The 57,671-nt window shown below is 41.3% G+C and carries 48 protein-coding genes (1 of these 48 running past the window's edge); 35 read left to right on the top strand and 13 right to left on the bottom strand.

Going from position 1 to position 57,671, the window contains the following annotated elements; all coding sequences use genetic code 11:
* A protein-coding gene (gene dapB, locus RIC88_RS02045; RefSeq protein WP_350215762.1) for a 4-hydroxy-tetrahydrodipicolinate reductase crosses the window boundary here: on the top strand, positions 1-167 show its 3' portion. 544 nt of this gene lie to the left of the window's left edge; the window shows 167 of its 711 coding nt (coding positions 545-711); the start codon falls outside the window, past its left edge; the stop codon is at positions 165-167.
* Positions 168-171: 4 nt separating this feature from the next.
* Entirely contained in the window at positions 172-1,626 is a 1,455-nt protein-coding gene (lepB, locus tag RIC88_RS02040) for a signal peptidase I (protein WP_350215761.1), read from the top strand.
* A gap of 60 nt (positions 1,627-1,686) precedes the next feature.
* Here the strand turns inward: lepB and RIC88_RS02035 are convergent, their stop codons facing one another.
* Entirely contained in the window at positions 1,687-3,165 is a 1,479-nt protein-coding gene (locus RIC88_RS02035) for a GFO_1087 family putative carboxy terminal peptidase (protein ID WP_350215760.1), read from the bottom strand.
* 53 nt (positions 3,166-3,218) lie between these two features.
* Positions 3,219-3,881 (bottom strand): uracil-DNA glycosylase, encoded by a 663-nt coding sequence (locus RIC88_RS02030; protein ID WP_350215759.1) that lies wholly within the window; start codon positions 3,879-3,881, stop codon positions 3,219-3,221.
* A gap of 61 nt (positions 3,882-3,942) precedes the next feature.
* Here RIC88_RS02030 and apaG point away from each other — a divergent pair, with 61 nt between their 5' ends.
* The 12 genes from apaG to RIC88_RS01970 all read left to right on the top strand — a co-directional run bounded on the left by apaG (position 3,943) and on the right by RIC88_RS01970 (position 15,275).
* Entirely contained in the window at positions 3,943-4,329 is a 387-nt protein-coding gene (gene apaG, locus RIC88_RS02025; RefSeq protein WP_350215758.1) for a Co2+/Mg2+ efflux facilitator ApaG/CorD, read from the top strand.
* A 99-nt stretch (positions 4,330-4,428) separates the two neighbouring features.
* Positions 4,429-5,106 carry an O-methyltransferase gene (locus RIC88_RS02020; RefSeq protein WP_350215757.1) on the top strand — a complete coding sequence of 226 codons (678 nt, stop codon included), beginning with the start codon at positions 4,429-4,431 and terminating at the stop codon, positions 5,104-5,106.
* Positions 5,107-5,151: 45 nt separating this feature from the next.
* Positions 5,152-6,081 (top strand): coiled-coil domain-containing protein, encoded by a 930-nt coding sequence (locus RIC88_RS02015; protein ID WP_350215756.1) that lies wholly within the window; start codon positions 5,152-5,154, stop codon positions 6,079-6,081.
* 212 nt (positions 6,082-6,293) lie between these two features.
* On the top strand, positions 6,294-6,662 hold the full coding sequence (gene rpsF, locus RIC88_RS02010; protein ID WP_350215755.1) for a 30S ribosomal protein S6: 369 nt from the start codon (positions 6,294-6,296) through the stop codon (positions 6,660-6,662).
* Positions 6,659-6,910: a 30S ribosomal protein S18 gene (rpsR, locus tag RIC88_RS02005; protein ID WP_348277622.1), complete on the top strand. Its 252-nt coding sequence runs from the start codon at positions 6,659-6,661 to the stop codon at positions 6,908-6,910. Before rpsF ends, rpsR begins: the two co-directional genes overlap by 4 nt.
* Before the next feature lie 8 nt (positions 6,911-6,918).
* Entirely contained in the window at positions 6,919-7,362 is a 444-nt protein-coding gene (rplI, locus tag RIC88_RS02000; RefSeq protein ID WP_350215754.1) for a 50S ribosomal protein L9, read from the top strand.
* 71 nt (positions 7,363-7,433) lie between these two features.
* Positions 7,434-8,366, top strand: coding sequence for an endonuclease/exonuclease/phosphatase family protein (locus tag RIC88_RS01995; RefSeq protein WP_350215753.1), 933 nt, complete (start codon positions 7,434-7,436; stop codon positions 8,364-8,366).
* 33 nt (positions 8,367-8,399) lie between these two features.
* Positions 8,400-9,353 (top strand): GSCFA domain-containing protein, encoded by a 954-nt coding sequence (locus tag RIC88_RS01990; RefSeq protein ID WP_350215752.1) that lies wholly within the window; start codon positions 8,400-8,402, stop codon positions 9,351-9,353.
* Positions 9,350-11,425: a thioredoxin domain-containing protein gene (locus tag RIC88_RS01985; protein ID WP_350215751.1), complete on the top strand. Its 2,076-nt coding sequence runs from the start codon at positions 9,350-9,352 to the stop codon at positions 11,423-11,425. Before RIC88_RS01990 ends, RIC88_RS01985 begins: the two co-directional genes overlap by 4 nt.
* 37 nt (positions 11,426-11,462) lie before the next feature.
* The gene (priA, locus tag RIC88_RS01980; RefSeq protein WP_350215750.1) at positions 11,463-13,937 is read left to right on the top strand and encodes a replication restart helicase PriA; all 2,475 of its coding nucleotides are present in this window, start codon (positions 11,463-11,465) and stop codon (positions 13,935-13,937) included.
* An 11-nt stretch (positions 13,938-13,948) separates the two neighbouring features.
* Positions 13,949-14,653: a hypothetical protein gene (locus RIC88_RS01975; protein WP_350215749.1), complete on the top strand. Its 705-nt coding sequence runs from the start codon at positions 13,949-13,951 to the stop codon at positions 14,651-14,653.
* Complete coding sequence (locus RIC88_RS01970) at positions 14,622-15,275, top strand: DUF6048 family protein (protein ID WP_350215748.1); 654 nt, start codon at positions 14,622-14,624, stop codon at positions 15,273-15,275. The genes RIC88_RS01975 and RIC88_RS01970 overlap by 32 nt, the downstream gene beginning before the upstream one ends.
* A 211-nt stretch (positions 15,276-15,486) precedes the next feature.
* Here the strand turns inward: RIC88_RS01970 and metG are convergent, their stop codons facing one another.
* Positions 15,487-17,541 (bottom strand): methionine--tRNA ligase, encoded by a 2,055-nt coding sequence (metG, locus tag RIC88_RS01965; RefSeq protein WP_350215747.1) that lies wholly within the window; start codon positions 17,539-17,541, stop codon positions 15,487-15,489.
* Between the two features lie 98 nt (positions 17,542-17,639).
* On the opposite strand from metG, the gene typA reads away from it, so the two are divergent.
* From typA to RIC88_RS01940, 5 genes are all read left to right on the top strand, one after another.
* On the top strand, positions 17,640-19,445 hold the full coding sequence (gene typA / locus RIC88_RS01960) for a translational GTPase TypA (RefSeq protein WP_350215746.1): 1,806 nt from the start codon (positions 17,640-17,642) through the stop codon (positions 19,443-19,445).
* Between the two features lie 106 nt (positions 19,446-19,551).
* Positions 19,552-21,399 carry a M61 family metallopeptidase gene (locus RIC88_RS01955; RefSeq protein WP_350215745.1) on the top strand — a complete coding sequence of 616 codons (1,848 nt, stop codon included), beginning with the start codon at positions 19,552-19,554 and terminating at the stop codon, positions 21,397-21,399.
* Positions 21,400-21,437: 38 nt separating this feature from the next.
* Positions 21,438-22,787, top strand: a complete 1,350-nt coding sequence (locus tag RIC88_RS01950) for an efflux RND transporter periplasmic adaptor subunit (protein WP_350215744.1) — start codon at positions 21,438-21,440, stop codon at positions 22,785-22,787.
* A complete protein-coding gene (locus RIC88_RS01945) occupies positions 22,787-24,163 on the top strand; it encodes an ABC transporter permease (protein WP_350215743.1) in 1,377 nt (458 codons plus the stop codon). The genes RIC88_RS01950 and RIC88_RS01945 overlap by 1 nt, the downstream gene beginning before the upstream one ends.
* Positions 24,156-25,604: a TolC family protein gene (locus tag RIC88_RS01940; RefSeq protein WP_350215742.1), complete on the top strand. Its 1,449-nt coding sequence runs from the start codon at positions 24,156-24,158 to the stop codon at positions 25,602-25,604. The genes RIC88_RS01945 and RIC88_RS01940 overlap by 8 nt, the downstream gene beginning before the upstream one ends.
* A 55-nt stretch (positions 25,605-25,659) precedes the next feature.
* Here RIC88_RS01940 and RIC88_RS01935 read toward each other — a convergent pair whose 3' ends face one another.
* A complete protein-coding gene (locus RIC88_RS01935) occupies positions 25,660-26,586 on the bottom strand; it encodes an SDR family oxidoreductase (RefSeq protein ID WP_350215741.1) in 927 nt (308 codons plus the stop codon).
* Positions 26,587-26,764: 178 nt separating this feature from the next.
* Complete coding sequence (locus RIC88_RS01930) at positions 26,765-28,510, bottom strand: sodium:solute symporter family protein (protein WP_350215740.1); 1,746 nt, start codon at positions 28,508-28,510, stop codon at positions 26,765-26,767.
* A 137-nt stretch (positions 28,511-28,647) separates the two neighbouring features.
* Between RIC88_RS01930 and RIC88_RS01925 the strand changes: the two genes are divergently transcribed.
* Positions 28,648-31,017: an ABC transporter permease gene (locus RIC88_RS01925; protein ID WP_350215739.1), complete on the top strand. Its 2,370-nt coding sequence runs from the start codon at positions 28,648-28,650 to the stop codon at positions 31,015-31,017.
* A gap of 88 nt (positions 31,018-31,105) precedes the next feature.
* On the opposite strand, the gene RIC88_RS01920 is transcribed toward RIC88_RS01925, so the two are convergent.
* Positions 31,106-32,467, bottom strand: a complete 1,362-nt coding sequence (locus tag RIC88_RS01920) for an NAD-dependent succinate-semialdehyde dehydrogenase (RefSeq protein ID WP_350215738.1) — start codon at positions 32,465-32,467, stop codon at positions 31,106-31,108.
* An 83-nt stretch (positions 32,468-32,550) separates the two neighbouring features.
* Here RIC88_RS01920 and RIC88_RS01915 point away from each other — a divergent pair, with 83 nt between their 5' ends.
* The 3 genes from RIC88_RS01915 (at position 32,551) to RIC88_RS01905 (ending at position 35,370) form a co-directional block, all read left to right on the top strand.
* Positions 32,551-33,687, top strand: a complete 1,137-nt coding sequence (locus tag RIC88_RS01915) for an FAD-dependent oxidoreductase (protein ID WP_350215737.1) — start codon at positions 32,551-32,553, stop codon at positions 33,685-33,687.
* Positions 33,688-33,770: 83 nt separating this feature from the next.
* The gene (hppD, locus tag RIC88_RS01910) at positions 33,771-34,898 is read left to right on the top strand and encodes a 4-hydroxyphenylpyruvate dioxygenase (protein WP_350215736.1); all 1,128 of its coding nucleotides are present in this window, start codon (positions 33,771-33,773) and stop codon (positions 34,896-34,898) included.
* Between the two features lie 154 nt (positions 34,899-35,052).
* The gene (locus RIC88_RS01905; RefSeq protein WP_350215735.1) at positions 35,053-35,370 is read left to right on the top strand and encodes a hypothetical protein; all 318 of its coding nucleotides are present in this window, start codon (positions 35,053-35,055) and stop codon (positions 35,368-35,370) included.
* A gap of 65 nt (positions 35,371-35,435) precedes the next feature.
* Here the strand turns inward: RIC88_RS01905 and RIC88_RS01900 are convergent, their stop codons facing one another.
* A complete protein-coding gene (locus tag RIC88_RS01900; protein ID WP_350215734.1) occupies positions 35,436-36,344 on the bottom strand; it encodes an alpha/beta hydrolase in 909 nt (302 codons plus the stop codon).
* 471 nt (positions 36,345-36,815) lie between these two features.
* Here RIC88_RS01900 and RIC88_RS01895 point away from each other — a divergent pair, with 471 nt between their 5' ends.
* The 8 genes from RIC88_RS01895 to RIC88_RS01860 all read left to right on the top strand — a co-directional run bounded on the left by RIC88_RS01895 (position 36,816) and on the right by RIC88_RS01860 (position 43,350).
* A complete protein-coding gene (locus RIC88_RS01895; RefSeq protein WP_350215733.1) occupies positions 36,816-36,965 on the top strand; it encodes a hypothetical protein in 150 nt (49 codons plus the stop codon).
* A 111-nt stretch (positions 36,966-37,076) separates the two neighbouring features.
* Positions 37,077-37,406 carry an antibiotic biosynthesis monooxygenase family protein gene (locus RIC88_RS01890; protein WP_350215732.1) on the top strand — a complete coding sequence of 110 codons (330 nt, stop codon included), beginning with the start codon at positions 37,077-37,079 and terminating at the stop codon, positions 37,404-37,406.
* 104 nt (positions 37,407-37,510) lie between these two features.
* Entirely contained in the window at positions 37,511-38,104 is a 594-nt protein-coding gene (locus tag RIC88_RS01885) for an FISUMP domain-containing protein (RefSeq protein WP_350215731.1), read from the top strand.
* A gap of 236 nt (positions 38,105-38,340) precedes the next feature.
* A complete protein-coding gene (locus RIC88_RS01880) occupies positions 38,341-38,976 on the top strand; it encodes a hypothetical protein (protein ID WP_350215730.1) in 636 nt (211 codons plus the stop codon).
* A gap of 24 nt (positions 38,977-39,000) precedes the next feature.
* Positions 39,001-39,462 (top strand): hypothetical protein, encoded by a 462-nt coding sequence (locus RIC88_RS01875; RefSeq protein ID WP_350215729.1) that lies wholly within the window; start codon positions 39,001-39,003, stop codon positions 39,460-39,462.
* Between the two features lie 264 nt (positions 39,463-39,726).
* A complete protein-coding gene (locus tag RIC88_RS01870) occupies positions 39,727-41,193 on the top strand; it encodes a rhomboid family intramembrane serine protease (protein ID WP_350215728.1) in 1,467 nt (488 codons plus the stop codon).
* A gap of 205 nt (positions 41,194-41,398) precedes the next feature.
* Positions 41,399-41,653, top strand: coding sequence for a DUF4212 domain-containing protein (locus RIC88_RS01865; protein ID WP_502879992.1), 255 nt, complete (start codon positions 41,399-41,401; stop codon positions 41,651-41,653).
* An 8-nt stretch (positions 41,654-41,661) separates the two neighbouring features.
* Positions 41,662-43,350, top strand: coding sequence for a sodium:solute symporter family protein (locus tag RIC88_RS01860; protein ID WP_350215726.1), 1,689 nt, complete (start codon positions 41,662-41,664; stop codon positions 43,348-43,350).
* Between the two features lie 19 nt (positions 43,351-43,369).
* On the opposite strand, the gene RIC88_RS01855 is transcribed toward RIC88_RS01860, so the two are convergent.
* Positions 43,370-44,458 (bottom strand): aromatic ring-hydroxylating oxygenase subunit alpha, encoded by a 1,089-nt coding sequence (locus RIC88_RS01855; RefSeq protein WP_350215725.1) that lies wholly within the window; start codon positions 44,456-44,458, stop codon positions 43,370-43,372.
* A gap of 56 nt (positions 44,459-44,514) precedes the next feature.
* Between RIC88_RS01855 and RIC88_RS01850 the strand changes: the two genes are divergently transcribed.
* On the top strand, positions 44,515-45,819 hold the full coding sequence (locus RIC88_RS01850) for an amino acid permease (RefSeq protein ID WP_350215724.1): 1,305 nt from the start codon (positions 44,515-44,517) through the stop codon (positions 45,817-45,819).
* Positions 45,820-45,822: 3 nt separating this feature from the next.
* On the opposite strand, the gene RIC88_RS01845 is transcribed toward RIC88_RS01850, so the two are convergent.
* Positions 45,823-46,263, bottom strand: a complete 441-nt coding sequence (locus RIC88_RS01845) for a MarR family winged helix-turn-helix transcriptional regulator (protein WP_350215723.1) — start codon at positions 46,261-46,263, stop codon at positions 45,823-45,825.
* A 130-nt stretch (positions 46,264-46,393) separates the two neighbouring features.
* On the opposite strand from RIC88_RS01845, the gene RIC88_RS01840 reads away from it, so the two are divergent.
* Positions 46,394-49,084 carry a hypothetical protein gene (locus RIC88_RS01840; protein WP_350215722.1) on the top strand — a complete coding sequence of 897 codons (2,691 nt, stop codon included), beginning with the start codon at positions 46,394-46,396 and terminating at the stop codon, positions 49,082-49,084.
* Here RIC88_RS01840 and RIC88_RS01835 read toward each other — a convergent pair.
* Both RIC88_RS01835 and RIC88_RS01830 read right to left on the bottom strand, forming a co-directional pair.
* Positions 49,074-49,610 carry a dihydrofolate reductase family protein gene (locus RIC88_RS01835; RefSeq protein WP_350215721.1) on the bottom strand — a complete coding sequence of 179 codons (537 nt, stop codon included), beginning with the start codon at positions 49,608-49,610 and terminating at the stop codon, positions 49,074-49,076. The genes RIC88_RS01840 and RIC88_RS01835 overlap by 11 nt on opposite strands.
* 4 nt (positions 49,611-49,614) lie before the next feature.
* Positions 49,615-51,021 (bottom strand): MATE family efflux transporter, encoded by a 1,407-nt coding sequence (locus RIC88_RS01830; RefSeq protein ID WP_350215720.1) that lies wholly within the window; start codon positions 51,019-51,021, stop codon positions 49,615-49,617.
* 438 nt (positions 51,022-51,459) lie between these two features.
* Between RIC88_RS01830 and RIC88_RS01825 the strand changes: the two genes are divergently transcribed.
* Positions 51,460-52,464, top strand: a complete 1,005-nt coding sequence (locus RIC88_RS01825; protein WP_350215719.1) for a nucleotidyltransferase-like protein — start codon at positions 51,460-51,462, stop codon at positions 52,462-52,464.
* Here the strand turns inward: RIC88_RS01825 and RIC88_RS01820 are convergent.
* Positions 52,461-54,503: a M3 family metallopeptidase gene (locus tag RIC88_RS01820; RefSeq protein ID WP_350215718.1), complete on the bottom strand. Its 2,043-nt coding sequence runs from the start codon at positions 54,501-54,503 to the stop codon at positions 52,461-52,463. The two genes, RIC88_RS01825 and RIC88_RS01820, sit on opposite strands and share 4 nt — an antisense overlap.
* A gap of 78 nt (positions 54,504-54,581) precedes the next feature.
* On the opposite strand from RIC88_RS01820, the gene RIC88_RS01815 reads away from it, so the two are divergent.
* The gene (locus tag RIC88_RS01815; RefSeq protein WP_350215717.1) at positions 54,582-56,177 is read left to right on the top strand and encodes a mechanosensitive ion channel family protein; all 1,596 of its coding nucleotides are present in this window, start codon (positions 54,582-54,584) and stop codon (positions 56,175-56,177) included.
* 45 nt (positions 56,178-56,222) lie between these two features.
* Here RIC88_RS01815 and RIC88_RS01810 read toward each other — a convergent pair.
* The coding region (locus RIC88_RS01810) for a T9SS type A sorting domain-containing protein (RefSeq protein WP_350215716.1) at positions 56,223-57,671 on the bottom strand (1,449 nt) is incomplete at its 5' end.

Below are 57,671 nucleotides of genomic sequence, written 5' to 3'. Positions count from 1 at the left end.
TACCGGGTACACATACCGTAAGCTATTCGTCACCTTTAGAATCTATTGAAATCACCCACACCGCACATGATCGAAGCGTTTTTGCTGAAGGCGTTGTAAAAGTTGGAGAATGGATTCATAAGAAGAAAGGTGTTTTCACCATGTCAGATTTTATAAACGATAACTAACCATATGTATTTTCACGATTTTAATCCGGTTTTTGTAATTACGTTCCTCATTTTATGGTACGTACTTCAAGGCACTGCCTATTACAAATTCTTCGAAAAAGCAGGTAAAGAAGGCTGGAAAGGTTTTGTTCCAATTCTCAACTATTACATCCATCTGGAAATCGTTGGGAGGCCAAAATGGTGGGTAGTACTGCTTTTCGTCCCGGTGATCAACTTCTTTGTCGGATTAACTATGCATTTGGACTTGATGAAGTCTTTTGGTAAATACACCTATTTAGATCAGGTGCTAGGAGTCGTCTTTGCTCCTATTTATATGAACTATATCGCCTGGTCAGATACGAAGTACATAGACAAAGCAACAGATATCCCAAAGCCTAAAAAGTCATTTGGAAAAGAATGGTTTGAAGCAATAGTATTCGCCGTGTTTTGCGCCACATTCGTTCGCTGGATTTTTATGGAGGCCTATGTAATTCCAACCGGTTCCATGGAGCGTTCACTTTTGGTTGGTGACTTCCTTTTCGTTAGTAAAGCAGAGTATGGCCCTCGAACACCTCAGACCCCTTTGCAAGTACCATTGACACACCAGACGATTTGGGGTACTGAAATTCCATCTTATATCCCGGGTGTTTCACTTCCAAGTCTACGTCTTCCGTCGCTAGGAAAAGTGGAAAGAAATGATGTAGTGGTATTTAATTATCCGGTGGATGACCACTACAATCAAAGAAGCAGCGGAGCATATCACCCGATGGACTTGAAAACACACTACATTAAAAGATGTGTTGCGATCGCTGGAGAAACCATAGAAATAAAAGCGACTCAGGTGTACGTAAATGGAGAAGAGCAGGAAAATCCTCCATTGATGCAACACGAATACTTCGTAAGAACAAATGAATCTATTCGCGAAAGGATATTTGAAAATTTAGATATTAATCCGTACAACAGTGTGACCCGATATCCGGAAGGGTATTCTGTTTTGATGCCAGAATCCGTGGCAGCAGAATTTGAAAAACTTCCTTTTGTAGAAAGTGTTACACGTCAATTAGTTCCGGAAGATAGATCTGAGCAGAACATCTTTCCGGATGCAAGATATTTTCAATGGAACAGGGACTTTTTTGGACCTTTAACCGTGCCTGCACGAGGAATGACCATAGCGGTCAATGAAGAAAATCTAGCAATGTACGGTTCGACAATCTTTAACTATGAAGGTAATGAGTCTGTTGAAATTGACATAGATAAGTTGACAGTGAATGGTGAAGAGCTTTCGGAGTATACATTCAAAAAAGACTACTACTTCATGATGGGTGATAACCGACATGCTTCTGATGATTCCCGCTATTGGGGTTTTGTGCCCGAAGATAACATTGTGGGTGAAGCTTCATTCATCTGGATGTCTTATGACACCAACGCCAGCTTCCTTAATAAAATCAGGTGGGCCAGATTGTTCGATGGAATTGAATAAAATTGCCAAATACGTTTGAATGTAAGAAGAAAGGCACCTCAGTCTGGTGCCTTTCTTGATTTATTGATTGGGTCGGATTAAATGCTCTCGCATAACTGCAGGCATATCAGCCTCATCAAGTAAAATCGTGTTTTGAGGTTTCATTACTTCAGTACCTGCAAATTCTTCTCTTCCACTATCATTAACCCTCTCAACCCTTGCTACACCTGTAATTATGGCTAGAGCTTCCGCAAGCAAAGGTTCGTCTGAAGCACCTATCGGGGGTAAATCTTCCAGGTAATCAACTTCATTTACTTCAACATTTGGTTCAAGTCCGTCAATGTAATCGCTAAATCCATCAGAATTAGCTAGTTGGCTTATTATGGGCTGAATGGCGTACTTATGATTCGGATTTAAAGAGGTGGATTTTTGATTATCTTCTGAATCATAAAGAGTAGCTGAGGCGACATTTTTACCAACAGTAGTTGTTCCTATTAACGTGACATCCATGTAGGGCATTAACCCTGCAATTACAAACTCAGATGCAGAAGCACTACTCCCACTGGTTAGAATAAAAATTCGATTGATACTCAATCGATTCATTGGCAATGTTGAGGTTATTACACCATCGTTATTATAGACAGGAATCTTATCAAAAAACTCAAGATCTGTGTTAAACTGAGCAAGATTATCATTGTATACAATTGTACCTAAAACATGGTTAACGGTTGCTGCACCATAGATCATTGATGCAAGTATTCGAGATGTTGTTAGGGATCCACCACCATTATATCTTAAATCCAATACCAAATCTGAAATGGATTGATTCCTGAACTGTCCAAAAACATTGTTCAACTCTTCATGATAAGTGTTGTTGTTGATGAACTGGTTATACATCAGATATCCAACTTTCAGGCCCTCTATTTCAAATACCTGAGATTTAAAAATTGGGTTTTCTGTTAGCTCAACTGCATTTAAGGTCACTTCTTCACCAGTTGAAGAAATAGTGTCATTTCTAATTTCGGATAGCGTAATAGTATAGCTATCTCTTTCAAAAAGCAACGAAATGTAATTGTTAACAGTCAGTTTGGTTCCATTCACTTCAGTGAAAATATCACCTCGCTCTAAACCACTGTTCTTTGCCGGACCATTTGGAACAACGTACTTCACATACCCCATAATGTCATCACTCCCAGTCGCGATCCTAACTAGTCCCAACTCATAGCCAAATGACTTAGATACACCCTGAAAAGAGTTTTCCAACTCCTCATAGTCATCTACAATCCACGAGAATCTATCTTTTTCGACGAGTAGATGTTCAAACAAGCTTTCAGGTTGATCAAATCTATTTAAAAATGAATATAGTGCATTATAAGTAGGGTATCTTTCCCTTGACAAGTCTGGTACCTCAGCCTCCCAGTAATAATAGGCTTCCATAGCAAACCAGATGAATTCGTTCACTTCGTTCCTTAAAGGAACGCTTATTCCATCATCTTTTTTGCATCCGGCAATGCTAACCAGCATTATCAACAATACAATCACTCCTTTAATTACTCTCATATTTCGCTTTTCTAGACCAGCAAATATCACCGCTCAGTATTAATAACGTAAAATTACCAATTTATGGGTGTAAGACCCTTTGATGACAGGTATTGGTTGGCTCTGGAGAATGGTTTGCTTCCAAAAAAACCAGAATGAGCAGAAAATGGTGATGGATGTGGTGATTTTAGAATCAGGTGTTTCTGCTGATCCAAAAAAGCTCCTTTCTTTTGAGCATAAGCCCCCCATAGTATAAATACAATGTTTTCTTTTTTGTCAGAAACAAGTTGAAGTACAGTATCAGTAAACTGCTCCCATCCTCTGTTTTGGTGTGATCCGGCTTTTCTGGCTTCTACGGTAAGTGTGGCATTGAGTAGCAACACTCCCTGATCGGCCCACCTTTCCAGATTGCCAGATTGTGGAACAGGTTGTCCCAGATCTTTTTGTACCTCTTTGAATATATTCTGAAGAGAAGGTGGTTGTCTCACTCCATCTGCAACTGAAAAACACAGACCATTGGCCTGTCCGGGACCATGATAAGGATCCTGACCTACAATAACCACTTTTAACTTTTGAAAAGGACAATGATCAAATGCATTGAATATTTTAGAACCCGGTGGATAGATAGTTTTGGTTGCATATTCATCTCTTAAAAAAGACACCAAGCTTTTAAAGTAATCCTTTTCAAATTCGGGCTCCAGATGGCTTTTCCAACTTGATTCAATCTTAACAGTCATTCGGATATCTCAATCGGGTAATTGGTAAAATAAAAATTTCTATTAAATTGTCCGCCAAGATATGACAACTGGAGTAACCAAAGGCATCAAAGTTTCAGTGGAAACGAACTATCAGCCGGAGCATTCGCAACCAGCACATGATCACTTTGTGTTTACATATCGCATTACCATTGAAAATAATTCCAACAATACTGTACAACTTAAAGCCAGGCATTGGGATATAATTGATGCCACACATCCCACGCATGAAGTGGATGGGGATGGGGTTGTTGGTAAGCAGCCGGTACTTGAGCCTGGTGAGATTCACCAGTATGTATCAGGTTGCAATCTTAAATCAGGAATTGGAAAAATGAAGGGCTACTACATCATGGAACGAATCATTGATGGTCGACTCTTCAATGTTGAAATTCCTGAATTTTTAATGGTGGTTCCTTTCAAACTTAATTAACCATTGCTTTCCCTTTTCTGGTTTAGACTAATAAGTTTCATCCGTTATCTTTTTCGGGCCGTTGGTCCTCATTCACTTCATTCACCCTTCCTATTTGAATTGTTCAATAAAGTCATAAAGCCAGCAGGGAGGTTCCGTCTTGATAATATTGAAAAGCTAAGAAAAGAGCTTTATCGCAACCATGATGTCGTTGATCTATTCGACTTAAAAAACAATGAAAATTATAGGAGAACTATAAGTTCAATAGCTAAAACCTCTTTAAGCACACCAAAATTCTCCGCCTTTTTACATCGCCTAATTGAATACCTTAACGTTGAAACTGTATTGGAAACAGGCACATCGCTTGGAATAAATGCCCTCTATCTGGCCGGACCTGAAAGGGTAAATAAAGTAGTTACCATTGAGGCATCCCCAATCATCGCATCCTTTGCCACGGAACAATTCTCTAAACTTTTGCAACAAAAAATTGAGATCAAGCAAGGCACCATTCAAGAAGTATTTGAGCAGATTTTGGTTAAGCTACAACCAGAATTGTGTTTCATGGATGCCGACCATCGGTCTGATGCAGTTGATTTTTGCATAGAATCAATCATGTCACATTGCGCATCTATTAAATGCATTGTTGTGCATGATATTTATTGGTCAAAAGATATGCATCAAAGTTGGAACCGGATTGTGAAAGATGAGAGATTCAGCCTTACCGTTGATATATTTCAAGCGGGTCTCATTTTTCCTTTCATTCAAATGCCTAAACAGCATTTTACATTGCATTTTTAAAGAAGAGGCATTTCCCTACTTTTGCCGTCTATAATTCAAATAAGCATGGAAGAAAATAAATCAGCAGATCAGCCAGATTACATGAAGCCTAAGAAAAACAGAACACCTGTTTTTATTGTCATAACATTTTTGCTCTTAGCTGCTGTCGTCTTTTTCTATTATCAAAACCGACAACTTGAGGGGGAGAAAGAAAGGCAATTCCAAGAAATCTTATTAACCCAAGCTAAACTCGATTCTGTTGGAAATGAGCTAGATATACGAATTCAAGCAATCAGGGAATTAGGCGGTGAAGTAGATACTTTGGAAGCTATTAAAGCTCAATTAGAGGCTGATAAAAAACAATTGCTGGTGGATGCTCAATATCAAAGAGGCCAGATAGCCAAGCTGAATAATAGAGTAGATGGATACAAGGAACTATTGCTAATCAAGGATGAAGAAATTAAGCAATTGAAAGTTTTGAATGATCAACTTGCCGAGGAAAACACCACGCTTAAGGTTGAGAAAAATCAATTGAATCAAACTGTACAGCAATTGGAGCAAAACAAACAGGAACTAGCCAGTAAGGTAGCTGTAGCCTCCAGACTAGAGATCGAAGATATGCGCATCAATGCCATAAACGACAATGGAAAAGAAAGGGATGGAGGCGAATATCGAAATCGACATATTGAGCAACTTAAAATTCAATTTACAGTAGTGGAAAATGAAATTGCTCCAATAGAGGGGAAGGAATTGCTTCTACGTGTGATCGCCCCGGATGGTAATGTCCTTTTTGATGTGACCAGAGGATCAGGCTCTTTCACTTTTGAAAAAAGAGAGATGTTCTATACCGCTAAGCAAGAAATTCTCTATGATCGAAATAACCAGTTGGTTACCTTTTTATATACCAAAGGGAGTGATTACGCGATTGGTCAGCATAAGGTGGAAGTCTATACCGATGACTACCTGATGGGTAAGGGCAGCTTTATGGTAAAGTAAAGTTCGAGCCACCCACAAGAACGGGTTTTAAATCAGACCTGCGTCAGGGATAGAGGCGGCATCCTCCGTAGCAAAGCAGAGGAGATATAGCCGATAGCCCGCCCGGACGCCCATTAAGTTTAAATATACTCATGCTTAGGGTTGTCAATTCTTGATAATTACTTACTTTTGCACCTCATTTTTTAAAATATTAGTTCTTAATTTATTTACACATGACAAAGAATTATGAGACGGTATTCATTTTGACTCCCGTTTTGTCTGAAGCTCAGATGAAGGATACTGTCGGAAAATTCAAGAAAGTTCTAACTGATAACGGCGCAGAGCTCGTTAACGAAGAGAACTGGGGATTACGCAAACTTGCCTACCCTATTCAGCATAAAACCACCGGGTTTTACCAGCTGTTTGAATTCCGATCAGAGCCTGAGTTAATCGCTAAGCTAGAGACAGAGTACAGGAGAGATGAAGCAGTGATGAGATTTCTCACCACCACATTGGACAAGCACGCAGTTATTTATAACGAGCGTAGAAAGAAAGGCGAATTCAACAAGAAGAAAGAAACTAAGAAGGAGGCAGCCAAATGACATTACAGAACGAACCAATAAACAGAGAGCAGAAGAAGGATAAGTACTGCCGATTCAAGAAGAACGGCATCAAGTACATCGACTATAAAGATCCTGATTTCTTGCTAAAGTTTGTAAACGAGCAAGGTAAGATCCTTCCTCGAAGACTTACAGGTACAAGTTTGAAGTATCAAAGAAAAGTGTCTCAGGCGATCAAAAGATCGAGACATCTTGCGTTGATGCCATATGTTGGAGATTCCCTTAAATAAGTACTGACATGGAAGTAATACTAAGAGAAGATATACAAGGACTGGGCTACAGAAACGATACTGTTGATGTAAAGCCGGGATATGGCAGAAATTATCTAATCCCTCGTGGGATGGCGATCATCGCAAGTGATTCTAACAAAAAAATGATCAGCGAAAATATTCGTCAGGCCGCTCACAAGGCAGAAAAGGCTAAGAAAGATGCTGAAGAAATTGCCAAGAAAATTGGTGAGTTGACTGTTGAGATCAAAACCAAAGCTGGAGAAAGCGGTAAAATCTTTGGGGCTATCACTCCAATTCAGGTTGCAGAAGCATTGGCAGCAGAGGGGCATGAAGTAGACAGAAAACGAATTTCTTTTGAACAAAAAATCAAAGAGCTTGGTGAATACACTGCGGTTCTTGATTTACACAAAGAAGTACACCACCCTATCCAGGTGAAGGTGGTTGCAGACTAAGTATTTAATTCTTAGATATAATATAAGCCCTGTTCCGTAAGGTTCAGGGTTTTTTTATGACTTTTGCGCTGATGAGAGCCTTACAATCAATTCTTTTTTTCCTTTTTCTTACCGTAGCATGTAGCAGTGGCAATAATGAGCCACTTCCCATCCAGGAGAAAGAGGTAGAAGAGGAGATCGACTACACTATCACTTGTATTGATGACCCTCTTACAATTACGCCAGTTCAATGCTCCCCTACTCTTTCCTCAGACAACCTTGATGTGGTGACATGGAATATTGAAAATTTTCCTATGCAGTCAAATACAGTTGAGGTGGTTGCAGACATCATACGGAATTTAGATGCTGACATATACGCTATCCAGGAAGTTGATGATATGAATGCTTTTAATACACTTATCGCTTCACTTGAAGGTTATGAGGGAGTGGTTTACGATGTAAGGGGAGGAATAGAGCTCGGATATATCTATAAAAAAAATGAGATCACCAGTTTTGGGACACCCATTGAGCTTTTTGATGGTGATACCAGCCCATTTCCAAGAGAACCTGTCGAAGTTGATATTACTCATAATAATGGATTAACGGTTAAGCTAATTAATATCCATTTGAAGTGTTGTGATGGTTCGGAGGATAGGCGAACAGATGCCAGTAACAAATTAAAATCCTATATTGATGATAATTTTTCAGAAGAAGAAGTGATTATCCTGGGTGACTGGAATGAAGATTTTGGGACTGGCTCTTCATTCACCAATTTCTTGACAGATATGGACAATTACATATTTGCCGATTATCCTATATACGCAGGTTCCGGAGATGACTATAGCTATCCATGCACTGGAGCTTCATATTGTCCAAGCCACATCGATCATATCTTGATTACTAATGAACTTTGCGATAACCTTTTATCCACCCACACAATTAGGTTAGACGACTGTGTGTCAAATTATCTATCAAAGGTTTCAGATCACCGGCCAATTATGATAAGCTTAAAAGCAGATAATTAATCTGGCTACCTTTGAAGAAAAGGTTAACATCACGTGTTTAAGATTGACTTCAATATTCCAAAATCGCCTACTAAAATCAACCTCAAAGATTCAATCTTTTTAATGGGATCATGCTTTTCTGATAAGATTGGGGATTATCTATCAGAAAACAAACTGCAGTGTCTTTCCAATCCTTTTGGAACGATCTACAATCCACATTCGATCTTCAGGCTTTTATCTAATTCATCAGAAGCTAATAATGTGATTGAAAGCCAGGGCGTTCACTACCACTGGGATGCACATGGAGAGGTCTCCGGGTTGAGCGAAACGGAAACAATCACTTTATTCGAGAAGCGAAACAAGCAAACGCAAACGTTTCTCAAGAATTGTAAGTGGTTGATAATCACTTCAGGTACGGCAATCGTTTATGAAAATCAAGTGGGCAACATCGTTGCTAATTGTCATAAAGTTCCGGCTAAGGACTTTAAGAAACGATTCCTGAATCAGGATGAGATTACGCAACAGTTTGCAAGCCTTCACTCCTATCTAAACGACATAAACACTGACTTGAACATCGTCTTTACAGTAAGCCCGGTTAGACATATTCGCGATGGGCTTATCGAAAACAACCGGAGTAAAGCCATTCTGATTGATGCCGTTCATAATATCACATCACAGTACAAAAACACTAGCTATTTTCCCTCTTATGAAATAGTAATGGATGAGTTAAGAGACTATCGTTTTTTCAAAACTGATCGAATTCATCCAACAGAAGAGGCCACTGAATATGTATGGAATCGATTCATGGAAACCTACTTCGATGAAGAAACTAAAAGCTTCATACAAGAATGGAGCAAGTTAAAAACAGCCATTAATCACCGTCCATTTCAGCCTGAATCTGCATCACACCAGGTCTTTCTTAAATCAACCTTGGAGAAACTTCAAAAACTGAATGAAAAAGTTGATCTGAGTGTTGAGATTGCTAAAGTAAGGCAACAATTGAAATGAGACTTCTATTCATTCTACTGATCATTACAGCAGCCTGTCAATCCAAAAGTCAAACTGAAATGCACGAATACACCAATGACCTAATCCATTCAACAAGCCCATACCTGCAACAGCATGCGCACAACCCAGTTAATTGGCAGGAATGGGGCCAGGAAGCGCTAAAACAGGCCAAAGATGAGGATAAACCCATTCTGGTAAGCATTGGATATTCCAGCTGTCACTGGTGTCATGTGATGGAAAAGGAGTCCTTTGAAGATCCAGCAGTAGCCAAAATCATGAATGAGCATTTCATTAATATCAAAGTGGATCGGGAAGAGCGTCCCGACGTGGATCAGGTGTACATGGATGCGGTTCAGGCAATGGGTTTACACGGAGGCTGGCCATTGAATGTCTTTCTTACACCAGATCAGAAACCATTTTATGGAGGTACTTATTTCCCCAAACAAGGCTGGATCAATCTTCTTACTAGCATCAATGAGGCCTTTGAAAATAACAGAGTGAAGATCAACGAATCTGCAGAAGCTTTCACACAAAACCTGCAAGCCAAAGAATCGGAAAAGTACAAACTGGAAGGTACAGATCACAGCCTGTCCACAGAAGAGATCAATTCAATTTATCAGACTCTGGAAAAGAAGTTTGACCGTGTAGATGGAGGCATCAAAAAATCACCCAAGTTTCCCATGCCTTCTGTATGGCAGTTTTTAGCTACCTATTATCACCAAACGAAGAATGAGGATGCCCTAAATCACTTGGGGTTTACCCTTGAGAAGATTGCTGATGGTGGCATTTACGATCATGTGGGTGGTGGTTTTGCACGTTATAGTACCGACGAAGAATGGCACATTCCCCACTTTGAAAAGATGCTATATGACAATGGTCAACTGCTGAGTTTATATGCGAATGGATTTAAGCTAACCAAAAATCCAAAGTTTAAACGAACCATTCATGAGACTATCGAATGGCTGGAAAGAGAAATGCTGGATGAATCCGGAGGATTCTATTCAGCCTTAGATGCTGACAGTGAAGGGGAAGAAGGTAAATTCTATGTGTGGATCCATGATGAAATTGTCACGCTGGCAGGCAATGACTCAAAAATGATTACCGAGTATTACGATGTTCAAACTGGTGGTAATTGGGAAGGGAAGAATGCACTAAGGGTAGTCAACGATGAAGAGAAACTGGCTAAGAAGTATGACCTTACAAAAGATGAATTCCTGAAACGAATAAAGACCTTTAAGCAGAAAGCTTTGAGGGAACGTGAAAAGAGGGTTCGGCCTGGTTTGGATGATAAGATCATTGCCGGATGGAACGGATTGACATTGGCTGGTTTGTCAGATTCATACCAATCCTTGCAGGATTCTTCCATTCTCTCACTAGCTTCAAAAAATGCCTCGTTTATTAAAAGTCTAATTAAAAATGGCGAGCTCAAACGATTTCCCAATAAGGAAATGGAAGGCTTCATGGAGGATTATGCTGCTGTAATTCAGGGATTCATCAAGTATTATGAAACAACGCTGGATCGAGAATACTTGGAGCTAGCAAAAAAATTAACACAAAGAGCAGAGGAAGCCTTTTTTGACAAAAGCGAGAATCTCTACTTCTTCGCCAGCGATGATGATGCTAACCTGATCGCCAGAAAGAAAGAACTCTTTGATAATGTGATTCCATCCTCCAACTCCATTATGGCGTGGAACCTGGTTCATCTTGGCACACATTTCTATGATGATCAAATGATTGAAAAAGGGGAATCTATTCTGGCACAGACTAAAAAACTGATCATTCAGGAACCGGAATATTTAAGCAACTGGGGACTCCTGGCATTGGAGCTTTCAGGCAATTTCGCAGAGGTGATCATCGTTGGTCCGAAAGCAAAAGAATACACCAATCAAATCAACCAGTATTTTTTACCAGACAAGATTATTTCCGGAACGCTAACAGAATCAGAAAAGACACCATTTGAACTAAAAACGGCTCTTAATGGTCAAACAACCATCTATGTATGCTACAATAAATCGTGTAAGCGACCCGTAACAAGTGTTAAGAAGGCTTTGGAGCAAATCAGTGCAAACTAGTGGGATTTTTAGTGGAATATGGTAGCTTCGAAACACGTTGAGTGAGCTGAATCCATATTGCGAAATCATCCTGCCTCTGCCCCTACCGGGAACCTTTACGTATCTGATTCCTCCTTTAGATTGGGGAAGAGTAGCACCTGGATCCCGAGTGGTTGTTTCATTCGGGAAGAAGAAAATCTATACCGGAATTGTACTAAAGCTACATGACCATTCCCCTGAAGAGTATCGGCCAAAAGAACTGTTGGAAGTGCTCGATGATCAGCCCATTGTGAATGAACGGCAGCTGAAGTTTTTCCAATGGATGAGTCGATACTACATGTGTTCGTTAGGAGAAGTTATTAATGCTGCATTACCAGCTGCACTTAAACTATCAAGTGAGTCTTTTGTGGGCATCAATCCTGAGATCAACCCGGATGACGAAGATCTGGACAACCGGGAATGGGAACTGCTACGAGCTTTGAAAACCAATGACCTCACCATGAAAGGTGTAAGTGAGGTATTGGGACTCAAGCAACCCCAGCGTATCCTCAAACAACTTTCAGAAAAAGGTCTCATTGACCTGTTTGAAAAAGTAAAAGATAAGTACCAACCCAAGAAAGTCAAACGCATTCGGATAGCGGATGCCTTCTTAGAGGAAGGCATACTGGAGGAACTGATAAATGAGTTGGAATCCAAACCAAAACAACAGGATGTGATTCTGGCATACCTGCGAGATATTCCTGTTTTAGATAATCCAAATAGTAATACTCTGGGAATTGAGAAATCAAACCTGCTTTCAACAGACGTTAGTCCTTCCTCTCTCAAAACACTTATTAAAAATGAAGTTCTGGTTGAATGGGAAGAAGTGGTCTCCCGACTTCCTACTGATCATTCCAAAATTCAGGGAACTGTTCAGCTAAGTCAGGTACAAGAAGCTTGCAGACGATCAATCGTGCAATCCTTCGAAAAGCATAATACTACGCTGCTTCATGGAATAACGGGGAGTGGTAAGACAGAAATTTTCATTGAATTGATAAAAGAGCAGGTTGCCACTGGTAAACAGGTGCTTTATTTACTCCCCGAGATTGCACTTACAACTCAGATCATCGCCAGACTTCACAAGATTTTTGGTGACTCATTTGGCGTGTATCACTCGCGCTATTCTGACAATGAGCGTGTGGAAGTCTGGCAGAAAGTCCTCAAGAAAGAATATCAATTTGTGGTTGGTGTCCGTAGCGCCGTATTTCTGCCCTTTTCCGATTTGGGATTGATCATTGTAGATGAGGAGCACGAGCCATCTTATAAACAATTCGAGCCGGCTCCAAGATATCATGCCCGCGATTCAGCCATATACTTATCCACTATTCATGACGCACATGTCTTGCTTGGAACAGCAACACCATCACTAGAGACCTATCAAAATGCACTGGATAATAAATATGGGATCGTAGAACTAACCTCTCGATATGGAGAGGCCTACAATCCAGCCATGGAGTTCGCTAATGTGAATCGTGAGCGGAAACAACGGAAGCTCAAAGGAAATTTCACTTCTGTTTTGGTGGAGGCCATTCAGGAATCATTGGACAGAAAAGAACAGATCATCCTATTTCAAAACCGTCGGGGGTATGCCTCCTATATCACCTGTGATAATTGCAGTACCATTCCTAAATGCCCGAACTGTGCTGTGAGCCTTACCTATCACCAGTACAATAATAAACTGGTTTGCCACTATTGTGGATACAACCAGAGCATGTATATCGACTGCCTGCAATGTGGTAGTACTGAGTTACGAAATGTTGGGTTTGGTACAGAAGAGCTTGAAGAAGAACTGAAACTTTTATTTCCTCAGGCGATTGTTCAACGGATGGATTTGGACACCACGCGAAGTAAATACGGCTATCAGCGAATCATAGAGGAATTTGAAGAAGGAAATATTGACATTCTGGTTGGAACTCAAATGGTGAGCAAAGGGCTGGATTTTGATCGGGTAAACCTGGTGGGTATTTTCGATACCGATCGGATGATTCACTTCCCGGATTTTCGTTCACATGAGCGAGCCTATCATTTAATAACACAGGTCAGTGGAAGAGCCGGCAGAAAGTCTAAGAATGGAAAGGTCATCGTGCAAACCAATGATCCGGATCAGGAACTGCTACAGCGAGCTAAAAAAGATAACTATCGAGCTTTCTTCCAATGGGAGATCATGGAGCGGGAACGCTTTCATTATCCGCCATTTACACGAATCATCAATATCACTTTCAAACACCGGGAGAAGCATGTTTCTTTTCAAGCTGCTAATTTTTTTGCTTCTGATATCCGGAAGAATTTGGGAAGTCAACGAATGATCGGACCAGTTGAACCTCTGATTGGAAAAATCAGAAACCTATACCTCCATGAAATCACATTGAAAATTGTGAAGCAAGGCATTAACTTGCCGGCTGTTAAAGAATACCTGAAGTCTGTGGAGGTGATGATGAAGCAGATGCCGGCCTTTAAAAGTGTTGGCGTGGTATTTGACGTTGACCCGATATAGTGGTGAATCCTGTGAAACAATTACTTAACATTTTCATTCTTTTCCTTTTCATTGCCTCATGTGATCCATGTGATGATTGCGATACGGTGAGCTTTGAACCTACTATTTCATTAATTTTCATAAATCAGGATAGTGTTAATAGTTTGGATGATAGCTTAATGGTTTTCGCTTTCAATGATTCTGCACTCGCTGTTCATGTGAATGCCCTAGATACCTTGCGATCAAGACTTGTAGAAGTGCAAAATGGATTAGATACCGGAAATACATCTCTTCAAGCTGAGAAAGACGAAATATTGTCGCTAATTCCTGAAAGACAGAATGATAGCACTTTGTACGCTACCCTTAATCAAGATTCTGACTCGCTAACGGCAGTATTCAACCAAACCAAATCCACAATCAATTCAGGCATGCTTCAGGTCGATCAGATTGAAATATTAGGAACTCAAAACATCCTTACGTATGAAGATATTGACAGTGCTACCTCTTGGAGTATCCCACTGGCTTATGATGGAGAGTTTACCCAGTATGAGGTGACCATTGCTGGCATTGCACGGACAATTGAGTTTAGCTATGACAACATTCAGGAAGTGGATGAGGAGCGAAATGTTCTTATCCGTGCCGAAAACATTCAGGTGGTCTCAAGTACCTTTGACTCTTTTGATAATTGTGAAGAAAACTGCGTAGATGGCGAAGCATCGTTTACTTTTTATTTTTAGTCTGATCATTTCAGGTTTTTGCTTTTCGCAAGAAGGTGAGGCTGACTCGGTGGTTTCCCGCAGAACAATTACCCCTTCCTTTTATCTGGATTATGGCAAGTTATTTACCATCCCGATGGACTTTGAAACAAAGTATGAAGGCGGGCTGGAGTTACTATTCAGGGATAAATTTCCCTTGATCCTTGTAATTGGACAGGCAAATCTGAAACCTGAAGGTGCTTATTCAAATGGAACCTACGAAAGTGAAGGATTCTATTATCGTGTTGGAGCCGGATTTGTTAGCCAATGGAAACCAAAAAATAAAATAGGTATCTCACTAAGGTATGCATCCTCTGTTTTCACCGAAAGAGGTCGTATTTTTATTGAAAGCCCTAGTGGCTCACAAAACGATTTTGTACAAAACATTAATCGGGAAGACCTGAAAGCAAACTGGTATGAAGTGGTTGTATACTCGGATCGTAAACTTTCAGACTTATTTAGCATTGGTCTAAACTTACACCTTCGTATTCTGGGTAATTACGACGAGCAAAAAGGTGTAGATGTTTACGCTATTCCCGGGTATGGGCGATCATTTGATAAGACCATTCCCGCAGCAAATTTGTTTTTGAAGGTGAGCTTTTAAGCCTAATCAGATTCATTCCCCACTCCCCCGCTCTTCAGGATTTGTAGCCTCGAAGGTCATGCTTCATGATCGTGAACCCCAGAAACCCAAGGTAGTTACTTTTTACCCATTCAGTCGTTTGACGAGTCCAGAAGACCTCAGAAGTTTCTAAAACTTCGGAAGTCTCTTCCATCAGTCCGTCTGACGACTACATAGTCACTACTCATGAGGCTCAAGCTATCCCAGCCCCATTCTCAGCATCCTCTCCCGGACTTACTGCAACCAGTTTTCCATCAGAATTTTCAGCGAATAGTAACATTCCCTGAGATTCTACACCCATAATCTTTCGAGGGGCAAGGTTTGCCATCACAGTCACCTTCTTACCAATCATTTCCTCAGGAGAGAAGTGCTTCGCTACGCCACTTAAAATAGTTCGTGTTTCCAAACCCATATCCACGGTGAACTTTAGCAGCTTATTAGATTTCTCTACTTTCTCAGCAGTTTTAATCTCCCCTACTCTTAAATCCATTTTCATGAAATCATCAAATACAATTTCATCTTTCAATGCCGGTAAATCGGGGGTGCTATTTTCTTTTTCGTTCATTTTCTTCGTTTCCAATAGTTTATTCACTTGCGCTTCCACTTCCTTATCTTCAATCTTTTCGAATAATAAAGCAGCCTCATTCAATTGGTGGTTATCGGGCAAAAAGTCAATTTGTCCGGCTTCTCCCCAAGTGCGTTTTCCAATATTCAAAATTGAAAGCAATCGCTCCGCAGTAAACGGCAAGAATGGTTCACAGACAATTGAAAGATTCGCACTTATCTGCAATGCAATATTCAATATGGTCTCAACTCTGTTTTGATCTTCCTTGATCAACTTCCAAGGCTCAGTTTCTGCCAAATATCTATTCCCAATTCTGGCTAACTCCATCATTTGAGACAATGCTTCTCTGAATTTGAATTGATCCAATGCTGCTTCGATCTTCGCCGGAATTTCACTTAAAGCATTAATCGCTTCTTCATCAATCTCTTCCAACTCATGTCTTTCTGGTACTTTTCCATCAAAATACTTGTGAGTCAGTACTACCGCACGATTAACGAAGTTGCCAAAAATAGCTACCAGCTCACTATTGTTTCGCGTCTGGAAGTCTTTCCAAGTAAAGTCATTGTCTTTGGTCTCAGGCGCATTGGCTGTAAGCGTATAGCGCAGCACATCTTGTTTTTCGGGGAATTCCTCCAAATATTCATGCAACCACACCGCCCAGTTTCGGGAGGTTGAAATCTTATTGCTCTCAAGGTTTAGAAATTCATTTGCAGGCACATTATCGGGCAACACATAACTTCCCTCCGCTTTCAGAAGCGTTGGGAAAATAATGCAATGAAAAACGATATTATCCTTTCCTATGAAATGCAAAAGTCTGGTTTCATCAGACTTCCAGTAGTCTTCCCAGTTTTTATTATTGTCTTTTGCCCATTGCTTGGTTGCCGAGATGTACCCTATCGGTGCATCAAACCACACGTACAGTACCTTCCCTTCACCTCCGTCTACCGGCACAGGAATCCCCCACTTTAAATCCCTTGTCATTGGACGAGGACGCAAACCATTATCAATCCAACTCTTACATTGGCCGTAAACGTTAGATTTCCACTCTTTATGCCCTTCCAGCAACCATTCCTTCAACCAGGGCTCGTATTGATCCAATGGTAGGTACCAGTGCTTGGTTTCCTTCATCACGGGCACTTCTCCACTCAGCATGGATTTTGGGTTTTTCAACTCAGTCGGGCTCAGTGTAGAACCACACTTTTCACATTGGTCACCATAAGCTTCTTCAAACCCACAGTTGGGGCAGGTTCCTTTGATGTATCTATCTGCTAGAAATTGCTGTTCCTTTTCATCATAAAATTGCTCAGAAGTTTCCGCAGAGAACTTTCCTGCTGCATGCATCTTCTTGAAAAACTCAGAAGCAGTTTCATGATGCAATTCCGAAGAAGTACGGTGGTAAATGTCAAAACTGATTCCGAACTTGTGGAATGAATTTTTGATCTGATTGTGATAGAAATCAACTACCTCCTGTGGTGACTTTCCTTCTTTCCGAGCACGTAGTTCAATTGCCACCCCATGCTCATCCGAGCCACACACAAAGGCTACATCTTCTCCTTTGCTTCTCAGGTACCTCACGTAAATATCCGCAGGAACATAAACCCCCGCCAGGTGACCAATATGGACAGGTCCATTCGCATAAGGAAGTGCTGCTGTAATTGTATGTCTTTTGTATTGCTTCGTCATAAATTCGATAAGAGACCGCAAATATAAGTTTTGTGTTTACCTGATATAGTGCATTCCACAATACTTCTGTCTAATTTTGCGGTCGAATTCAAATTTGCATGCAAGAAATTAGAAATATTGCCATCATCGCACACGTTGACCATGGCAAAACTACGCTCGTTGACAAGATCATTTACGCTACACAGGAGTTTCGTGAAAATCAGGAAAAAGGTGAATTGATTCTTGACAACAATGATTTGGAAAGAGAAAGAGGTATAACCATTCTTTCCAAAAACGTTTCAGCTGAATACAATGGCGTAAAAATCAATATCATAGACACCCCCGGTCACTCCGATTTTGGTGGTGAAGTAGAGCGTGTATTAAAAATGGCTGATGGTGTTCTCCTTTTGGTGGACGCCTTTGAGGGGCCAATGCCTCAAACTAGATTTGTATTAGGTAAAGCGTTAGGACTTGGCCTGAAACCAATCGTGGTTGTAAATAAAGTAGATAAGGAAAACTGTCGCCCAGATGAAGTACATGAGCAGGTTTTTGACCTGATGTTCTCATTGGATGCGACTGAAGAACAGCTTGATTTTCATACACTTTACGGTTCCAGTAAGCATGGATGGTTTAGCGAAGATTGGCAAAAGCCAACTGATAACATTCTTCCCCTTTTGGATAAAATCATTGAGGTAATCCCACCTGCACCATACCAGGAAGGTGTTCCCGCGATGCAAATTACTTCATTGGATTTCTCTTCATTCACCGGACGAATTGCCATTGGTAGAATTGTTCAAGGCGATATCAAGGAAGGAGCATCTTTAGGCATCAGTAAAAGAGACGGCTCGCTTAAGCGCGCGAAAGTGAAAGAAGTTCACGTTTTCGAAGGACTTGGAAAGCGAAAAGTTGAGTCCGCAAGAGCCGGAGATATTTGTGCAATTACAGGCATTGAAAACTTTGAAATCGGGGACACCATTACAGATTTCGAAAAACCGATGGTGCTTCCTAGAATTGCAATCGACGAGCCTACCATGAGTATGATGTTCGCCATCAACGATTCGCCTTTCTTTGGAAAAGAAGGAAAGTTTGTGACTTCCCGTCACATCCGTGATCGCTTGATGAAAGAGTTGGAAAAAAACCTGGCGCTGAGAGTCGAAGAGACAGGTTCTGAGGATAAGTTCCTGGTTTATGGTCGAGGCGTGCTTCACTTGTCTGTATTGATCGAAACTATGCGGAGAGAAGGGTATGAACTGCAGGTAGGTCAGCCTCAGGTATTGTTTAAAGAAGACGAAAATGGTCAAAAGCTAGAGCCTATTGAGCAATTAGTGATTGATGTACCAGAAGAATACTCAGGAAAGGCTATTGAAATGGTAACTCAGCGAAAAGGAGAGCTAAAAGTTATGGAGCCAAAAGGCAACATCCAACACCTTGAGTTTGAGATTCCTTCTCGTGGATTAATTGGGTTAAGAAATAATATGCTTACCGCAACTGCAGGAGAAGCAGTGATGACGCACAGGCTGAAAGAATACCAGCCACATAAAGGCAAAATTCCCGGAAGAATCAATGGATCATTGATCTCAATGGAACATGGTGCTGGAACCCCCTATTCTATAGACAAGCTTCAGGACAGAGGATTCTTCTTTGTAGATCCAGGTGTAGATGTATACACCGGACAAGTAATTGGTGAGCATAGCCGAGGATCAGATTTGGTAGTAAATATTCAAAAAGGCAAGAAACTGACCAACATGCGAGCATCAGGATCTGACAACAACGTGAAAATTGCACCTGCGAAAAAATTCAGCCTGGAAGAGGCACTGGAATATATCCAAAAGGATGAGTACGTAGAGGTGACTCCTAAATCTATCCGTATGAGGAAGATTTACCTGGATGAAAATCAGCGGAAACGTATGGCAAACGCCGAATAACCACAAAACAATCAACAATACCATTCATATAAATTAACCCCTATTAACAAACAATAGGGGTTTTTTACGTTTAGACTTGCACAGTATTTGCAACACAAAATCTCTTATGAAAAAAATATTCCTTTTTATCCTTTTAGTATCCGTATCTGCAGCACAAGCGCAAGACGCTTATCAAATTTCCATTGACCTTAGAAAAGCAGAGAATGACCGATTGCCGGTAGAAATACTCGTTCCTGCTATTAATCAGGATACAGTTGAATATCATATGCCGAAAGTAGTACCTGGCACATACAGTATCTCTGACTTTGGTCGATTTGTAAAAGATTTCAAAGCAATGGATGAGGATGGAAACCTTTTGGAGGTGGCGAACATCTCAACCAATAGATGGGCTATTAAAAATGCAACGAAATTGGATAAGATCACTTATTGGATTGAAGACTCTTTCGATGATTTTGAAGGGTACGGAAGCAACAGGCTATTCGAGCCGGGAGGCATGAGTATAGAAGCAGATAAAGGGGTATTTGTGATGAATACATTCGGATTTGTTGGTTATGTAGATGGCTACAAGTTCAACCCATTTAACTTAACAATTTTGCATAAAAAGGAAATCAAAGGAGCCACGTCACTGGAGGTTAAAATCGCTAACGACACATTGGATACTTACACCGCAGCTAATTACAACTTTCTGGCGGATGCCCCAATCATGTACTGCAAGCCTGATATTGTAAGTAAAGAAATAGCAGGAGCAAATGTTTTAGTGTCTGTTTACTCCCCAAATAATGTACTTTCTGCCGCAGACGTAATGGACAACATTGATGAACTCATGGATGCACAGGCTAAATATTTAGGCGGAAAACTACCCGTTGACAGATATGCGTACTTAATATACCTTTTTGATAGCCCCACCATCTCCGGTTCATACGGTGCTTTGGAACACTCATACTCTTCACTTTACACCCTACCGGAAATGAATCCTCAACGTATCAGCCAGACGGTGAAGGATATAGCAGCTCATGAATTCTTTCACATTGTTACTCCTCTCAGTATCCACTCGGAGGAAATCCACAACTTCGACTACATCGAACCGAAAATGAGTCAGCACCTGTGGCTGTATGAGGGCGTGACTGAATATGCTTCCCATCATGTCCAGCTGAAATATAACCTGTATGATCTTCAGGATTTTCTCGGTGAGATGAGAAATAAGATGAATCAGCAGGAACAATACGGTGTGGATATTCCGTATACAGAATTCAGTGAAAACATTCTTGAGCCAAAAAATGAAAGAAGGTACGGTGATGTATATGCGGGAGGAGCTTTAATTGCATGGTGCCTTGATCTTACAATTATCAAGTCCACCAACGGACAGAAAGATTTGCAGTCTGTTTTGAGAGAATTGTCAAAACAATATGGCCCAATGAAAGCTTTTAAGGATGACGAACTATTTGAAGAAATTGAGAAAATTACTACTCCGGAAGTGGGCAATTTTCTGGCTAAATATGTTGGTGGAGCTGAGCCCTTGCCATACGCTGAAATCCTAGGATGGGCAGGAATCAGCTACAGTGCCAAAAGCGATGAGATGGTGATTACCGCGGGCAAATTTACTCCATCATTGAATGAAGAGCAGGAAATTTATATCGCTGGGGTAGATGAAATGAATGATTTTGGAAAAGACCTGAAGCTGAAAGAAGGTGATGTTCTGCTGGAATGGAATAATGAAGCAGTCACACTGGAATCATTTCAGAATATCATCCAGAAATTTTATAGTGAAACAGAAGCGGGTGATAAAATCACTGTTCTGGTACGTAGAGAGGTGAAAGGAAAAACGAAGGAAGTAAAACTTAAAGCCAAGGCCAAAAAAGTGAAGTCCTCACAAAAACATGCTTTGGAGATTATGAAGAATCCATCTCCTGAACAACAAAAAATTAGATCCTTTTGGTTTGAGCCAAGTAACTAAAACTCAAATAATAGGTATTATTCAAAGAACCTAACAGTATGAAGAAGAACACAAAAATTGCCTTAATCGGAGGAATAGCCGTTATCGCGATCCTGATATTAATATTCTCAGGTAGCTCGACAGAAAGCAACACTGAAGTGGTGGTAGAGGTTGAACAAGGAGAATTCGTGGTGGATATAATGACATCCGGAGCACTTGAAGCAAAAAATTCAGTTCCTATCAAAGGCCCCAATGGTTTACGTAATTATCGAATTTGGAACGTGACCATTCAGGATATCATCGATGAAGGAACAGTAGTTCAAAAAGGACAATACGTTGCACGTCTTGATCCATCGGAATTAACAGGAAAAATTAAGGATGCTCAGCTGGAATTGGATCAACAACAATCGCAGCACACACAGACTCGATTGGATACGGCTTTAGCCATGCGTCAGTCCAGAGATGAGTTATACAACCTGGAATACGCAGTAATAGAGAAGAAGTTAACCTTGGATCAATCACAATTTGAACCTCCTGCAACTATCCAAAAAGCTGAAATTGAGTTGGAAAAGGCTAAGCGTTCTTTCCAACAAGCCAAAGAAAACTATCAAATTAAGAAACAGCAAAATGCTGCAAAAATGAGACAGGCCACAGCTGAGCTGTCTAAAGTTCAGAATGAACTGGAAGGGTTGACCGCTCTTTCCCGCGAATTTATTGTAACAGCCCCTGAAGATGGTATGCTGATTTATAAAAGAAACTGGGACGGCAAACCCGTGAAAGAAGGTTCACAAATAAGCGGATGGGATCCCATAGTGGCCACATTGCCAGATCTTTCTAAAATGATATCCAAAACATATGTAAACGAAGTAGATATAAGAAAAGTAAAACCGGGACAAGCCGTAGATATTGGATTCGATGCATTTCCTGACAAGGATTTGAAAGGTAGGGTCACGAAAGTTGCTAATGTTGGAGAACAAAGGCCCAACTCTGATGCTAAAGTTTTTGAAGTGGAAATCGAAGTTTTCGGAACTGATCCCCTGCTCAAACCGGGTATGACTACAAGTAATAAAATCATCACCAAAACAGTAGCTGATGCGCTTTTCGTTCCTCTTGAAAGTTTGCATTCGCAATACGATTCCATCACTTATGTCTTCAAAAAAGATGGAGGATCTAACTCCAAACAAGAAGTAATCATTGGGGATGCAAATGCAGAGTATGTCCACATTCTTGGCGGCCTGGAACCGGGCGATCGGGTAAGTCTTTCCACAGTTCAGGGCATGGAAAGCCGAAAAGTAAACTTACTCCCTGAGATGAATGGCAAACGAAATCAGAAAGAAGACGAAATAGAACCGGAACCTACTCAGCCACAGTACCCACAAGGACGCAGAGGAGACAGAAAGCAAGGATAATGGACAAGGAAAGAATCCTGGCGAATCTTTACATAGCCATCGAGGCAGTACTGGCAAATCGAGTTAGATCCATTTTGACAGCTCTTGGTATCATCTTCGGTGTGGCAGCCGTTATCGCCATGCTAGCTATAGGCAATGGTGCCCAACAGGAAATACTGGAGCAGATAAAACTAGTAGGTGTCAACAACATCATCGTTGAACCTGTAGTGGAGCAAACAGAAGAAAATCTGGCTGAGGAAGACTCAGAGTCCAAAGAGAAAAAGAAGTTTTCTCCAGGGCTCACGCTTGAAGACAAAGAGTCTATTCTTAAAACCATTCCTGGTGTAGAGACTATCAGTCCGGAAATCTTACTGGAAACATATATCATCAAAAATGGCATTCGAAGATCAGCCAAACTTGTAGGAGTTGAACCCTCCTATTTTGACATATTCAATTTCACATTGGCAGAGGGTAAGATGTTTAACGACATCCAGCTGGAAAAAGGAGAAGCTGTTTGCATCATTGGCAAATCGATAAAAGCAAAGTTTTTTCCTTCCGAAAATCCGATCGGCAAAATGCTGAAATGTGGACCTAACTGGCTGAAAGTGATTGGGGTACTGGATGAAAGATACATAAGCGAAAGCAGCATTAGCAAGCTTGGAATCCGCGATTACAATATGGATGTCTACACTCCATTGCAAACCGTTCTGGTGAGGTACAAAAACCGAGCAATGCTTACTGAGGAAATGATCCAGGGTGCTAACAAGGGATCCTCCGGTGGTATGGTTTTTTTTGGTGGTGACGGACCTGCCACTGAAGATGAAGCACCTCAGCAAGCAGTAAATTATCATCAGCTTGATCGGTTGGTGGTGCAGGTAGCAGAAACAGAAAAACTCAATCCTACCGCAGATGTTATCGTTCGAATGTTGCAACGTAAGCACAATGAAGTGGTCGATTATGAGATTGAAATTCCCGAACTCTTGCTGAAGCAGCAACAGCGAACGAATGACATTTTCAGCTATGTACTAGGAGCAATTGCCGGCATATCTCTTATCGTAGGTGGTATTGGTATTATGAATATCATGCTGGCGTCTGTTTTGGAACGCATCAAAGAAATTGGATTACGATTGTCTATCGGCGCTAAGAAGACCGACATTATCAATCAGTTTATGTTTGAGTCTATGATGATAAGTGTATCAGGCGGATTCATCGGAATTTTACTTGGCGTCATCATGGCCGCTGCAGTCAGCAGGTTTGCAGACATTCCTACGGTTATCTCTTTTGGTTCCATCTTAATCTCCTTTGGAGTTGCCACAGCTATCGGCCTAATATTCGGAATTGCCCCGGCACGTAAAGCAGCTTCTCAAGACCCTATTACTTCTCTTAGATATGAATAAGATATTTACTTCAATTTGCGTATTTGGATTTTTGCTGACAGCCAATGCTCAGGTAGTTTACACGCTGGATAATATCATTGATTTGGCCCAGGGACAATCACCTCAAGCTAAGCAAGCTGAAACGAGGAAAGAAAATCGTTTCTGGCAGTATCAGTTTTACAAATCGAACTACAATCCTCAACTTGCACTTAGTGGAAATTTACCTGCCTACAGCAATCAGTTTATTCCGGTAATACAGGAAGATGGATCGACCCAGTTCAGGCCGGTTGAGCAAACCAATTCATCATTGAATCTTGGGTTATTTCAGCCCATCTCTCCTACTGGTGGAAGTGTGTCTGTCAATACTCGAGCAAGCCAGTTTCAAGATCTGGTTATAGATGATACACGCTGGAGAAGCACCATTGTGGATCTGACTTTGAACCAGCCGATTTTTGCTTATAATCAGTTAAAGTGGGACAGAAAGACAGAACCGATTCGTTACGAAGAATCCAGACGCAGTTATGTGGAGGAGATGGAGTTTGTTTCAAGGACTGCCACTCAGCGATTTTTTGATTACCTGGATGCACAGGTGAATTTTCAAATTGCTCAGTTTAACCTGGCCAACAATGATACCATTTACAATATTGAAAAAGGTCGATACAACATTGGTACTGCCTCAGAAGACAAACTGCTTCAGGTTGAATTACAATTACTCAGGTCTCAGCAAGATCTGGCACAGGCGCAGCTTGATTTGCAAACTTCAAGACTGGCACTCCGTACTTTTATAGGATTAAATGAGGCTCAAAATTTTGACCTGGCACTTCCGGAGGAAATACCTGTCTTTCCTGTAGATGAAGAAATTGCACTTCAGTACGCAAAGGACAATCGATCCGACTTCATTGCTTTTGAAAGGAGACGAATAGAAGCAGACGCTCAAATTGCGCAGGCAAAAGGTCAGCGATTTCAAATGAATTTAAATGCATCCTTTGGACTCAATAGTGCCGGGACAAGCTTTGATCAATCCTACCAGGATGCACAAAACCAGCAATTCGCTAACCTTACACTGAATATCCCAATTGTAAACTGGGGACGAAATGAAGCACGCATGAAGACCGCTCTGGCCAATAAGCAGCTTACGGATTATGTGATTGCGCAGGAGGAGCAGAATTTTGAACAGGAAGTGCTTACACAGGTTAGGCAATTGGATGTATTGCAACAGCAAATTGAAATCTCTAAAAAATCAGATGAGGTAGCCCAAAAACGATATGAAGTAGCACAGAATCGTTACCTGATCGGGAAGATTGACATTACCAATCTGAACATCGCGCTTACAGAAAAAGATAATGCCAGAAGGAGCTATATCAACGCATTAAGAACCTATTGGATCGCCTACTACGACCTGAGAAGATTAACCTTGTATGACTTTGCGAATCGGCAATTGCTATATACCGTTAAAGATTAGTTATATCAGCTAGTCGTCCTACAATCGAAGTGGTGGGACGACTTTCATACCCAACCTATATCTTCAACTTTCGCATTCCTTTGAAGTACAGCCACATCATCTTGAGTTTTGAGCTCCCTTTCTTGCGGCCCATCTCCATGGCATCCCACAATTCTTCCGGAATAGCTTCAAGTTGATTGAACTCTCCAGCTCCTTTCAGCCACTCTCCCCCATCGATGGTGATCACCTCACCATTTACATACGAAGAATAGTCAGAAACAAGATAAGCAGCGAGGTTCGCCAACTCCTGATGATCCCCTACTCTTCCTAAAGGCACCTTCTTCGCTGGATCATATTTCTTTTTCAAATCTCCAGGCAGGAGTCTGTCCCATGCTCCTTCTGTTGGGAAGGGTCCTGGTGCGATTGCATTGCTTCTAATACCATACTTTGCCCATTCAACGGCAAGTGAGCGAGTCATTGCAAGCACTCCACTTTTCGCACATGCAGAAGGCACTACATATCCTGAGCCTGTCCATGCGTAGGTCGTTACAATACTTAGAATGTTTCCTCCTTGTTTATTCTCAATCCAGTCTTTACCTAGTGCCAGCGTAAAATTGTAGCTTCCTTTTAGCACAATATCTACAACGGTATCAAAAGCTCTGTGGGACAATCGTTCCGTAGGACTAATGAAATTGCCGGCAGCATTGTTAAGCAATACATCTACTTTTCCAAACTTCTCTTTAGCTTCACGTATCACACGCTCAACCTGCTCATAATCTCTCACATCGCAAGCCACACAATGAACAGGAAATCCACTCTTGGCTGTAATCTCTTTGGCTGTTTCTTCCAGCACTTCCATTTTTCGACTGGTAATCACCAGATTGGCTCCCAATTCAGAAAAATAGCTTCCCATGGATTTACCTAATCCGGTTCCTCCTCCGGTTACAATGATCGTTTTGCCCTTTAAAGACTCTGGGCTTAGCATGCCTTGTGTGTGACTCATAAGAAATTTGTTTGGGAGGCAATATAGCCAAAGGAGCATAAAAAAAGAGGCCTTAAACAAGGCCTCTACATTAGGCTGTGAACAGAGCGGTGAGTATCTGTATGTAAAGAACTTAACTTATCAAATGATAATCAATACCCACTTTAGGGTATTTTTTCTTTCTTGAATTATTTATTCGTTACCACCATTTTATCAAAAGATAAACTGAGACCGTGAATACGCCCAGCATGGCCAGTGCCAACAACAGGTTTCCATAGATCGCATTGCCTATACCAAACAATGCTGAGTATACACCTATAGTACCTACAAATACAGAAAGAAGGCTGTTAGTTAGGTTGGATGTGCCTCGCTTTTCAAATCGCTTCCATCCGATTCCCGGTTTCACATGCGCAACAAAGGCAGCCAGTTTCTCTTCCGATTCAGGTTTGGTCACAAGCGTGGTTACAACCCAAACAATAGTCGTAATCCCTGTTGCAATCAGAAGCCTCATGGTAAAAGCATCAAAAACAGTGTGCGTTAGTGCAGAATCGGGAACTACAAGAACCAGCACAAACGCATTGATGGTGGCCACTACCATGCCTACAATTTCAGTGATTGCATTGATGCGCCACCAAAACCATCTAAATAAGAAAATAGCCCCTGTTCCTGCGCCAGAAAGCAACAATATATTGAAAGCTTGTGTGGCATTTTCTAAAACTGTCAAAGCAAGAGAACCGGCAATTACCATTAACAAAACGGTGGAAATTCTCCCAACGCTCACTAATTCTTTCTCAGAAGCTTCCGGCTTCACGAATCGTTTATAGAAGTCATTTACAACATAAGAAGAGCCCCAATTCAGGTGGGTACTAATCGTAGACATATAAGCTGCAATCAATGAAGCGACTACCAAGCCGAGCCAACCCGGCGACAGGAGTGTGAGCATCACCGGATAAGCAATATCGTCACCCAGGTATTGCTCATTGATGTTTGGAAAAGCTCGCTGAATCGATTCCAAATCCGGAAATAAAATGATGGACGCCAGTGCCACCAGAATCCACGGCCAGGGACGCAAGGCATAATGTGCGAAATTGAAAAAGAGGGTTGCTCCTACGGCATGCTTTTCATCTTTAGCTGCTAACATCCGTTGGGCAATGTAACCTCCTCCTCCAGGTTCGGCTCCCGGATACCAGACGGACCACCATTGTACGGCCAATGGAATAATAAACATGGAAACCATCAATGAGGTATTGTTCAAATCCGGAATGATAGCCAGCTTCCCTTCCAAAGATTCATGTGAGAGCAATCCGGATAAACCACCGACCTCAGGCTGTGATACAGCTACATAAGCGGCATAAATTGCCCCAACTAAAGCGATACCAAACTGAAAAAAATCCGTCCAGATTACTCCTTTGATCCCGCCAAGTGCGGAATAAGCAGCAACTACTACGGAAGCAACAATCACCGTATAAATTGGTTCAATACCGAAAAGAATGGATGATATCTTGATAGCGGCTAGTGTCACAGACCCCATGATCAGACAATTGAAAAATATACCGAGATATAAAGCTCTAAAGCCCCTCAAAAATGAAGCAGCTTTACCTCCATATCTCAATTCATAAAATTCGAGATCTGTCAGGACACCTGATCTTCTCCACAGTCTGGCATAAATGAAAACAGTTACCATCCCTGTAATCAAAAAAGACCACCAGGCCCAATTTTTAGCTATTCCTCCTTCTCTCACAAAGCCTGTTACCAAATTGGGAGTATCTGCTGAGAAGGTGGTTGCTACCATAGAAACACCCAACAGCCACCAGGGCATAGACTTTCCAGCCAGGAAATATTCCAATGAGCTTTTTCCGGCGGTTTTACTAGCCACTAGTCCAATCCCAAGAACTATAAGAAAAAAAACGCCAATAACGAGCCAGTCAAATAAGGATAAGGCCATATGAAGGTTAAGTTGTTTAAAACATGAAAATAAGTCAACACGGTGTAACTATTTCAAACTGACTCAGTAATTCCAATATCATGCAACTTTTGATTATTCAAAACAGTCCTTAAAATCACAACTCAACTAATCCGGTCATGCTTAAAAACTTCTTCCTCATCTCTATTCGAAACCTGAAAAAGAACGGACTTTATTCCATCATCAACATTTCAGGTCTTTCCATCGGTATTGTATGCAGCGTGCTTATCTTGCTCTGGGTAACCGATGAAGTATCCTATGACAAGTTTCTACCAAAATATGATCGGTTGTATCAACTATGGATCAGCTCAGAGTTTGATGATAAAGTAAACAATTGGCGATCGGTTCCGCTCCCTACCTATGAGGAGATGAAAGTCATAGATAGTAACATTAAAAACTCTGTAGTAGCAGGATGGGGAAGTAACCGACTGCTTACTGCGGGGGAGGTTCGGATAATAAAGCAAGGATATTTCGTAAGTGAAGAATTTTTAGAAATGTTTGAGTTTCCGCTTGCCTCAGGAACACATGCGGAAGCGCTAAAGGATCCCATGTCTATTGTGCTTTCAGAATCCCTGGCAAAGATCCTTTTCGGCGATGAAGATCCCATTGGCAAACAAGTAAAACTGGAAAATGAAGGCACACTTCAGGTGACAGCCATCGTGAAAGATCTTCCTGAGAATTCAAGTTTCCAGTTTGACTATCTCGCAACATGGAAGTACCGGGAATCGGTAAACGAATGGATCAGGGATAACAAAACCAACTGGGGTAATTATTCTTTTCAGGTATTTGTGGAACTCAATGATCCTGTTCGCGAGGTAGATGTGGAGCAGAGTATCTATGATCTGGCCATGGAAAAAGATGGAGAGCATGGTATGGAGAAACACTATTTTCTACACCCTATGTCTCAATGGAGATTGTACTCCAACTGGGACGATGAAGGCAACCAGGCGGGAGGTCGAAGCGATTATGTCCAGTTATTTACTGCAATTGCAATCGTGATCCTCATCATAGCCTGCATCAATTTCATGAACCTGGCCACTGCACGTTCCGAAAAGCGGGCCAAGGAAGTGGGGATCAGAAAGAGCCTTGGCACCACTCGTTCCCGATTGATTTACCAGTTTATAAGCGAATCGATTTTCATCACGTTTATTGCTTTCGTCATTTCAGTACTATTAACAGAGCTAGCGCTTCCTTCTTATAATAATCTGGTAGAAAAAGACCTTAGTATTAATTATGCAGCTGCTGAATTTTGGTTCGCTGCTGTCGGGATCATCATCATTTTAGGAATAATCGCCGGAAGCTACCCTGCCTTCTATCTTTCCTCATTCAAACCAGTGCAAACACTCAAAGGAACAGTTAAGATAGGCAAAGGAGCAACCACGCCACGTAAGGTTTTGGTGATCATGCAGTTTGCCTTTTCCATTGTGCTAATGATCAGTACCATCGTCATCTTCCAGCAGATCAACCTGGTGAAAAACAGAGATTTAGGATATGATCAGGAGCGCTTAATCGCAGTGGAACTGACAGAAGATCTGCGAGAAAACTATGATATCTTGAAGCAGGAATTAGAGTCCTCCGGGCTGGTGGAATCCGTTACCAGATCCAACTCACAAATTACCCAGATCAATTCAAATAACTTCCTGGGGTGGCCTGGTAAACCGGAAGATAAACGTGTCATCTTCACAACCATTACCACCACCTATGATTACGCTAAAACAATGGGAATAGACGTACTCATGGGGCGTGATTTCTCTAAAGATTATGGCAGTGACTCGACAGCAATCGTCATCAACAAGGCCGCATTGGACATTATGGGTTTAGAAGATCCGATAGGGACTAATCTGGACTTATGGGGAGATGAACGAAAATTAATTGGTGTGATTGACAATGTGCTGATGGGCTCACCTTATGATCCGGTGAAACCCATGTTTATGATTTTGGATGATTGGGGTGGCTATATCTCCGTACGACTCAAAAAAACGAATGATCTTCAACAAACGTTGGCTGGGGTGGAACAGGTTTTCACCAAACACAATCCTGCTTATCCTTTCGATTACAACTTCGCAGATGTCGAGTTTCAGCGTAAGTTCACTACGATCAATCTGACAAGAAAACTAGCAAGTCTTTTCGCTACTCTTGCGATGATTATAACCGGGCTGGGATTATTTGGGCTGGCCTCATATACTGCAGAGCAGCGCATCAAAGAGATTGGCATTCGCAAAGTGCTGGGAGCTACTATCGCCAGTCTGATGAATCTGATGTCTAAAGATTTTGCCAAGCTGGTGATCATCTCGTTTGTTCTGGCCTCTCCATTCGCCTGGTACTTGCTCGATCAGTATTTAGAGCGATACACAATCAGAGTAGGCATTCAATGGTGGATATTCCCTGTGGTAGGAATAATCGTGCTTGTCTTTGCCATCCTGATTGTATCAGATCAGGCGAGACGGGCAGCTAAGGCTAATCCGGTGAAATCGTTGAGGAATGAATAGATGAGACATGTCATGCCGTTCTTCGAAACGGCATCTTCGAAAACGGAAGATTGCGGATCAAGTCCGCAATGACAAGGTTCTATATTGATTACTTAATATAAACCGTCTTCACATTCACAAACTCCTTGATGCCGTGATGTGAAAGTTCACGGCCAAAACCACTTTCATTGATGCCTCCAAATGGCAAGCGAGGATCTGATTGTACCATGGCGTTTACAAAGCACGAGCCTGCTTCCAGTTTGGTTGCGGCCAGCACTTCGGCTCGTTTTACATCTTTGGAAAAGATCGCTCCTCCAAGTCCATAGTAGGTATCATTAGCTACCCTCATGGCCTCCACTTCATCTTTTACAGTAATGACGGTAGCAACCGGTCCAAACAACTCTTCATCATACGCAGGCATTCCTTTCTTCACATCGGTAAGAATGGTTGGCGGATAGTAATATCCGGGTCCCACAGGCACTTCGCCACCCAGCAAACACTTCGCCCCTGCTTTAATACTCCGCTCTACCTGATCAGCCAATTGCTCCCGATACTTCTTCCCTACCAAAGGACCCAAATCGACCTCCGGATTTGTAGGATCACCATATTTGTAAGATTTCATTTCAGCAATAAGCCGTTTTTCAAATTCATCCTTAATCGCAACCGGAACAATGAAACGCTTGGCACTGATGCAACTTTGTCCGTTGTTTTTTAACCGACTGGCCACTGTAGTTTTCACAGCCAGATCAAGATCAGCATCCTCCAAAATGATGTACGGATCACTACCTCCCAATTCCAACACGCATTTCTTCAATACCGCTCCAGCCTGTTTGGCTACCACTTTTCCTGCCCGTGTGCTTCCGGTCAATGTTATTGCTTTTACATGTTTATGAGTGATTACCTCAGAAGCTTGCTCATTGGTGATAAACAGGTTACTGAAAAGATGCTTTGGAAAACCCGCTTCTTCAAAAACAGCAACAATCGCCTCCGCACATCCGGGTACATTGGGTGCATGTTTCAGTAAGGCAGCATTTCCCGCCATCAGTGTGGGTGCAGCAAACCGAAACACCTGCCAGAAAGGGTAATTCCATGGCATGATTGCAAAAACAATACCTAGCGGACGATGACTCACGTAACTCCTGGAGGCATCCGTTTCTATCACCTCGTCTGCTAAGAAGGCTTCAGCATTATCTGAATAATAATCACAGACCCAGGCACATTTCTCCACTTCAGCTTCACTATCCTTCAGCGGTTTCCCCATTTCTTCGGTCATGATCTTTGCAAAGTCCGCTTTTTTGGAACGCAAGACAGCCGCCGCTTTTTTCATCAGCTCACTGCGATGAGAAAAAGTGGTATCCTTCCAGGAGGAGTACGCTTCATCCGTAGCATCGATGATCTTCGCCATTTGACCATCATTGTGGTCTGCATAAAACTTCAATAATTCTTCGGTCGCCGGATTGATTGCCTGCATTTTCGTTTTGATTTATTTCAACGCTCGTTCGGTGATTCTTCCTAACTTATTATTTTACAAGTGATTATGCTGGAAGTATTATCATGACCCATACACAACAAAATGATAGCCGAAGAAATTTCATAAAAAAGCTGGGAGCAGCAGGTTTTTTTATGTCCACGATGAGCTTGCCCTCGTATGCACTCGAGCAGGTATTAAATCAATCCATACAGTATTCCCCTCTGAAGCCTGTGAATGTTTCACCGGAGCGCATCATCCGACAGGTTGTTGGTTTGAGGCCATACCGGCCTTCCGGTTTCAACCTGAGTGAACAAAAGCTGGACGAGAAGGTGATCATACATAATTACGGTCATGGAGGTGGTGGCATCTCACTCTCCTGGGGAACCGCCCGGCTGGCCATTGAGAAAATTGAAGCCTCGCAATCAACGTCAATCGCTGTGTTGGGTGCAGGTGTGATCGGGCTTTCCACTGCAATTCTCCTGCTCAAGCAAGGAAGGCCAGTGACTATTTACACTGATCGCCTCCCTCCCAATACCACCTCCAATGTGGCAGCAGCCTACTGGGCACCTGTTTCTGTGTTTGAATCAGGGATGATTCCCTCGGGGTTCATGGAAGAGTTTAATCAGGCTTCCATAATCTCTCAGCGAATGTTTCAGGATCTTGTAGGTACGAGATATGGCGTTTGGTGGATCAAAAGCTTTTTCCTTGGAGCGAGCTTTGATTTCCCGGGAGGGAAAAAGCTCTATCCTGATTATAAATCGCACGATACAACCTCCTCCCCTTTTACTGGTTTTCAAATTAACGATGAAGTACACTCATTGATGATTGAGCCTCCCATTTACATGAAAGCCTTGCTGGATGATTTTTACCAGCTGGGCGGAAAATTGATAGTTCGTAAATTCAATGATCTGAATGAACTCAGCCAATTGAAGGAACCATACGTCATGAATTGCACAGGTTTGGGGTCTCATGAACTATTCCAGGATAAAAGCCTCATCCCCGTGCGGGGACAACTGGCAGTACTCCTTCCTCAGGAGGAAATCAACTATGGATATGTGATTCCTACCTTCGATGATCTGTTATATATGTTTCCCCGCAAAGATGGGATCATCCTTGGCGGAACTTCCGAAAAAGGTAACTGGTCATTAAATCCTAATGATCAGGAGCTTACGAGAATCATGGAGGGTCACAAACGCATCGCTGCAGGTCTTAAACCCTAGCCTTATGCTATTCGTTTGATATTTGTTTATCGGTTAGATATTTGTAACTTTGTTGTCACAACAACTAATTAAAGACATTAGTCATGGAAACTACAGCAACAGCAGAAAAAACACAGGAAGCGCAGGACTTCATGCCAATCAATGGCACGGACTATTTGGAATTGTATGTGAGCAATGCCAAGCAGGCCGCTCATTTCTATCGTTCTGCTTTTGGTTTTAAGGCTCTGGCATATGCAGGTCTGGAAACAGGCATCAAAGACCGGGAATCATATGTGGTTGTCCAGGACAAGATCAGACTGGTGCTAACCTCTCCTCTTCGAAGTGGAACAATCATCGGTGAGCACATCGATAAGCATGGAGATGGCGTGAAAGTAACCGCGCTATGGGTGGATGATGCCACACATGCATACAATGAAGCTGTAAAGCGAGGCGCTAAATCATTCATGGAGCCGAACACCATCGAAGACAAGCATGGTAAAGTGGTGCAATCCGGCATCCATACCTATGGTGAAGTGGTACACATCTTCATTGAACGAAATGATTACTATGGCATCTTCCTTCCGGGCTACCGCGAATGGAATACCGAGTACAACCCTGAGCCTGTTGGACTTAAGTATGTGGACCACATGGTGGGCAATGTGGAGCTGGGCGACATGGATAAGTATGTGAAGTTCTACGAAGAAGTGATGGGCTTTAAGCAGATCATGTCATTCGATGATAAAGACATTTCTACCAAGTACACCGCCCTCATGAGTAAGGTGATGAGTAATGGCAATGGAAGAATCAAATTCCCGATCAACGAACCGGCAGCCGGATTGAAAAAATCACAGGTAGATGAATACCTGGAGTTTTACGAAGGTGCAGGTGTTCAGCACATTGCAGTCGCAACCGATAACATTATCCAGACCGTAACTGACCTTAAAAACAGAGGGATAGAATTCCTGAAAGTGCCAGATACGTACTACGATGCATTGGCAGAGCGAGTAGGTGAAATAGATGAAGACATTGAAGCACTGCGACCTTTGGGTATCCTGGTAGATCGCGATGATGAAGGCTATCTCCTACAGATTTTCACAAAGACGGTACAGGCTCGACCAACAATGTTCTTTGAGATCATCCAGCGAAAAGGGGCTACCTCTTTCGGAAAAGGAAACTTCAAAGCCTTGTTTGAGGCCCTTGAAAAAGAGCAAGAGCTGCGAGGCACACTATAAATATCACTCACTACTAATCACGCTGAAGAAGGAACCTGAGAGGGTTCCTTTTTTTATGGATAATGGTTGAAAGAGGTATATTTGAAAAGTGTATATCGCGATAGAGATGCATAAATTATTACAGACCATTGGGTCGTTCTAACTATTCATAAACATGTGGAAAAAACTATTTTGGATAAGTTTCATTCTTCTTGTTGTGACCAACATTTACTGGATGTACCAACTTCTAGACAGTGGTGTATCTATCACATATCTAAGAGAGTCATATGATTATCAAGAAAAAGATATTGATATATTGAGAAAATTAGTTGAACAGCATTATGACTTTAACAAGCTAACCAGCGAACTCGATGAAGCAGATTATGAACTGATTCAAAAAGGTGATATTTTTTTCATTGTCTTTAGCAGTTTTGAGGTTGAGTTTAACTCAGATTCAACAATTAAACGAACACGTAACTTTTTTGAACCCTGACCAGGAGGAATTAACGCTTAATTTACTAAACCTCAGCTTGCGAGTGTTTGAAACGCGTGCTTATCTCACTCTGCTAAGAATTGACTAAAGAACTCCCAGTAGCTTTCCCCTAAATTGGTAAACATTTCTTTAGGTGAATGGCCAGCATTTGGCACTAATGTCATTGTATGTGGAATCTTTAACTCCATCAAGTGTTGTGAAAATTGTTGGTTGTTCGATAAGCTGGGATCCATTTCGCCAAGGATCATTCGAATTTTGACTTGATTACGAATTGCATCGACATTCTGCTCAGCTAAAACCCATGGACTATTTGTACGGAAGTAGTCAATGTCACCTCCGTAAACACGGTCAAGTGTAGCTTGCGCCTTTACTTCACCTGCTAGTGGCGCTTCTTTTGGTATCAAAACCTCCTGGAGTGGACCGGGATTAAGCATCGAAATTGCTCCAAATAAATTCGGGTATTTAAATCCAAACCTTGCAGCACCATACCCACCCATGCTACCGCCCTCCAGAATGCGCCCCTTTGGAGAATTGATAGTTCGGAAGGTAGTATCAATATGTGGGACTAATTCATTGATAATGACCGTTTCCATAAGTACACTACCATCTTTCCAGTCAATCCACATACTTTCTCGTTTGTTATCGTCAAGAAAGATGACCAATAGGGCGGGTATTTTATTCCCTTTTATAGCCGAATCAAATCGCTTCGATAACATATCAATCGCACCAGGTGGCCAGCCACCGCTTCCATGCAACCAATACACCACTGGAAATTCCTTCAGTGAATCAGCTTGATATAGATTTGGCAGATAGGCATAGTATTGTATCTCAGAATCCATCACAGAACTTTGAATCTGACGTTTTTCAGCTATTTTGACTACATCCTTTCCGGGGGGAGCTATTTGCCCAAGTACCCCATGAATGGAGAGAAATGCTATACATCCAAAGAATAATTGATTCAGGTATTGCTTCATACTATTTTCCGGTCAGATATTCACTTATATTCAATGCCTTCTTTTAGATTAAAATAATACTTTTTTAAAACTAACTGTCAGGATTAGGATCATTTGAAAGTAAGTAATTTAAATATACATCCTCAACTCGTCCTCGTTTGCAACGAGGATGGATAAATAAGTGGTATTGACTGTGGTAAGGAAGATTCCGGCTCAAGGCCGGAATGACGCCTAGTTTGCGAGGCGTTTGCAACGCGTGCTCAATCCAACAAAATAACATCTAGCAGTCTTTTTATTCCACAATAATCCGATCACCTTCCCTTCTGCATTTCCTTATCTTTCTATTTAACGTCTCAGTTTGTGGCGTTATGTCCAGAGTAAAGCACCGTTCTATGGAGTGATTGTTGGTGTGGGATAGGTTCGCTAGTTTTAACCCAACGAGCTGTGGACATATACACACTAGCCGGACATTATACTCAATTAAACTAAACAATGGATTCAAAATTCTACGTACCTAACGGACAAGGAGAAAACTATAACATTTTTGGGTATTGGAGCCTCAACGAGATGAACCAGAAAGGACGCATGTTCATTTTGATGGAGACATTAGAATCAGAATACATCGTCACAAACATCACTTGAAGCCGAATCAAGAAAAAAAATTACGAAGATTTATGGTTCGGTGTGTCAATTGTGAGTGAAAATAGGTGTACCACATTGTAAAACATAGTTACCACCCCAAGAGAATACCAAATGAAAGAAGTAAGCGTAATCAATTCCATTCAAGTGCCCAGTGGACACGAAGAAATGGCGATTAATGTTAGAGATACATATATCAAGTATTTTAAAACCAAATCGGGATTTGTAAGCTCCACATTTTATAAATCGATTAATCCGGACAACACTTTCAATTTTGTTAATATAGTTGTCTGGGATTCACGTGAATCATTTAACAATGCCGTTAATAGTGGGTTTGATAATGCTGAAGGATTGAATGACGATAATATGAAGGTTTTGGGAAAAGGATTTCCTTCCCCTATTGCAATAAATCCCGGACAATATGAAACCATAAGAAAGGACTGAGGAACTTATCTGTAGGGTAGAAGTGCTAGTTTCTCCAAAACTTTTACAAACGCTTTCAAATTCAGCCCGTATATAAGCAGAATGTCTCACCAAATTGACAGTTTATGAATCTCGTCCATGCTACATCCATTCTTTTGCTTGCCGTGTTGATCAGCTGCCAGCCAGCCAATGAGGGGTTGGTGGACATGGATGGAAATCAATATGACACTATCCAGGTGGGCGGTACTAGCTGGATGGCAGAGAACCTGAAAGTGACACATGATCGGGAGGGAAATGAGATCCCCTACTTTTTTCCCAATGGAGATGCAGACAACATTGAAACCTACGGATTACTGTATGATTTTGAGAATGCTTGTAAGGTATGTCCTGAAGGGTGGCGGCTGCCGACAAACGAAGAATGGGAAACGCTTTTCGACTTTTCTGGGAATACCAATGCCGGCAATTACAAAGACACTGGATTTTGGGATGAAGAGCAAAACACCAACAGCACCCAATTTTCTGCAAGACCTTCTGGAATAGGTAATAATCAGGAACATCCGAATAATTTTGGGGAGAACACCCTTTTTTGGTCGTCATCAAAGGAAGAAGAGCATTTTATCTGGACATATATCCTGGAAAAAGGAAAAAATAGCGTACGTAAAGCGGCGCAGCATCCCACCTATGCGTTTTCCGTGAGGTGTGTGAAGGCAAGTGACTAGTTTAATATCGATTTGCTTATCTGAAGGGTTCCTATTTTATGGTTAACACTTGAAAAGGTATATTTGAAATTGCGAATGGCGGTTATACACGACATTAATCGACTACAAGCATTTAATTGTCGTTTTTATAACTGATTTTCAATGAGTTAAGTAAAATTATTACTCAGAATACATAAGATAAATAACACGCACAGTGCGCGTTACATTAATGTTGGCGATAATTGGTGCCAGATCGAATGCAAGAGTTTCAACTGACAATTTTTAGACAAAGTCGAATTCTACTGGTGATTTTCACTATGCCAATGATGGTACTTTCTGCATTCTTTTCAATTCTCTTTTTGAGAGCTATACACCCCCTAAACTGGATTATTGGCATTTCGATTATAGCTTTGGTTGGAATAAGCTTGTTTTACATTTCCATTGGTCGCTTAACTGTAAAAGTTGAGAATCAGACCTTGAAATTCGACTGGCATAACAAGTTGCTTTTTAACTATAAACCAATTGAACCAGTCCAACTCGGTGACATTCGAACACTTGTTATCAACGAACAAACTTTACTTAAAGAACTCCAAACTGACCAACGTCAGATCCCGATTGGAACAGCTAAACTGCTGAAGAAGGACGCTACTGAATTCATTAACTTTTTACAGACTCATACAACTGCTGAACAAATAGACAGTTGGGAAGTCTGGAAACGCCGTGGCTGGTTAGCAATTGCATATCGTATTAACACTTTCATATTAGTAATTCTTGGTCTAATAATGATTCCATACATCTCATTTAATGGCTTTGATAAGACATTACTCCTGTACATCCCATTGATACTATTTCAACTATTAGGCTACCAACTTGTGATGAAAAGTAAAATGTAATCACAATTAACTAACACTAACCCAATGAAGAGAATCATAGGTTCCCTAATCACTTTTGGTCTTTCCTGCTTACTTCTAGCTTTAGCAATTAAAGGTATTGTCCAACTAACAAGCCAATTTGATACGGTTGAATGTACAGTTGATAGTTACTATGTAGACTCTGTAACCAAAACTTCAGTTTTTACACGAAGATGGACTAGTCAGGTCTTCTTTCTTGAAACTATTAACCCTAAACTAAAATTTGAATTTTATAGGAAAGATCAAGACTACTCAAGAATTCTCTCATTACTAGATAAGAACCAGCAAAATACCATTAAAGTAACTCATGCCGATTACGACATAGTTGAATTAATTTCTAACGACATCACAATTATCCAACACTCAGATTTCAAAGAAAAAAGTATAGCCATAACAACCATTGGAAGTGCTGGATTTCTACTTTTCTTGTCATTCTCAATTCTAATTTGGAGAGGAAAACTAAAGTAACTATCGCCAACAGTTGCTAAGCGGCATTTGTCAGCGTGCCATTCACAACCTGATTTGCAACTGTCCCACTTCGGTGCACCTTCTGAAAATTGAGAAGCCTTAGCAACTGTCTTGCTTCTGGACTTTATCTTTCACAACGCATTTTCTTCGAGATAGCTTTTGAGGGGTGGTGCACCTTCGTTACTTTTAGTGCTTTCAAGCTAAGAGTGGACAAACCGCCGCTTAGCGAGACGTTGGCAATCATTACAACCTAACCGATAGAGAATGGCTTTTGGATTTTCACCCAAACATATTCAAGACTTTCAAGTAGAGGGAACTACTCCAAAACGCTCCTTCGTAATAGCAACTGAAGCTGCTAAGAAGTTGAATTGGGATATAGGATTTTTAAGTGAATCTGGATTTATAGCTTACACTAAATTTTCCTGGAGTTCGTGGAGTGAAGAAGTTCAATTCAAGATCGACTTTCACAACATCAATATAAAAAGTGAATGTACAGGCAGCCAAGTTGTCGACTGGGGTAAGAACCGGAAGAACATCGAAAGATTCATTAGCACTTATAACTCAATAAAGGATGAATATTCTCTTGATGAACTTGATAGCAAGTTCAATGAGCTTGAGCAATCATTCGTTTCTAAAGATGAAGACATAATTGGACAACCTCATTTAGCAAAAAAACAACAGATTAATGGATTTCTGTCCATTTTTCAAGCACGGGAAGGTTATTTCGTGACACCATGTCTCCTCGGCTTAAACCTCCTAGTATTCATATTCATGATTGCATTAGGTGTAAATATTCTATTACCTAATGTTGAAAGTTTAATAGAATGGGGAGCAAATTATAAACCTTTAACTCTTGACAATCAATGGTGGAGACTAATAAGTAGCTGCTTTATCCACATTGGCATATTACACTTTTTAGTGAATATGTATGCCTTGATTTATATAGGGTTGATTCTAGAACCGTATTTAGGGAAAGCAAGGTTTTTCTCAGCATATATTCTTTCAGGTATTGCCGGTAGCGTGGCTAGTTTACATTGGAATGAATTGACAGTAAGCGCAGGTGCTTCTGGTGCCATTTTTGGAATGTACGGAGTGTTTTTAGCATTGCTAACAACTAACTTAATTGAAAAATCTGCCAGAAAAGCCATACTAACCAGTATAATAGTTTTTGTTGGGTACAATCTATTAAACGGATTACAACACCAAGGTATTGATAACGCTGCTCATATAGGAGGATTAACCAGCGGATTGATTTTTGGGTATGCATTTTATCCTAGCTTAATAAAGCCCAAAAGAAAAGTCCTAAAGACAGCAACTATATTATTGCTTATTGCTCTTGTTTCTTACCCTTCTTATATAGTTCTAGCTACTACGTCAAATGATATAATGACTTATGAGAAGAGAATGGAGCAATTTGCTTCACTTGAAGAAAAAGCACTTAGCATATACAACAATCAGCAAGTTTCAAATGATGAATTATTGATAGAGATAAGAGATAATGGAATACCTAACTGGGAAAAAAGTATATCTCTTTTGAAAGGAACTGACTCTTTAGACATCCCTCAACACCTACAAGATCGAAACCATAAGCTTATCGAATACTGCGAGCTAAGAATTAAAAGCTATGAAGCTATTTATAAGTCCATTTCAGAAGATTCTGAGGAATACCAAAATCAGATTGAAGAACTTAATACCCAAATTGAAGAGGTAATAAATCAACTATCCCAATAACAACGAATTGCCAACAGTACTAAGCTCCATTGGCTAACTTAGTTGTTTGCAAAGACCTGTAAGAACAGATACTTTTGAGATATTTGAAAGACTAAGCCGACAGAGCTTAGTTAGACGTTATAAAGCACTCATCAAGGCATATAATAAACCTCCACTTTCTTCGTATTTTGCTAAACTTGAAGAACGCTAACCTCAAATGCAGCTTATGCAACATGATCTCAAAAAATACTGGTCCAGAAACCTGAAATACCTCCTAGTCCTTCTCTCTATCTGGTTTGCGGCCTCCTATGGCGCAGGTATCTTATTCGCTGATCAATTAAACACCATCAAAATGGGTGGTTTTAAACTGGGATTCTGGTTTGCACAGCAGGGATCCATTTATGTCTTTGTGATCCTCATCCTCGTGTATGTCCGCTTGATGAACAAGCTGGACAAGGAATTTGATGTAGACGAAAAATAGCCAACCCCATGGACGTACAAAGCTGGACATTTACACTTGTAGGAATCACTTTCGCCATGTATATCGTCATCGCGATCTGGTCACGGGCTTCTTCCACCAACGATTTTTACGTGGCAGGTGGAGGTGTATCTCCATTGGCTAATGGCATGGCCACTGCCGCTGACTGGATGTCTGCTGCCTCGTTCATTTCGATGGCCGGCCTCATCAGCTTCATGGGGTATGATGGAGCTGTATACCTGATGGGCTGGACCGGAGGTTATGTGCTACTAGCATTGCTCCTTGCCCCCTACTTGCGGAAATTCGGAAAATACACCGTACCGGACTTTATCGGCGATCGCTACTATTCCAACATTGCACGAACGGTTGCTGTCGTTTGCGCCATCATTGTATCCTTCACATATGTAGCCGGACAAATGCGAGGTGTGGGCGTGGTGTTCGCCCGCTTCCTTGAGGTACCGGTGAATACCGGCGTGTTTATCGGGATGATCATCGTGCTGTTTTATGCCACCCTTGGAGGTATGAAGGGAATCACCTATACCCAGGTAGCTCAATACTGCATCCTGATCTTTGCCTTCATGGTGCCGGCCTTCTTTATCTCTTTTCAGCTCACCAACAATATCATTCCTCAACTAGGGTTTGGTAGCACTTTATCTGACGGCACCTACTTATTAGACAAACTGGATGGGCTTCATAAGGAATTGGGATTTGCTGAATATACCAGTGGATCAAAATCCATGATTGACGTCTTTGCTATAACACTTGCACTGATGGTTGGAACGGCCGGATTGCCACATGTTATCGTCCGATTCTTTACGGTTAAGAAAGTAAAAGATGCTCGGATGTCGGCGGGATGGGCGCTTATCTTCATCGCGATTCTGTACACCACTGCTCCTGCTATTGCAGCCTTTGCACGTACCAACCTGATTGAAACCGTCTCCGGAAAAGACTACAGCCAAATGCCGGAATGGTTCTCTAATTGGGAGACCACCGGATTGATTGTATTTGAAGACAAAAACAACGACGGCAAGATCCAGTACCTGGCCGATGTGGACAAAAACGAGCTGACAATAGATCGGGATATCATGGTATTGGCAAATCCGGAAATCGCCAAGCTCCCCAACTGGGTGGTTGGGCTGGTAGCTGCCGGAGGTCTGGCAGCTGCACTTTCAACAGCTGCGGGACTACTTCTGGTAATCTCTGCTAGTATTTCACATGATCTGATCAAAAAGCAGATCAGGCCAGATATCTCGGAGAAGGGTGAACTGGTGTGGGCGCGAATCGGGTCGGTCATTGCCGTTTGCATTGCGGGCTACTTCGGCATCAATCCGCCGGGCTTTGTAGCAGCCGTGGTAGCATTGGCTTTTGGACTGGCCGCAGCTTCCTTCTTCCCCGCCATCATTCTGGGCATTTTTGATAAGCGCATGAACAAAGAAGGTGCAGTGGCAGGCATGGTTGTTGGGATTCTGCTAATGCTTTTCTACATGATGAAGTACAAACTAGGAATGTTCGGTGGTGGCACAGCCGCAGACTGGTGGTTTGGCATTTCCCCGGAAGGATTCGGAACCGTTGCTATGCTGGTCAATTTTGTAATCTCATTCACCATTTCCCGGTTTTATCCTGCTCCTCCCAAAGACGTGCAGGAAATGGTTGAAAGCATTCGCTACCCACGGGGAGCAGGCAGTGCGACGCATGGATAATCAAAAGAGATTTTCAATACTACCCCAAACTCTTAGCCAGCATACTATGAAACTGATGTACGCCCGTCTCACGCTTAGGTGAAAACCTTCCTGAGGGATAGTATCGGGATTTTAGCCCTTTGTGAACACCTTCTACTACAAATTCATCCTCCCGCTCTACCTTGTCCAGCAACGCTCCTGCCCCCTTGTGCAGCTTGGATTCATCATAGATATAAGACAGAAAAGATACTTTCGTCTGATTAGGTGAAAGCGGACGAACGATATTGACGGACAGCCCCCACGGATAAAAATTGAACATCATATTTGGATATACCCAGAAGTAATAAGCTGCCACCCGCTTTCCGACATGAATGTGACCCGACGGTAAATCAAAGGTATTCTCTGCTCCTTCTGAATAGCCTACCTGCACATTGAACTGATCGTGAAGGATTGTTTCATAGCTTCCATAATCGAGTGCTTCATTCAGGTCGCTATGCACAAATGGAATGTGAAATCCTTCCAGGTAGTTATCACAATACAGTGCCCAATGGGCATTGACCAGGTAGTCCTTGGATTGCACTTCATTGAACACAAATTCATTCAACGGAAGAAAGCCAACATACTGATTCATTTCTTCTATGACTCTGTTGAAATCAACCTCACCTCCCATGTTAGCAAACAACATCGGACCCCATTGCGCAGTATCAAATCGGTGTAAATCCTCACATTCTCGTGGAAAATCCTTTGCCTCTTTAAACTCAGGCATGGATTCAAATGCGCCATTCAGTCCAAACTTTCGACCATGGTACATGCACATGAGTTTGCGCTGACTTCCTGGGTTCTGAGCCACGAGATTACCTCGATGTGTACACACATTGCTCAGGCAATGAATAGTGCCTTCCTCATCTTTGGTGAGTACCAAGGGTTCGGTCAGGTATCCATCCAGCATGATAAACGGATTGGTCTGCTTCGGAAGCTTCACCAGATTTTCATCTCCAATCCATTGCCATGATTGATAAAACACTTTTTCCCTGATCAATTCAAAGGTCGCTTCATCCTGATAAAAGGAAGCGGGCAGTGTTGTTGCCTGGGTAATGTCCGGGTGGATAGAATACTTAGGTGTGCTCATTTATTTCGGCTATCTTTCAAAAATACCAATTTAATACCGCCTTACCAGTTAAATAGATGAGTAGAAAAAAGTTAGGCTTCTGGACCAGTTCATCCCTGGTGGTAGGCAATATGATCGGTTCCGGTATTTTTTTGTTGCCGGCCACACTCGCATCGTATGGGAGTATCAGCATCATCGGCTGGGTTATTTCGGCATTCGGAGCAGCTGCTCTGGCATTCGTTTTCATTGAATTTAGTAAGATGCTTCCGGGCACCTCCGGTGGCCCTTATGTTTATTCCAGAAGTGGTTTGGGAGATTTTGCCGGATTCCTGGTGGCGTGGGGATACTGGACCTCTGTCTGGTGTGCGAATGCAGCCATTGCGATCGCACTGATCGGTTATCTGGGGGTATTCTTTCCTGCTTTACAAACCAATAGTGTTCTGGCCGTTTCTACCGGATTAAGTATTGTCTGGGGTGTCGTCTGGTTGAATACCAAAGGAGTGCGAGAAGCCGGAATTTTCTCACTCATCACCAGCATTATGAAAATCACACCGCTTATCGCTATTGGTACGTTCGGACTTTTCTACCTGAAAGTGGAGAACTTCTCTTCTTTCAACATCAGCGGAGTGTCTGACCTTCGGGCCATTACTGCCACCGCTACACTTACATTTTTTGCCTATATGGGCATAGAGTGCGCGACCATTCCTTCCGGGGATATAGAAAATCCGGCGCGCACCATTCCACGATCTACTTATTTTGGTCTGACCATCACGGCTGTGGCTTACATTTTGGGAACCGTCTCTCTTTTGGGAATCATACCCGCAGAAGAGTTGCAATACTCTCAGGCTCCATTTTCGGATGCTGCGGCCATCATCTGGGGACCCTGGGCAGAAAACCTGGTGGCCTTTGGAGCAATCGTGTCTACCCTTGGGGCATTGAATGGGTGGATATTGGTGCAAGGACAGATACCTGCCGCGATAGCAAGGGATAAACTCTTCCCTCCCATTTTCGCCAAAGAAAACAAGAATGGTGTGCCGGCATTGAGCCTTATCATTTCAAGTCTTTTGATTTCGATTCTGATCCTTATGAATTATTCGAAAGGGCTTGTGAAGGCTTTTCAGTTTGTCCTGCTATTATCCAGTATGACTGCCTTGCTTGCTTATTTGTTTACCTCGGTGAGTTATGCAATCGTAACAGCCCAAAAAGAAGGAATCACCAAAGGGTTTGCGCTCAAGATATCTTTAGCCATAGTGGCTTTTATTTTCTCCATTTGGGCAATAGCAGGCTCAGGAGTTGAGATCGTATACTGGGGATTTATCCTGTTGATATTGGGGCTCCCTCTTTATGTCTGGATGCAGATCAGGAAGCACAAGGAGGATTAATGGCTACTTCGTACCATTATGTTCACTGTAGTTTGCGAAAATCTTGTCTAGTGTAGCTATGAGTGTTTCGTATTCTTTCTCTGATAGGTTAGTCCAACCTAATTTACGCGAAGCTTCAACGGCCGGTGTGGCTTTCCTTATCACGTTGTTCCCTTTGGGTGTAATGCGAACGTGATGTTTCCGTCCATCCATTTTGTCCCGCACACGCTCTACAAGTTTCTTCTGTACGAGCAAATCCACTATCCTTGAAACAGTAGGTTTATCTCGGAAACTGAAGCTCGCCAAGTCGGTCTGAAACATGTCCTTCTCTCCCAGCTTAGAAAGAATCACCCATTGCTCAGGTGTAATATTCACCTTCGCACTTTTAAATCGGTTGATCAAATCTTGTCTTACCACCTTGTAGGTACGATCAATAAATGATCCTATTTCTTTATAATCCGACATATTAAGCTAATATATTGCATTTCGCTGTGCCCTCGAACAACCGCTCATTGAAAAAATAACAGACAAAGACTCAATCGCGTACTAAATGCTCAATATCTAGGTTATTTTTGGGACAAATCAACCGTCCGTATTGAAAAAGGTTTTAATTATCATATCCATCTTACTCCTTGCCGGTGCAGGGTACTTCACCTACGAAAAATGGGTAAAACATTCGAACCTGACCAACTGGAGCTTCGTGCCGGCAGATGCAGCTGTTGTTTTTGAAGCTAAGCTTCTGGAAGATCTCAACGTACTGAGAAACTTCCCTATTTGGTCTATTCCCGAGCAGGCAACAGGATTTAAAAATCTCAGACAGGGATTGAGCTTTCTTGACTCCATCAACGGTGAAGGTGGCTTCACAGCTATTTTTGATGATGCCCCAACGATTGCTTCGATGCACAAGGTATCCAACACAGAAGTGGATTTCCTGTTCATTGTTGAATTGCAAAACATTTCGCAAAACACTTTTGCAAATGCTGCTATTGGAAGATTACAGGAAAGCGGTTACCGATTCAGAACCCGGAATTACAATGATTTCAAAATCAGTGAGATCAGTAATGAAGGCAAAACACTGACATTCATTTTTCACAAAAACTTCTTCCTCGCCAGCTTTACCCCCTATCTGGTGGAAGATGCCGTTCGTGCCATCAGTGATTCAGAAATGCTGTCTTTCAAAGAAAAGTTTAATCAACTCAATGCTACCGGTACAGAAGGCCTTTTATCAATCTATGTAAACTATGCCAAATCCGGCGATTTAATGGGCGCGCTCATCACTGAAAACATCAATTTTCCAATGATTGCAGGGAATTATGGGCTAATGCTGGACTCATCATTTTTACAGCTCTCAGGTTTTTCTAATGCTACTGAGGGATGGATCGGCACCCATAAAGAACAACCAGCCACATTTGATATGGTAGAAATAGTGCCTGAAAATACTTCTCACTTTCATCACATTACCTCTGTCAATATCGGCTCGTGGAAAACCGAACAAATCAATTACCTGCGTAAAAAATTTCCAGCTGTAAAAAGTCTTCAGGACTCTTTGAAATCATTGTATGACTTCAATGTAGATCAGGTTTTTGATTTGGTGGATAATGAAATTGGGGTTGCTTCGCTGGAATCTCCTCGTGTACGAGACAGGCAAAAATTAATGATCCTGGAAGTGAACAACGTTCAGGAATCGTTAGATTTCTTCAGCCTGCTGACACAAAGAATAGCGCTTGCCAGAGGTGATTCAGTCTATACGGAATCATATAGCGACAATGAAATCCGTTTTCTACCTATTCGAGACTTTCCTTCAACCCTGCTGGGTGATATAGCTGATGGATTTGACCAGTGCTTTTACATCAGCTACAGGAATTACCTGATTTTCTCTAATGACTTACAGGAATTGAAAAATCTCATTACCTCGATATTGAATGAAGATACCTGGGGTAAATCCATCCAGATGAATGATTTTTTCTCTCGAACCAACAATGCGGCCAATGTGAGCTTATTTGTAAACATACCACGGGCTTGGAACAATATGCTGACAACACTGAAGCCTGAATGGGAAGAGCATTTCAAACAAAACGCTTCATCGTATAAATCAATTGATCTAGCTGCTTTCCAGTATAGCTACTTAGATGGGAAATATTTTACGAATTATACATTCACCCAGCCGATGAAGAGGTCCGCTAGTATTCCTAAAACCAGTCCGGCCAATGATGTGCAATTTGTGAGTAAGCTCACTACCAAACCTTACCTTGTTCGAACGCATGCACACCGTGATTTTGATATCGTGCTGCAGGATAGTACGAATGTGATCTATTATTTAGACCCAAATCAAAATGCACTATGGACGGAAAATGTAGAGGAGCCTATTACCAGCGATATCTTTCCGATAGATTATTATAAAAACGGAAAGCTCCAGTATCTATTTGCAACATCCTCAAAAGTGTACATGATCGATCGCACCGGAGATCCAATTCCGGGCTACCCGAAAACACTGCCAAAATCACCAAAAATTGCTCACCTCAATCTGATCGACTATGATTTAAGTAGAAACTATCGCCTGGCAATTACAGATGTAGATGGCAATGTATACCTCACTGATAAAGATCTGAAAGTGCTGGATGGCTGGAATCCACGCAAACTCAACAGAGGGGCACTACTACCTCTCAATCATTCACGCCTAGGCAGAACCGATGTGATGATCTCCATCCAGGTGAATGGTTTAATCAACCTGATGAATCGAAGAGGAGAAAACATGCGAGGATTTCCTTTTGACACCAAACAATCTGTCAGCAAAAACTACTTTTTACGGCAATCCAATGGTCTGGGCAATTCATCGCTCACAGTCATTTCTGAAGGTGGAGAGCTAACTGAGCTAAACCTGGAGGGTGATGTAATCAAGCGAGATCAGCTAATCAAAACCAGTGCAGATGCACGTTTCCAGCTGGTTCCTGACACTGGAAATGACTCCTTTATCATTGTAAGAAATGAGGGAAACAGCTATGAAGTTTTGGATGATACAGGTAATCTGCTGTTTAAGAAAAATTACCTTTCAGAGGGACCAATTTTAGTTCAATACTATCAATTTGGTGCCGGTAAGGATTTAGTGATATTTACTGATAAGCCAAACAAGGCCCTTTACATATATGATAAATCCGGTAATCTGGTGACCGGTAATCCACTTAATTCAGCAAATGAAGTAAGTCTTATCTATTCAGCGGCAAAAAGAGAGTTCCAGGTTTTCACTACATGGGGGTCAAACCTGGAACTATACACTTTTAACTATTGATTACTTCATAAGTCATTATTTGCAATCCATCATCAAAAGATTGATTATGAGTGAGGTTCAACTTATTCTTGACAGCATAATCACCAAACAATCGAGTCCCCTCTCCCAAAACTATTGGATTGACCTTTAACTTGAGCACGTCAATCATTCCATTTTTCATCAGCCATCCGGCAAACATGCCCCCACCACACAAATATATCTCGCTACCAATCTGACTTTTCAATTCCCTTAGTATTTCACACTGTTTGGGTACCACTTTTACCTGCTCACTTGGGTTATCCAATTCAAGATTTTCAGAAAAAATAAAGTGTTCCATATGGGGATAGGCCGGTTGTCCCGGCTTCAAACCAAATTGATAGCCAAACTCATAGGTCTTCCTACCCATGATCACCGTATCAAAAGACTCCAGATCATAGAGGTATTGCTCCACACCTTCGCCATCCATTGCAAACATGCTGATGTCATCATCTTTGCCGGCTATGAAGCCGTCTAAAGATGTAGCCACATAGTAAATGATTTTCCTCATATGCCTACACTTTAACCGTTTTCCAATTACCTCTTTTGAAAATAACTATTGCAACCAAAGCATATAAGCTATGGCAGAAAGCAATACAAAAGAATACTCCGTTCGTCTCCCATCCCATATTGAAGGAGAGGAAATAGGATAATGGGATTTGGATTAACCAGAACACTACAATACTTATATACATCGGTGTTTTGGTATCACCGGCTCCATTAAATCCCTGCCCTACGACCATTCCATAGGCGAAAAACACATAGCCGACGCAGATGATTTTCAAGGCATCAGAACCGATATCAATCACTGCTTTTGGCTGGTCAAATATTGACAACACTTCTGTTGAAAACAGTGAAAAAAGGACAGTGATGAGAATCAAAAACATGGCATTCCACTTTGCTGTCACCCATACAGACTTTTCAGCTCTGTCAGGTTTAAGAGCTCCCAGGTTCTGACCTACCAAAGTAGCGGCCGCATTCGCCATCCCCCAGGAGGGCAAAAGCGTAAAGTAGATTACCCTAAAGGCTATTTGATAGCCGGCCATCGCTTCCTTGCCAAATTCACTCACGATTCTCACAAGGAATAGCCAGCTTAAGGTTTCAACCAAAAACTGTCCAATTCCACCCGCGGAGATAACTATAATCTCCTTGATCGTCTTCCATTTTACCACAAAATTGGCCACTCCTATCTTAATCAGGGACTTTCCATTGAATAAATAGAAAATCTGGTAAACTACTCCACATGATCTACCTATCGTAGTGGCAATAGCAGCTCCTTCCACTCCGTAAGCCGGAATAAAGCCCCAACCAAAGATGAAAATAGGATCAAGGATAATATTAAGGCCATTTGCCAATAAAAGAGACTTCATAGCAATGGAAGCATTTCCTGCACCACGAAAAATTCCATTTATCAGAAATATCAAAACGATGCTGATATTGCCTCCATACATCACCTGCGTATAGCCCACTCCTTCTTCAATCAGGCTGATGTCACCACCCATCAGATGAAGGATTTCAGCTGCATACAGATAACCGAAAATCCCAAGGACGATACCAATAACAATGGCAATTATAATCGCTTGAAATGCTGCATTTGCCGCTCTTTCGTACTCCTTCTCGCCTACTCTCCTGGCCACTATGGCAGTTGCGGCCATACTGAGACCAATCGCAAGCGAAAAAATGATCATCAGAGGTGCCTCGGTCAAGCCTATAGTAGCGACAGCATTGACACTCACTCTGGACACGTAAATCATATCAATAAGTGCAAACAATGCCTCTCCCGTCATTTCAGCAATGATCGGAATTGATAATAGCACAATTGCTTTGTTGATACTACCGGTCGTGAATTCTGTTTCCTTTCCCCGAAGGGCGGAAATAAAGAGTTTAAAAACTCTGGTAATAGAGAATGATTCTTTCGTCATTTCTAAATGAAATTAAATGTGTTAGACTGCCGCCATTGCTGGTGCAGCATCAGAAAATTTTATTAAAAAGAAACGGATAGTTTGAGATACCCAGCCTTGGGGTTACCCTCGGATGCGTGAGGGCGTGGTATTAACAATCTCAGCGAATAGAATCATAAGACCACAATAGTAGCTCAATTTTTTTTATTTAACTATCTGTGACCCATGATTTATTTTACAAAAACTAAAAAATTCTTTGTTTCCTTCAAAATTGTCTTAGTGCATATACGTCGAATAATCCCTTAGGTGTAAATACCTAATCAGGGCAGTAAAGAGACATTTTTGAACATTAAAAGCACATTAAAAGCGCCCAATTATTAATCCTAATATATTCACTTCCGGCCGATAATCTTCTAAAAATACAATTCATGTGTATATAATTGATTATTTTGGCACTCGATGGAACACGACTACAGCCTATTAGTTGAAAATCTAAAAGGAAGAAGGTATGATGAAGCGCTTCGGGAGCCGGTGCTTTCAGAAGCATTTCATCAATCAGGATATTCCGATTGTTTGCGGTACACACTGGAGTCAATGGTTGAAATAGACCCTTCCTATGCATATAAAGTGTATGCCAACTCCAGAAGAATTCACGAAATCATTAGTAGGTCCTTAAAAAAGAAAGGATATGATGTGGATTACAGATATCAGGGTGCTCTGAAAACTTATTCTAACATCTTACTTTATGGAGATGTAGAAATCATCGTTATCAAGAAAAATGTTTCAGGAAAACCACATCAGGATATGCAAACCCTGGCTATGGATATCCTTGATGTCCTGCGACGAGATCCTACTTTTAAATCAGTGGACTACAGCGATAAAACCCGAATACGTGTTACGGCACAAAAGCCTACTTGCGAGATAGATGTACTGCCATCCATGTGGATAAACAGTGCTGAATACGCCAAGACTAAAAATGAAATTTATCGTGGTATTGCCGAGTTTGATTTCAAAAACAAGAAAGTAAAGAAGTATTTACCATTTCTCAATATTGCCAGGATCAATGCAAAAGATCAACATACCAACGGAAATCTCAAAGCATTATCCCGATTATTAAAGTCTTTAAGATCCGACTCACATGATAAAATCGAGCTTAAGGATTCTGAAATAAACGCCATGATCTACCACATGCCTGAAACTGATCTCTCAGTTCCTCATAACAAAGTTATTTCGCTTTTACCTAAAGTTTCTGCTCTATTGACCAAACTCTCTACGGATATGAACTACTTTGGTCGCATGCTTTCTCCATCTGAAAAAGATCGTGTTTTCGGAGGCAGGCCTGAAAAACAAGAGGAAGTCAAAAAACTCAACACAGAGCTTTCCTTACTGATAGATAACCTTAAGAAAGATCTAGAAGCAAATAATAAAAGTCTCCAGTCAGAAATTGAATACCTTCAGGCTTAAGCCAAGCCGGCACGCTTCAATAATGCATCCGGAGTTGGTTCCTGTCCTCTGAATTTCTTGTAAAGTTCCATTGGGTGCTCAGTGCCACCTTTACTCAAAATATTTTCCTTGAACGAGGTGGCTGTTGCCTTATCAAATACCCCATTCTTTTGAAACACAGAAAAGGAATCCGCATCCAAAACTTCAGCCCATTTATAGCTATAGTACCCTGCCGCATATCCACCAGAGAAAATGTGTCCGAATTGTACACTCATGTTGGTTCCCTCTACTATTGGAAAAAGCTCCGTAGATGAAAATGCCTGATCTTCAAAGTCTCCTACACTTTTGATTGCAGCAGCCTCTGTCGGGGATAAACTATGCCATGCCATGTCCAACAAAGCAAAACTTAGCTGTCTTACAGTGGCATAGGCTTCATGATAGGTTGAAGATTTTTTAATTCGATCTACTAAATCGGCCGGGATCAACTCCCCGGTTTTATAATGCTTAGCAAACAAATCCAGACATTCTTTCTCATAACACCAGTTTTCCATGATCTGAGATGGTAGCTCCACGAAATCCCAATAGACACTGGTTCCTGAAAGACTTTGATATTGTGTGTCAGCCAGCATTCCATGAAGGGCATGCCCAAACTCGTGAAAGAGTGTTTCTACCTCTCTAAACTTCAATAAAGACGGATGACTTGTAGATGAAGGTGTGAAGTTGCAGACAATACTTACTTGAGGGATGATCCTTTTCCCATTGTCATATCGTTGACTTCTGTAAGAAGTCATCCAGGCTCCTTCACGCTTTCCGTCTCTGGGGAAAAAGTCTGCCAGAAACACTGAAACCACCTCTCCTTTTTCATTTATGACTTCATAAGCCTTAACGTCTTCGTGATACACTTCAAGTTCTTCATTTTGACGAAATGAGATTCCGTATAACTTTTCAGCGGTAGTAAATACCCCTTCAATTACGTTTTCTAATTTGAAGTATGGCTTAACTAACTCATCGTCGAGTTCATATTTTTCTTTTCTCAGTTTCTCTGAATAATATGCCCAATCCCAACGCTGTAGCTCTATATCATCTCCTTTTGTCTGAATGTAAGATTGAATTTCCTCGACTTCCTCTTTTGCTTTCGGTAAGCTTTTTTTCATCAGGTCATCCACAAATTCCATGACCTTATCGGGTGATTCAGCCATGCGTTGCTCCAAAACGTAATGACCAAAAGAAGGATATCCTAGAAGCGAAGCTAATTCAGCCTTAAGCCGGATTGTTTTCAAAACCAACTCTTGATTATCCCTTTTATCTCCTTTGAAACACTTGGTCATGAATGCCTTATACATTTTCTCACGGAGCTCTCTGTTATCAGCATATTCCATAAAAGGGATATAACTCGGAGCTTGTAGAGTAAAAATCCAACAACCATCTTTTCCACGTTTTGATGCCAGTTCACTGGCTCTTCCGATAAGATCGGCTGGAAGTCCGGCCAGATCTGACTCGTTTTCAATCACAAGCTTATAGCTATTGGTTTCCGCAAGTAAATTTTCTGAGAATGAAAGGGAAAGTTTAGAAAGCTCAATACTGATCTCTTTGAATCGATCCTTTTTCTCCCCTTCAAGTTCTACTCCTCTCCGTACAAAATCGAAATATGTCTCGTGGAGCAGTTTCTTTTGCTCCCCATTCAATCTCAGATCATCCTTATTATCATAGATTTTCTTTACACGAGCAAACAGCTGTTCATTTTGCTTCACTTCACTATTAAAAGCAGAGAGCTTGGGCGAAATATCCTGTGTGATTTTCTGTATCTGTTCGGATGTTTCGGCAGAATTCAGATTGAAAAGGATTGAAGCATTCCGCTGAAGTTTATCTCCACTATTTTCCAGTGCCTCTATCGTATTGGCAAAAGTTGGTTCTGCCTGATTATTGATGATTGCATCTATTTCATCTTTGGCCTCCTTAAGAGCGGATTCTATAGCCTCAACAAAATGGTCGATTTTTATTTGTCTAAAAGGAGGCAATTCGTATTTGGTTGCGAATGAAGATAAAAGCGGATTCGACATGTTGTTTCTTTATTTTTCAAAATGGACGGCAAAGGTAATTGCCTATGAAGTTTACATTTGCATGAAACAGCTTAACCTATGAGAATTGTTCTAATTGTTACATTATTTTTTTCCTTGCTTACACTCAATGCTCAAGACAACTTTGTTGACTTGAGCACACCCCGAGCATCCGTTAAGACTTTTCTGGAAAATTTACAGCCTGAAAATAGAAATGACTCACTAGCTGCTTTACCATTTAAAACAAAAGAGCGTTCGCAGAATGAAGCGGAAAATGCCGCAATAAAGTTCAAAAGAGTTCTCGATGGAAGAGGTATCTATATCTACCTGGATGAAATATCGAAATCCAACACCTATGTTGATTCCGTCAGCAATAAGAATAAGTATGTTCTATTGGATGATTATCCTAAAATATTCCTTTTAAAGTCAGACAATGACGACTGGATTTTTTCAGATTCAAGTATTGACACCATAGATGAATTGTATAAAGAAACCTTTCGGTTTGGGACCGGGCAGCTTTTGAAATTGCTGCCTAAGTTAGGCACTAAAAAAACCTTAGGATTATACACCTATCAATACATTGCTATTTTCATTTTAGCCCTGATCAGCACGCTGGTATACAAGGTATTTTCTTTTTTCACAGAGCGAATCTTCAGTCGAATTGTCAAGCGATTCGGTTATTCCGGTGATGCTTCAGAAAAGTATTTATGGCAGTTGGCACGGCCAACAAGTGTTTTCATCATTGTCCTGCTATTGATTCTGTTTATTCCGGCGTTACAGCTTCCTGTCACCTATTCCAAATATGTGAACATCATTCTACGTGTGATGCTGCCACTTTTCGGTACCATCATTTCATATCGTCTGGTTAATATCTTCAGCATTTTTCTTATGCGAATGGCTCAGACTACTGAGAGTACACTGGACGATCAGCTAGTTCCTCTGCTGAGAAAAACGCTTAAAACTTTTGTCATCATTATTGGCACTCTTCTTATCCTGGACAATCTGGATGTTCCGATTCTACCATTACTGACAGGGCTTTCCATTGGAGGTTTGGCCTTTGCTTTAGCCGCTCAGGATACTATTAAAAACTTCTTTGGGTCTGTGATGATATTTATAGACAAACCCTTTCAAGTGGGTGATTGGATCACTTCAAATGATGTAGATGGAACAGTTGAGGAAGTTGGATTTCGATCTTCAAGAATCCGGACATTCAGAAATTCTGTAATCTATGTTCCTAACAGTAAGTTAGCCGATAACACCATCGATAATCATGGCCTTAGGAAGTATAGAAGGTTCTATTCTCAAATCTCAATTACCTATGATACACCACCTGAAATGATTGAAGTATTTGTGAAAGGTCTGAGGGATATTGTAGAAGCTCATCCTAAAACATGGAAAGATAACTACCATGTATATTTCAATGAGATGGCCTCCAGTTCATTGAACATCATGTTTTATATCTTCTTTAGCGTACCAACATGGGCTGAGGAACTCCAGTGCAGACATGAAATATTGATGCAAATAATGAAACTAGGTAGAGAACTTGGGGTCAACTTTGCGTTTCCAACACAAACACTTCATATCGAAAATATGCCAGGACAGCCCTCACTTTCCCCAGCCTATCCTTCGGGCAAAGAAGCAGAGATGAAATTGCAGACATTCTTTAAGAAGCAATAAAAAAGGGATTGTTGCCAATCCCTTTCTCTGCTATATTTCATGAAATTACTTCTTGATCCATCGCTGAGAAATAATCTCCCTGCTCGTGATCACTTCAATGATGTAAATACCTGTATCGGCTGAAGACATATCAATATCACAGCTGAACTCTTCAGATTGTTTCGAGTTATAAACCTCTTGAATGATTCTACCTAAAAGATCAGATACCCGAATTATCATTTCTCCTCTGAAATCATTTTGTATATTGATTTGAAATCTATCATATCCGGGATTCGGATAAACACCGAGCGCATTTACTGCTTCATCATTAAGTCCTAAGACTTCATTGACTGTTAACGCAAAGGATTGAGTGAACTCTTCTTCACCATCACTTACCTGAAGGTTAATATTAATTGATTGTAAATCATCAAACTCAATCTGCCCAATCAATATCAATTGATCCCTAGTAATTACAAAAAGATCATTATGTTCATCATTTGTACCATCGCCATCAATGAGTGCGAACGTATGCATGTCTTCAGCATTTGGGTCCGTCGCGGAAATTGTCGCTGCTGTAGATCCTGGTGATAGACTCTCATCAAGTGATGTGACGGAAAGGGAAATTGCAGTTGGCGCCTGATTGACATCAACCACATCAATTACAAAAGCCTGTTCAATACTGCCTTCAGAATCTGAAGCTCTTAAATAAATATTATAGCTTGCCTGTGTTTCAAAACGTGAACTTTGCTTGATAATTAATTGATCGTATTCAATCAAAAATTTACCATTATCTATATCATTCGTTCCATCACCACTGACCAACCTAAATTCATGTTCATCTGCAGTGTTCACATCGATTGCATCAATAATAGCTACAACAGAACCTGCAGGTGTATCCTCACCCAATGATGTTGTTGAAAGATTAATCGCAGAAGGCAGCTCATTGGTATTATTAACAGTTATAACAAAAGCTTGTGAAATGCTACCTTCTGAATCAGCAGCTCTTAAATAGATGTTGTAACTCGATTGTGTATCAAAATTCGGTGATGATTTGATTACCAGTTGATCTCCATCAATTAAGAACTTGGAATTATCTGCATCATTGGAGCCATCCCCAATAGCAAGTGTGAACGTATGACTGTCTCCACTGTCTACATCATCAGCAGTCAAGGTAGCTACTGGTGTACCTCCTGCTATGCCTTCATCAAAAGTGGTGCTTGACAGTTGGATACCTGTTGGGGCAGAGTTAAGGTTGTTGACTGTAAGCACAAATGCAGCTTCCGCACTTCCTTCTGAATCTGAGGCCGACAAGTAAATATTGTAAGTATCCTGAGTCTCAAAATTTGGTGATGATTTGATTACCAGCTGATCTCCGTCAATTAAGAACTTGGAATTATCTGCATCATTGGAGCCATCCCCAATAGCAAGTGTGAACGTATGACTGTCTCCACTGTCTACATCATCAGCAGTCAAGGTAGCTACTGGTGTACCTCCTGCTATGCCTTCATCAAAAGT

It is taken from the genome of Ekhidna sp. (assembly GCF_040220215.1).
Taxonomy (GTDB): Bacteria; Bacteroidota; Bacteroidia; order Cytophagales; family Cyclobacteriaceae; genus Ekhidna.
This window is presented reverse-complemented; position numbering and strand designations above follow the sequence as displayed.

Bases quoted from the DNA above. Each gene is read 5' to 3' on its own strand.
- lepB (WP_350215761.1), top strand. From the start codon at position 172: ATGTATTTTCACGATTTTAATCCGGTTTTTGTAATTACGTTCCTCATT.
- RIC88_RS02035 (WP_350215760.1), bottom strand. From the start codon at position 3,165: ATGAGAGTAATTAAAGGAGTGATTGTATTGTTGATAATGCTGGTTAGC.
- RIC88_RS02030 (WP_350215759.1), bottom strand. From the start codon at position 3,881: ATGACTGTTAAGATTGAATCAAGTTGGAAAAGCCATCTGGAGCCCGAA.
- apaG (WP_350215758.1), top strand. From the start codon at position 3,943: ATGACAACTGGAGTAACCAAAGGCATCAAAGTTTCAGTGGAAACGAAC.
- RIC88_RS02015 (WP_350215756.1), top strand. From the start codon at position 5,152: ATGGAAGAAAATAAATCAGCAGATCAGCCAGATTACATGAAGCCTAAG.
- rpsF (WP_350215755.1), top strand. From the start codon at position 6,294: ATGACAAAGAATTATGAGACGGTATTCATTTTGACTCCCGTTTTGTCT.
- rpsR (WP_348277622.1), top strand. From the start codon at position 6,659: ATGACATTACAGAACGAACCAATAAACAGAGAGCAGAAGAAGGATAAG.
- rplI (WP_350215754.1), top strand. From the start codon at position 6,919: ATGGAAGTAATACTAAGAGAAGATATACAAGGACTGGGCTACAGAAAC.
- RIC88_RS01995 (WP_350215753.1), top strand. From the start codon at position 7,434: ATGAGAGCCTTACAATCAATTCTTTTTTTCCTTTTTCTTACCGTAGCA.
- RIC88_RS01985 (WP_350215751.1), top strand. From the start codon at position 9,350: ATGAGACTTCTATTCATTCTACTGATCATTACAGCAGCCTGTCAATCC.
- RIC88_RS01970 (WP_350215748.1), top strand. From the start codon at position 14,622: ATGGCGAAGCATCGTTTACTTTTTATTTTTAGTCTGATCATTTCAGGT.
- metG (WP_350215747.1), bottom strand. From the start codon at position 17,541: ATGACGAAGCAATACAAAAGACATACAATTACAGCAGCACTTCCTTAT.
- typA (WP_350215746.1), top strand. From the start codon at position 17,640: ATGCAAGAAATTAGAAATATTGCCATCATCGCACACGTTGACCATGGC.
- RIC88_RS01955 (WP_350215745.1), top strand. From the start codon at position 19,552: ATGAAAAAAATATTCCTTTTTATCCTTTTAGTATCCGTATCTGCAGCA.
- RIC88_RS01950 (WP_350215744.1), top strand. From the start codon at position 21,438: ATGAAGAAGAACACAAAAATTGCCTTAATCGGAGGAATAGCCGTTATC.
- RIC88_RS01945 (WP_350215743.1), top strand. From the start codon at position 22,787: ATGGACAAGGAAAGAATCCTGGCGAATCTTTACATAGCCATCGAGGCA.
- RIC88_RS01940 (WP_350215742.1), top strand. From the start codon at position 24,156: ATGAATAAGATATTTACTTCAATTTGCGTATTTGGATTTTTGCTGACA.
- RIC88_RS01935 (WP_350215741.1), bottom strand. From the start codon at position 26,586: ATGAGTCACACACAAGGCATGCTAAGCCCAGAGTCTTTAAAGGGCAAA.
- RIC88_RS01930 (WP_350215740.1), bottom strand. From the start codon at position 28,510: ATGGCCTTATCCTTATTTGACTGGCTCGTTATTGGCGTTTTTTTTCTT.
- RIC88_RS01925 (WP_350215739.1), top strand. From the start codon at position 28,648: ATGCTTAAAAACTTCTTCCTCATCTCTATTCGAAACCTGAAAAAGAAC.
- RIC88_RS01920 (WP_350215738.1), bottom strand. From the start codon at position 32,467: ATGCAGGCAATCAATCCGGCGACCGAAGAATTATTGAAGTTTTATGCA.
- RIC88_RS01915 (WP_350215737.1), top strand. From the start codon at position 32,551: ATGACCCATACACAACAAAATGATAGCCGAAGAAATTTCATAAAAAAG.
- hppD (WP_350215736.1), top strand. From the start codon at position 33,771: ATGGAAACTACAGCAACAGCAGAAAAAACACAGGAAGCGCAGGACTTC.
- RIC88_RS01905 (WP_350215735.1), top strand. From the start codon at position 35,053: ATGTGGAAAAAACTATTTTGGATAAGTTTCATTCTTCTTGTTGTGACC.
- RIC88_RS01900 (WP_350215734.1), bottom strand. From the start codon at position 36,344: ATGAAGCAATACCTGAATCAATTATTCTTTGGATGTATAGCATTTCTC.
- RIC88_RS01895 (WP_350215733.1), top strand. From the start codon at position 36,816: ATGGATTCAAAATTCTACGTACCTAACGGACAAGGAGAAAACTATAAC.
- RIC88_RS01890 (WP_350215732.1), top strand. From the start codon at position 37,077: ATGAAAGAAGTAAGCGTAATCAATTCCATTCAAGTGCCCAGTGGACAC.
- RIC88_RS01885 (WP_350215731.1), top strand. From the start codon at position 37,511: ATGAATCTCGTCCATGCTACATCCATTCTTTTGCTTGCCGTGTTGATC.
- RIC88_RS01880 (WP_350215730.1), top strand. From the start codon at position 38,341: ATGCAAGAGTTTCAACTGACAATTTTTAGACAAAGTCGAATTCTACTG.
- RIC88_RS01875 (WP_350215729.1), top strand. From the start codon at position 39,001: ATGAAGAGAATCATAGGTTCCCTAATCACTTTTGGTCTTTCCTGCTTA.
- RIC88_RS01870 (WP_350215728.1), top strand. From the start codon at position 39,727: ATGGCTTTTGGATTTTCACCCAAACATATTCAAGACTTTCAAGTAGAG.
- RIC88_RS01865 (WP_502879992.1), top strand. From the start codon at position 41,399: ATGCAACATGATCTCAAAAAATACTGGTCCAGAAACCTGAAATACCTC.
- RIC88_RS01860 (WP_350215726.1), top strand. From the start codon at position 41,662: ATGGACGTACAAAGCTGGACATTTACACTTGTAGGAATCACTTTCGCC.
- RIC88_RS01855 (WP_350215725.1), bottom strand. From the start codon at position 44,458: ATGAGCACACCTAAGTATTCTATCCACCCGGACATTACCCAGGCAACA.
- RIC88_RS01850 (WP_350215724.1), top strand. From the start codon at position 44,515: ATGAGTAGAAAAAAGTTAGGCTTCTGGACCAGTTCATCCCTGGTGGTA.
- RIC88_RS01845 (WP_350215723.1), bottom strand. From the start codon at position 46,263: ATGTCGGATTATAAAGAAATAGGATCATTTATTGATCGTACCTACAAG.
- RIC88_RS01835 (WP_350215721.1), bottom strand. From the start codon at position 49,610: ATGAGGAAAATCATTTACTATGTGGCTACATCTTTAGACGGCTTCATA.
- RIC88_RS01830 (WP_350215720.1), bottom strand. From the start codon at position 51,021: ATGACGAAAGAATCATTCTCTATTACCAGAGTTTTTAAACTCTTTATT.
- RIC88_RS01825 (WP_350215719.1), top strand. From the start codon at position 51,460: ATGGAACACGACTACAGCCTATTAGTTGAAAATCTAAAAGGAAGAAGG.
- RIC88_RS01820 (WP_350215718.1), bottom strand. From the start codon at position 54,503: ATGTCGAATCCGCTTTTATCTTCATTCGCAACCAAATACGAATTGCCT.
- RIC88_RS01815 (WP_350215717.1), top strand. From the start codon at position 54,582: ATGAGAATTGTTCTAATTGTTACATTATTTTTTTCCTTGCTTACACTC.